The 55,406-nt window shown below is 70.9% G+C and carries 56 protein-coding genes and 3 pseudogenes (1 of these 59 running past the window's edge); 27 read left to right on the top strand and 32 right to left on the bottom strand.

Annotation, left to right across the window (positions count from 1 at the left end):
• Positions 1–743, bottom strand: partial view of an excinuclease ABC subunit UvrA gene (locus ADX84_RS12355; protein ID WP_049572453.1) — the start only. Its footprint begins 1,537 nt before the window's first position; the window shows 743 of its 2,280 coding nt (coding positions 1–743); it begins with the start codon at positions 741–743; its stop codon lies off the left edge, out of view.
• 82 nt (positions 744–825) lie between these two features.
• On the opposite strand from ADX84_RS12355, the gene ADX84_RS12350 reads away from it, so the two are divergent.
• Positions 826–1,665: a TetR/AcrR family transcriptional regulator gene (locus tag ADX84_RS12350; RefSeq protein ID WP_049572450.1), complete on the top strand. Its 840-nt coding sequence runs from the start codon at positions 826–828 to the stop codon at positions 1,663–1,665.
• The gene (locus ADX84_RS12345) at positions 1,662–2,282 is read left to right on the top strand and encodes a nucleotidyltransferase domain-containing protein (RefSeq protein WP_053107286.1); all 621 of its coding nucleotides are present in this window, start codon (positions 1,662–1,664) and stop codon (positions 2,280–2,282) included. The genes ADX84_RS12350 and ADX84_RS12345 overlap by 4 nt, the downstream gene beginning before the upstream one ends.
• A gap of 12 nt (positions 2,283–2,294) precedes the next feature.
• Here ADX84_RS12345 and ADX84_RS26965 read toward each other — a convergent pair whose 3' ends face one another.
• The gene (locus tag ADX84_RS26965) at positions 2,295–2,423 is read right to left on the bottom strand and encodes a hypothetical protein (protein WP_255352568.1); all 129 of its coding nucleotides are present in this window, start codon (positions 2,421–2,423) and stop codon (positions 2,295–2,297) included.
• A gap of 42 nt (positions 2,424–2,465) precedes the next feature.
• On the bottom strand, positions 2,466–3,230 hold the full coding sequence (locus tag ADX84_RS12340; RefSeq protein WP_049572447.1) for a trans-aconitate 2-methyltransferase: 765 nt from the start codon (positions 3,228–3,230) through the stop codon (positions 2,466–2,468).
• 162 nt (positions 3,231–3,392) lie between these two features.
• Between ADX84_RS12340 and ADX84_RS12335 the strand changes: the two genes are divergently transcribed.
• The 3 genes from ADX84_RS12335 (at position 3,393) to ADX84_RS12325 (ending at position 5,714) form a co-directional block, all read left to right on the top strand.
• Positions 3,393–4,352, top strand: coding sequence for a phosphotransferase (locus ADX84_RS12335; protein WP_049572443.1), 960 nt, complete (start codon positions 3,393–3,395; stop codon positions 4,350–4,352).
• 52 nt (positions 4,353–4,404) lie between these two features.
• Positions 4,405–5,199 carry a phosphodiesterase gene (locus ADX84_RS12330; RefSeq protein ID WP_049572440.1) on the top strand — a complete coding sequence of 265 codons (795 nt, stop codon included), beginning with the start codon at positions 4,405–4,407 and terminating at the stop codon, positions 5,197–5,199.
• A 71-nt stretch (positions 5,200–5,270) separates the two neighbouring features.
• Positions 5,271–5,714: a pyridoxamine 5'-phosphate oxidase family protein gene (locus ADX84_RS12325; protein WP_049572437.1), complete on the top strand. Its 444-nt coding sequence runs from the start codon at positions 5,271–5,273 to the stop codon at positions 5,712–5,714.
• A gap of 411 nt (positions 5,715–6,125) precedes the next feature.
• On the opposite strand, the gene ADX84_RS12320 is transcribed toward ADX84_RS12325, so the two are convergent.
• Positions 6,126–6,632, bottom strand: coding sequence for a DinB family protein (locus tag ADX84_RS12320; protein WP_049572432.1), 507 nt, complete (start codon positions 6,630–6,632; stop codon positions 6,126–6,128).
• 326 nt (positions 6,633–6,958) lie between these two features.
• Between ADX84_RS12320 and ADX84_RS12315 the strand changes: the two genes are divergently transcribed.
• Positions 6,959–7,933 (top strand): aldo/keto reductase, encoded by a 975-nt coding sequence (locus tag ADX84_RS12315; protein ID WP_049572428.1) that lies wholly within the window; start codon positions 6,959–6,961, stop codon positions 7,931–7,933.
• Between the two features lie 74 nt (positions 7,934–8,007).
• Here ADX84_RS12315 and ADX84_RS12310 read toward each other — a convergent pair whose 3' ends face one another.
• The gene (locus ADX84_RS12310; RefSeq protein WP_049572425.1) at positions 8,008–8,616 is read right to left on the bottom strand and encodes a TetR/AcrR family transcriptional regulator; all 609 of its coding nucleotides are present in this window, start codon (positions 8,614–8,616) and stop codon (positions 8,008–8,010) included.
• 114 nt (positions 8,617–8,730) lie between these two features.
• Between ADX84_RS12310 and ADX84_RS12305 the strand changes: the two genes are divergently transcribed.
• Together ADX84_RS12305 and ADX84_RS12300 are read left to right on the top strand one after the other, a co-directional pair.
• Positions 8,731–9,381, top strand: coding sequence for a hypothetical protein (locus ADX84_RS12305; RefSeq protein ID WP_049572421.1), 651 nt, complete (start codon positions 8,731–8,733; stop codon positions 9,379–9,381).
• Between the two features lie 23 nt (positions 9,382–9,404).
• Positions 9,405–10,640: a DUF418 domain-containing protein gene (locus ADX84_RS12300; protein WP_049572418.1), complete on the top strand. Its 1,236-nt coding sequence runs from the start codon at positions 9,405–9,407 to the stop codon at positions 10,638–10,640.
• 106 nt (positions 10,641–10,746) lie between these two features.
• Here the strand turns inward: ADX84_RS12300 and gdhA are convergent, their stop codons facing one another.
• A complete protein-coding gene (gene gdhA, locus ADX84_RS12295) occupies positions 10,747–12,117 on the bottom strand; it encodes an NADP-specific glutamate dehydrogenase (RefSeq protein WP_049572415.1) in 1,371 nt (456 codons plus the stop codon).
• Between the two features lie 728 nt (positions 12,118–12,845).
• On the opposite strand from gdhA, the gene ADX84_RS12290 reads away from it, so the two are divergent.
• On the top strand, positions 12,846–13,643 hold the full coding sequence (locus ADX84_RS12290) for a phosphotransferase (protein ID WP_234003942.1): 798 nt from the start codon (positions 12,846–12,848) through the stop codon (positions 13,641–13,643).
• Here the strand turns inward: ADX84_RS12290 and ADX84_RS12285 are convergent.
• Positions 13,640–14,200, bottom strand: a complete 561-nt coding sequence (locus ADX84_RS12285) for an XRE family transcriptional regulator (RefSeq protein ID WP_049572412.1) — start codon at positions 14,198–14,200, stop codon at positions 13,640–13,642. The genes ADX84_RS12290 and ADX84_RS12285 overlap by 4 nt on opposite strands.
• 41 nt (positions 14,201–14,241) lie before the next feature.
• Between ADX84_RS12285 and ADX84_RS12280 the strand changes: the two genes are divergently transcribed.
• Together ADX84_RS12280 and ADX84_RS12275 are read left to right on the top strand one after the other, a co-directional pair.
• Positions 14,242–14,760, top strand: a complete 519-nt coding sequence (locus tag ADX84_RS12280) for a GNAT family N-acetyltransferase (protein ID WP_049572409.1) — start codon at positions 14,242–14,244, stop codon at positions 14,758–14,760.
• Positions 14,761–14,888: 128 nt separating this feature from the next.
• Positions 14,889–15,860, top strand: a complete 972-nt coding sequence (locus tag ADX84_RS12275) for a DMT family transporter (protein WP_156208068.1) — start codon at positions 14,889–14,891, stop codon at positions 15,858–15,860.
• Between the two features lie 65 nt (positions 15,861–15,925).
• Here the strand turns inward: ADX84_RS12275 and ADX84_RS12270 are convergent, their stop codons facing one another.
• Entirely contained in the window at positions 15,926–16,903 is a 978-nt protein-coding gene (locus ADX84_RS12270; protein WP_049572404.1) for a ribonuclease Z, read from the bottom strand.
• Positions 16,904–16,987: 84 nt separating this feature from the next.
• Entirely contained in the window at positions 16,988–17,749 is a 762-nt protein-coding gene (locus tag ADX84_RS12265; RefSeq protein ID WP_049572402.1) for an MBL fold metallo-hydrolase, read from the bottom strand.
• Between the two features lie 160 nt (positions 17,750–17,909).
• Between ADX84_RS12265 and ADX84_RS12260 the strand changes: the two genes are divergently transcribed.
• From ADX84_RS12260 to ADX84_RS25410, 3 genes are all read left to right on the top strand, one after another.
• On the top strand, positions 17,910–18,914 hold the full coding sequence (locus tag ADX84_RS12260; protein WP_049572399.1) for a pirin family protein: 1,005 nt from the start codon (positions 17,910–17,912) through the stop codon (positions 18,912–18,914).
• A 211-nt stretch (positions 18,915–19,125) separates the two neighbouring features.
• Positions 19,126–20,742, top strand: a complete 1,617-nt coding sequence (locus ADX84_RS12255) for a sodium-dependent transporter (RefSeq protein ID WP_049572395.1) — start codon at positions 19,126–19,128, stop codon at positions 20,740–20,742.
• Positions 20,742–20,855: a methionine/alanine import family NSS transporter small subunit gene (locus tag ADX84_RS25410; RefSeq protein WP_082206432.1), complete on the top strand. Its 114-nt coding sequence runs from the start codon at positions 20,742–20,744 to the stop codon at positions 20,853–20,855. The genes ADX84_RS12255 and ADX84_RS25410 overlap by 1 nt, the downstream gene beginning before the upstream one ends.
• Before the next feature lie 106 nt (positions 20,856–20,961).
• On the opposite strand, the gene ADX84_RS12250 is transcribed toward ADX84_RS25410, so the two are convergent.
• Both ADX84_RS12250 and ADX84_RS12245 read right to left on the bottom strand, forming a co-directional pair.
• Positions 20,962–21,504 carry a type 1 glutamine amidotransferase domain-containing protein gene (locus tag ADX84_RS12250; RefSeq protein WP_049572391.1) on the bottom strand — a complete coding sequence of 181 codons (543 nt, stop codon included), beginning with the start codon at positions 21,502–21,504 and terminating at the stop codon, positions 20,962–20,964.
• Positions 21,505–21,606: 102 nt separating this feature from the next.
• Positions 21,607–22,266 carry a hypothetical protein gene (locus ADX84_RS12245; protein WP_234003941.1) on the bottom strand — a complete coding sequence of 220 codons (660 nt, stop codon included), beginning with the start codon at positions 22,264–22,266 and terminating at the stop codon, positions 21,607–21,609.
• Positions 22,267–22,452: 186 nt separating this feature from the next.
• Between ADX84_RS12245 and ADX84_RS12235 the strand changes: the two genes are divergently transcribed.
• Positions 22,453–23,052, top strand: coding sequence for a CHRD domain-containing protein (locus tag ADX84_RS12235; RefSeq protein ID WP_156208067.1), 600 nt, complete (start codon positions 22,453–22,455; stop codon positions 23,050–23,052).
• An 89-nt stretch (positions 23,053–23,141) separates the two neighbouring features.
• Here the strand turns inward: ADX84_RS12235 and ADX84_RS12230 are convergent, their stop codons facing one another.
• Positions 23,142–23,807, bottom strand: a complete 666-nt coding sequence (locus ADX84_RS12230) for an anti-sigma factor (RefSeq protein ID WP_049572385.1) — start codon at positions 23,805–23,807, stop codon at positions 23,142–23,144.
• On the bottom strand, positions 23,804–24,406 hold the full coding sequence (locus ADX84_RS12225; protein ID WP_234003940.1) for a sigma-70 family RNA polymerase sigma factor: 603 nt from the start codon (positions 24,404–24,406) through the stop codon (positions 23,804–23,806). The genes ADX84_RS12230 and ADX84_RS12225 overlap by 4 nt, the downstream gene beginning before the upstream one ends.
• 268 nt (positions 24,407–24,674) lie before the next feature.
• Here ADX84_RS12225 and ADX84_RS12220 point away from each other — a divergent pair, with 268 nt between their 5' ends.
• Positions 24,675–25,286 (top strand): histidine phosphatase family protein, encoded by a 612-nt coding sequence (locus ADX84_RS12220; protein WP_049572380.1) that lies wholly within the window; start codon positions 24,675–24,677, stop codon positions 25,284–25,286.
• A gap of 2 nt (positions 25,287–25,288) precedes the next feature.
• Here the strand turns inward: ADX84_RS12220 and ADX84_RS12215 are convergent, their stop codons facing one another.
• On the bottom strand, positions 25,289–25,972 hold the full coding sequence (locus ADX84_RS12215; protein ID WP_049572377.1) for a hypothetical protein: 684 nt from the start codon (positions 25,970–25,972) through the stop codon (positions 25,289–25,291).
• Between the two features lie 46 nt (positions 25,973–26,018).
• Positions 26,019–26,648: a helix-turn-helix domain-containing protein gene (locus ADX84_RS12210; protein ID WP_049572373.1), complete on the bottom strand. Its 630-nt coding sequence runs from the start codon at positions 26,646–26,648 to the stop codon at positions 26,019–26,021.
• Positions 26,649–27,047: 399 nt separating this feature from the next.
• Between ADX84_RS12210 and ADX84_RS12205 the strand changes: the two genes are divergently transcribed.
• A complete protein-coding gene (locus ADX84_RS12205) occupies positions 27,048–27,761 on the top strand; it encodes a MerR family transcriptional regulator (RefSeq protein WP_049572369.1) in 714 nt (237 codons plus the stop codon).
• Between the two features lie 126 nt (positions 27,762–27,887).
• Here the strand turns inward: ADX84_RS12205 and ADX84_RS12200 are convergent, their stop codons facing one another.
• Positions 27,888–29,282, bottom strand: coding sequence for an FAD-binding oxidoreductase (locus tag ADX84_RS12200; RefSeq protein ID WP_049572365.1), 1,395 nt, complete (start codon positions 29,280–29,282; stop codon positions 27,888–27,890).
• Positions 29,283–29,519: 237 nt separating this feature from the next.
• On the opposite strand from ADX84_RS12200, the gene ADX84_RS12195 reads away from it, so the two are divergent.
• Complete coding sequence (locus ADX84_RS12195) at positions 29,520–30,263, top strand: SDR family oxidoreductase (RefSeq protein ID WP_049572364.1); 744 nt, start codon at positions 29,520–29,522, stop codon at positions 30,261–30,263.
• Positions 30,264–30,354: 91 nt separating this feature from the next.
• Here the strand turns inward: ADX84_RS12195 and ADX84_RS12190 are convergent, their stop codons facing one another.
• Complete coding sequence (locus tag ADX84_RS12190) at positions 30,355–31,581, bottom strand: erythromycin esterase family protein (RefSeq protein ID WP_049572361.1); 1,227 nt, start codon at positions 31,579–31,581, stop codon at positions 30,355–30,357.
• Between the two features lie 58 nt (positions 31,582–31,639).
• Between ADX84_RS12190 and ADX84_RS12185 the strand changes: the two genes are divergently transcribed.
• A complete protein-coding gene (locus tag ADX84_RS12185; protein WP_049572358.1) occupies positions 31,640–32,404 on the top strand; it encodes a TioE family transcriptional regulator in 765 nt (254 codons plus the stop codon).
• Between the two features lie 277 nt (positions 32,405–32,681).
• On the opposite strand, the gene ADX84_RS12180 is transcribed toward ADX84_RS12185, so the two are convergent.
• From ADX84_RS12180 to ADX84_RS12170, 3 genes are read right to left on the bottom strand one after another with little or no spacing between them, the layout of a single operon-like run.
• Positions 32,682–33,527, bottom strand: a complete 846-nt coding sequence (locus tag ADX84_RS12180; protein WP_049572348.1) for an ABC transporter permease — start codon at positions 33,525–33,527, stop codon at positions 32,682–32,684.
• Positions 33,524–34,495, bottom strand: a complete 972-nt coding sequence (locus ADX84_RS12175) for an ATP-binding cassette domain-containing protein (protein WP_049572341.1) — start codon at positions 34,493–34,495, stop codon at positions 33,524–33,526. The genes ADX84_RS12180 and ADX84_RS12175 overlap by 4 nt, the downstream gene beginning before the upstream one ends.
• Positions 34,492–35,316 carry an alpha/beta hydrolase gene (locus ADX84_RS12170; RefSeq protein WP_049572335.1) on the bottom strand — a complete coding sequence of 275 codons (825 nt, stop codon included), beginning with the start codon at positions 35,314–35,316 and terminating at the stop codon, positions 34,492–34,494. Before ADX84_RS12170 ends, ADX84_RS12175 begins: the two co-directional genes overlap by 4 nt.
• A gap of 213 nt (positions 35,317–35,529) precedes the next feature.
• Here ADX84_RS12170 and ADX84_RS12165 point away from each other — a divergent pair, with 213 nt between their 5' ends.
• Both ADX84_RS12165 and ADX84_RS12160 read left to right on the top strand, forming a co-directional pair.
• Entirely contained in the window at positions 35,530–36,267 is a 738-nt protein-coding gene (locus tag ADX84_RS12165; RefSeq protein WP_049572333.1) for a hypothetical protein, read from the top strand.
• A gap of 22 nt (positions 36,268–36,289) precedes the next feature.
• Complete coding sequence (locus tag ADX84_RS12160; RefSeq protein WP_049572328.1) at positions 36,290–37,138, top strand: nucleotidyltransferase domain-containing protein; 849 nt, start codon at positions 36,290–36,292, stop codon at positions 37,136–37,138.
• A 737-nt stretch (positions 37,139–37,875) separates the two neighbouring features.
• On the opposite strand, the gene ADX84_RS12155 is transcribed toward ADX84_RS12160, so the two are convergent.
• Positions 37,876–38,526: a TetR/AcrR family transcriptional regulator gene (locus ADX84_RS12155; RefSeq protein WP_049572326.1), complete on the bottom strand. Its 651-nt coding sequence runs from the start codon at positions 38,524–38,526 to the stop codon at positions 37,876–37,878.
• 147 nt (positions 38,527–38,673) lie between these two features.
• On the opposite strand from ADX84_RS12155, the gene ADX84_RS12150 reads away from it, so the two are divergent.
• Positions 38,674–39,432, top strand: a complete 759-nt coding sequence (locus ADX84_RS12150) for an SDR family NAD(P)-dependent oxidoreductase (RefSeq protein ID WP_082206430.1) — start codon at positions 38,674–38,676, stop codon at positions 39,430–39,432.
• A 94-nt stretch (positions 39,433–39,526) separates the two neighbouring features.
• Here ADX84_RS12150 and ADX84_RS12145 read toward each other — a convergent pair.
• Positions 39,527–39,664: pseudogene (locus ADX84_RS12145) on the bottom strand (Tn3 family transposase); the annotation flags it as partial.
• A gap of 711 nt (positions 39,665–40,375) precedes the next feature.
• The gene (locus ADX84_RS12140; protein ID WP_199776569.1) at positions 40,376–41,326 is read right to left on the bottom strand and encodes an NADP-dependent oxidoreductase; all 951 of its coding nucleotides are present in this window, start codon (positions 41,324–41,326) and stop codon (positions 40,376–40,378) included.
• Between the two features lie 126 nt (positions 41,327–41,452).
• On the opposite strand from ADX84_RS12140, the gene ADX84_RS12135 reads away from it, so the two are divergent.
• Complete coding sequence (locus tag ADX84_RS12135; RefSeq protein ID WP_049572312.1) at positions 41,453–42,049, top strand: TetR/AcrR family transcriptional regulator; 597 nt, start codon at positions 41,453–41,455, stop codon at positions 42,047–42,049.
• A 73-nt stretch (positions 42,050–42,122) separates the two neighbouring features.
• Here the strand turns inward: ADX84_RS12135 and ADX84_RS26615 are convergent, their stop codons facing one another.
• The 4 genes from ADX84_RS26615 to ADX84_RS12115 all read right to left on the bottom strand — a co-directional run bounded on the left by ADX84_RS26615 (position 42,123) and on the right by ADX84_RS12115 (position 45,765).
• Complete coding sequence (locus tag ADX84_RS26615; protein ID WP_234003939.1) at positions 42,123–42,617, bottom strand: DedA family protein; 495 nt, start codon at positions 42,615–42,617, stop codon at positions 42,123–42,125.
• Positions 42,618–43,809: 1,192 nt separating this feature from the next.
• Positions 43,810–44,112, bottom strand: a complete 303-nt coding sequence (locus ADX84_RS12125; RefSeq protein ID WP_049572311.1) for a transcriptional regulator — start codon at positions 44,110–44,112, stop codon at positions 43,810–43,812.
• The gene (locus ADX84_RS12120) at positions 44,109–44,600 is read right to left on the bottom strand and encodes a hypothetical protein (protein ID WP_082206421.1); all 492 of its coding nucleotides are present in this window, start codon (positions 44,598–44,600) and stop codon (positions 44,109–44,111) included. The genes ADX84_RS12125 and ADX84_RS12120 overlap by 4 nt, the downstream gene beginning before the upstream one ends.
• 118 nt (positions 44,601–44,718) lie before the next feature.
• Positions 44,719–45,765, bottom strand: a complete 1,047-nt coding sequence (locus tag ADX84_RS12115; protein ID WP_049572309.1) for a tyrosine-type recombinase/integrase — start codon at positions 45,763–45,765, stop codon at positions 44,719–44,721.
• 171 nt (positions 45,766–45,936) lie between these two features.
• On the opposite strand from ADX84_RS12115, the gene ADX84_RS12110 reads away from it, so the two are divergent.
• Positions 45,937–47,100 carry a zinc-binding dehydrogenase gene (locus ADX84_RS12110; RefSeq protein ID WP_049572307.1) on the top strand — a complete coding sequence of 388 codons (1,164 nt, stop codon included), beginning with the start codon at positions 45,937–45,939 and terminating at the stop codon, positions 47,098–47,100.
• A gap of 56 nt (positions 47,101–47,156) precedes the next feature.
• On the opposite strand, the gene ADX84_RS12105 is transcribed toward ADX84_RS12110, so the two are convergent.
• Positions 47,157–48,185 carry a zinc-binding dehydrogenase gene (locus ADX84_RS12105; RefSeq protein WP_049572304.1) on the bottom strand — a complete coding sequence of 343 codons (1,029 nt, stop codon included), beginning with the start codon at positions 48,183–48,185 and terminating at the stop codon, positions 47,157–47,159.
• Entirely contained in the window at positions 48,178–48,630 is a 453-nt protein-coding gene (locus ADX84_RS12100) for a tautomerase family protein (protein WP_049572301.1), read from the bottom strand. The genes ADX84_RS12105 and ADX84_RS12100 overlap by 8 nt, the downstream gene beginning before the upstream one ends.
• A 108-nt stretch (positions 48,631–48,738) precedes the next feature.
• On the opposite strand from ADX84_RS12100, the gene ADX84_RS12095 reads away from it, so the two are divergent.
• Complete coding sequence (locus ADX84_RS12095) at positions 48,739–49,335, top strand: TetR/AcrR family transcriptional regulator (protein ID WP_082206419.1); 597 nt, start codon at positions 48,739–48,741, stop codon at positions 49,333–49,335.
• A gap of 134 nt (positions 49,336–49,469) precedes the next feature.
• Here the strand turns inward: ADX84_RS12095 and ADX84_RS12090 are convergent.
• Positions 49,470–52,507 (bottom strand): annotated as a pseudogene (locus ADX84_RS12090) (Tn3 family transposase).
• Positions 52,508–52,560: 53 nt separating this feature from the next.
• Between ADX84_RS12090 and ADX84_RS27150 the strand changes: the two are divergent.
• Positions 52,561–52,752, top strand: a pseudogene (locus ADX84_RS27150) (VOC family protein); the annotation flags it as partial.
• A 185-nt stretch (positions 52,753–52,937) separates the two neighbouring features.
• Here the strand turns inward: ADX84_RS27150 and ADX84_RS12085 are convergent.
• A complete protein-coding gene (locus ADX84_RS12085) occupies positions 52,938–53,720 on the bottom strand; it encodes an SDR family NAD(P)-dependent oxidoreductase (RefSeq protein WP_049572298.1) in 783 nt (260 codons plus the stop codon).
• Between the two features lie 155 nt (positions 53,721–53,875).
• Positions 53,876–54,802: a phosphotransferase gene (locus tag ADX84_RS12080; RefSeq protein ID WP_234003937.1), complete on the bottom strand. Its 927-nt coding sequence runs from the start codon at positions 54,800–54,802 to the stop codon at positions 53,876–53,878.
• A gap of 39 nt (positions 54,803–54,841) precedes the next feature.
• Here ADX84_RS12080 and ADX84_RS12075 point away from each other — a divergent pair, with 39 nt between their 5' ends.
• A complete protein-coding gene (locus ADX84_RS12075) occupies positions 54,842–55,177 on the top strand; it encodes an alpha/beta fold hydrolase (RefSeq protein ID WP_369801074.1) in 336 nt (111 codons plus the stop codon).
• Positions 55,178–55,406: the final 229 nt, after the last annotated feature.

The raw sequence follows: 55,406 nt of genomic DNA, 5'->3' as shown, positions 1-55,406 counted from the left end.
TTCTCGCGTTCCTTGGCCAGGTAGGTGCGCTTGATCTTGGGGACCAGGCCCTCGTAGGTCAGGTTGCTGCTCCCGACCTTCACCTTGGTGACGGGCTGGTGGAGGAGGCTGTGCCACTCCTCGTCGGTGTAGTCACGGAGCTTCCTGTCCGAGTCCAGCAGCCCGGAGGTGGTGAAGATCTGCCAGTACCAGCTGTCCACGGAGAACCCGGGTACGGTGATGGCGCCCTCGTTCAAGGAGAGGTCGCGGTCGTAGAGCTCCTCGACGTCGATCTGGTTGGTGCGGCCCAGCCCCTCGCACTCGGGGCACATGCCCTCGGAGTTGTTGAAGCTGAACACGCTGGAGGGTTCCAGGCGCGGACTGCCCACCCGGCTGAAGACGATGCGCAGCATCGCGTGGGCGTCGGTGGCGGTACCCACCGTGGAGCGCGCGTTGGCCCCCATCCGCTCCTGGTCCACGATGATCGCCGCGCTGAGGTTGCGCAGGGCGTCCACGTCAGGGCGGCCCACGCTCGGCATGAAGGACTGGAGGAACGCGGTGTAGGTCTCGTTGATCAGCCGCTGGGACTCGGCGGCGATGGTTCCGAAGACGAGCGAGGACTTCCCCGAGCCGGACAGGCCGGTGAAGACGCTCAGTCTCCGTTTGGGGATGTCCACGGAGACGTTGTCGAGGTTGTTCTCCCTGGCCCCTCGGACCTGGATGGTGTCGTGGGTGTCCGCCAGGGTGGTGGGTTCGGAAGACAAGCTGCTCCTCAGGATCCTCGGAAAGCCTTATGCGGTAAACTAACAGCCAGCGAACGTTAGTTTATTCCATAAGGAGATGCAAGTGGTTGTCTACGCCGGGCAGGGTGACCCCCGTCGCTCCATGCAGCTGCTGTGGCGCGACCACGAACCGGCCGAACGCACCGGACCCGGCCCCCGCGCCCAGTTGAGCGTGAACCTCGTAGTGGAGACCGCCATCGAGGTCGCCGACACCGAGGGCATGCAGGCCCTGTCCATGCGCGCCGTGGGCGAACGCCTGGGCCGCACCGCCATGTCCCTCTACACCTACGTGGCCAGCAAGAACGAACTCATCGACCTCATGTACGACCACTCCTTCGCCGAGCTGGTCCGTGAGTGGGAGTCCGGCGGCGCCGCTCCGATGCTAGGAGGGGACACTGACAGGACGGACTGGCGCGCGGAGGTCCTGGCCTGGTCCGGCCATCTGTGGAACTTCTACCTGCGTCACCCCTGGACCCTGGAGATCTCCCAGGCCCGGCCCGTCCTGGGCCCCAACGAGTACCGGCTCTTCGAGGAACTGGCGACCGTCCTGCACCGCACCGGACTCCCCGCCAAGGCCATCAGCAACACCTACGGCAGCATCCTCAACCTGGCCAGGGGCATGGTCCGCACCGCCGCGGAGGCCCGCCAGGCCGAGGCCGTCACCGGCCAGCCCGAGGACCAGTGGTGGTTCGCTCGTTCAGCCCAGCTGGAGGAGGTCTCCGATGACTTCTCCGAGCGCTTCCCCACACTCACCCTGATGACCGAGGAGGGGGCCTTCGCCAACGACGACCCCAGCGAGCCCTACCTGGAGCAGGAGGCGTGGGAGTCCTTCCAGTTCGGCCTGGACGCGCTGCTGGACGGGGTACAGCGACGCATCGACGCCACTTCGGGTGCGTCCGCGTGAGCACCGCCGACCCCTTCGCCCCCTGGGCCCCGTTGGCTCCCGAGGAGGTCGCCTCGCTGTTCACCGGGGTCGAGGCGCCCTGGTGGATCGCGGGCGGGCACGCCATCGCGCTCGCCGTGGGCCGCCGGTTCCGCGAGCACGCCGACACGGACGTGCTGCTGCTCCGCCGCGACCAGCACAAGGTCCAGGAAGTGCTCCCGGACTGGGAGTGGTGGGCGGCCGACCCGCCCGGCACGCTCCGCCCCTGGCGCGCGGGTGAGACGCTGCCCGAGGGTGTCCACGACGTATGGTGCCGCCCCGGCCCCGCGGCGCCCTGGCGGCTCCAGTTCATGCTCGACGAGGCCGACGGCGACCGCTGGACCTACCGTCGGGACGCGCGGATCACCCTCCCCCTGAGCCAGCTCGGTCGACGCTCGGCGGAGGGGCTCCCCTACCTGACCCCGGAGGTCCAGCTCCTCTGCAAGGCCAAGGGAAGGCGTCCCAAGGACGAACGGGACCTCACGGAGACCCTGCCGGTCCTCGACGCCGCCCAGCGCCGGTGGCTGGTCCGGGCCCTGTCCCAGGTCCACGGGATCCACCATCCTTGGCTGCCGCGCCTGGGCCGGGAGGACCGCTGAGGGCGGGGCCGGTCAGATCCAGCCCAGCAGATACAGCACCAGCAGGGTCAGCGCGGCCGAGAGCAGCAGGGAGGTCACGCAGCCCAGACGGCTGCTGTAGAAGAAGAACACGGACGCCTCCTCGTGGGTTCGCTCAACCACCAGTATTCCGCCCGGCCCCACGCTCCACGTGAGGGGTCGAGGTCAGGCCGGGCGTGCGAAGGTGATGATCTCCTGACTGGTGTCGGTGAGCGGACTCCGGTCCCAATAGCCGTACTGCGCGGTCACCTCGAACCCTGCCTCGGTCAGGAAGCCGTTGAGGCGGTCGGCGCCCAGGAACCGCAGCTTGCTCCGGCTGACCAGCGGTTGCGCCCATCCCTCGACGCTGTAATCGGAGGTGAAGGTGACCAGGTCACCGTCGACCTCTCGGAGGCGGTGCACGCAGGTGGCCTCCCGGCCCTGCGGACCGCTGACCGTGCGTACCCGCTCGGGTTTCCAGGCCTCCCAGCCCCGTACGGCCGGATTGCGGGTCTCGAACACGAACCGTCCGTCGGCGGTGAGGGCACGCCGGACGGCGGCCAGGTTGGCGCGCAGCTCGTCGTCCGTGGTGAACACCTGGAAGGCGTGCCCGGACATGATGACGAGGTCGAACTCGTCCTCGAACGGGCCACCCGCCTGCCCGTCGTAGGCACCCGAGACCAGGTCGCCCAGGGTCCACTCGATGTCGTCGCGGTCCCGGCGGCCCACGTCCAGCATCGCGTCGGCCGGGTCCAGCCCCACGAGCCGACCGGTGTGTCCGCTCTCGCGCGCCACCCGTTGGAGCTTCCCGGTGCCGCAGCCCACGTCCAGTACGGAGCGGGCACCCATCACGAGGTCAAGGTAGAAGTCGTCCTGCGGGGAGACCCGCCAGTGGCTGAAGTAGTCGTAGAGCTCGGCGAGGTCCGGCGTGGAGAAGTGTCGATCGACCATCCGACCATTGTGGGAGCACGTGCCCATGCGGCCCAAGTGTTTTTCCGCCTCCCACGCACCCAGGCGAGCGCCACCGCCCGCCGAGTTCGGCCTCGTCCGGGCGAACCACCGGAGACCGCCGCACCAGAGCGCAGTCCTCCCCCGACGTGGAAGGATCGACCCGTGACAGTCTTCCTCACTCCCGAACAGCTGGCCCGACGAACCACAGCCGCGGTGAGCGCCGCCGTGGGTGCCGGACGCGAGCTCGGGCTCACCGTGTCCGACCCGCGCGTGCTGCACGATCTGTTCTCCGTGGTCGTCCACCTCGCGCCCTCACCGGTCGTGGCCCGCCTCCCCACGGTCCTGCCGGACTCGACGACCCTGGACTCGGTGACCGCGCGGCAGCGCGCGGAACTGGACGTCACACGGTGGCTGTCCGACCAGGGGACGCCCGTCCTCGCGCCCAGCCCGCTGGTGCCGTGTGAGCCCGTGCAGCGTGACGGGTTCTCGATCACGTTCTGGGAGTACGTGGAGGAGAGGCGCGAGGGGGAACCCGACTACGTCGCCAACGCCGAGAGCGTCCCCGCACTGCACGCGGCCATGCGTGGCTACCCGGGGCGGCTGGAGTTCCTGGGCGCGGCCGAACCGTCTTCCCTCTCCGCCAGCCTCGACCGTCTGGAGGCCAGCCCCGACCTCATCTCCGCTCCGGACCTGGAGCGGGCACGCCGTGAGTGGGGGGTCCTGGAGCCGATCGCCAGTTCGCGCGAGGAGTTCGAGCGCGCGTTCCCGGGGATCGAACTCCAGCCGATCCACGGCGACTCCCCGCCCGCCAACATCTTCGCCACCCTGGACGGAGACCGCTACGCCGACTTCGAACTGGTCTCGCTGGGGCCTGTGGAGTGGGACCTGGCCGCGCTCGGTCCCGAGCTGGAGGCCGCCTACGACCGGGGGGCTCGCCGCGACGGCGTGCGCGAGCTTGACGGGGACGTGCTGGCCTTCGTGAACGCCGTGGGGGCTCTGAGGGTCATCGCCGCCCTCGAACTCGTCCCGAAGCTGCCCGTGCTGGCCGAGTTCCTGAACCCGGCCGTCGACCAGTGGCGAGCCACACCCTTCGACGTCGACCCGCCCGGTCTGGCCGGTTGAGGCCTGCGAACCCTGTTGCCCAGGCGGCCGCGACTCGGGCACTGTGTCCGTCATGACCCCTTTTTTCGGTCCTCCCTCCGTCTCCGTCGCCCACCTGAGCGACCCGCACCTGACAGCGGACGGCCGCGCAGCCGAACCGGCGGTCGGGCTGAGCCAGGCGCTCAGCCGGGTGCTGGCCCTGGACCCGCTCCCGACCTGCGTGGTCGTCTCGGGTGACCTGGCCGAGCACGGCAGCCCCGAGGAGTACGCGGCACTCCACGAGGTCATCGACGGGTTCCCGCTTCCCCTGCTGCTGGTGACGGGCAACCACGACCACCGCGAGAACCTGCTCACCGCCTTCGGGGGCAGCGCCCACCTCGGCGGGAGCACGAGCGCCCACTACCTCGTGGAGTACCCCGAGGTCACCATGGTCATTCTGGACTCCCTCGTCCCCGGCGCCCCTGGAGGGCTGCTGGGCGCCGAGCAGTTGGACTGGCTGGACTCGGTCCTGGACCGGCGCCCCGACGTTCCGGCCCTCGTGTGCGTACACCACCCGCCGGTTCCCCTCGGCATCCCGTTCCAGGACGGCATGCGGCTCGACGACGGTGCCGAGCTGGAGGAGGTGGTGGCCGGCCACCCGAACGTCGCCCGTGTGCTGGCGGGACACGTCCACCGGCAGACCACCACCGGCTTCGGGGGAAGCGTCCTCACCACCGCTCCCAGCACACACCGGCAGAGCGCACTCAAGAGGAACAGTGACGATCCGTGCGGCTTCGTCTCCGAACCCACCGCGTTCCTGCTGCACCAGCAGACCGACCGGGGATGGGTGACCCACACCGTCCAGGTCAGCCACGCCGAGAACCCCTGATCCCGGGGGCGGTTGTCCACAGGTGAACGCCCGCACTGTCGCGATGCCCGAACGAACCCTAGTCTGGAGACATGCCGGACACCCCCCAGCCAACAGCGCCCTTCGACGTCGACGCCTTCCTGTCCCAGCCCCTGGTGGCCCGCGTGGCCACCGTCAACGCCTCCGGAGCACCCACCGTCCGGCCGGTCTGGTTCCTCTGGGAGAAGGGAGTGCTGTGGTGGATCACCGGGGAGTACGCGGTCATGGCACGGCACCTGGAGAGGGACCCGCGCACAGCCGTGGTGGTGGACACCTGTGACCTGGAGCGGCAGGAGTTCCTCCAGGTGATCCTGCGCGGGGAAGCGGAGGTGGTCCCCTTCGACCCCGCCCTCAGCAGACGCAAGCTCCGCAGGTACCTGGGCGACGACGAGAGCACCTGGCACCCGGACTTCCGGTACTACGCCGACGACGCCCGCCTGGTCCGCTTCGTGCCCGACCGCACGGTGGTCAAGGACCTGTCCAAGTCATTCTCCTGACCCGCGCGGCGGTCCCCCAGCCAAGGAACGAGCCGGAGGCCGGATCGTGGATGTCACCGGTCCGCACGGCGGGCCCCTCGTGGGCGCCGCCGTCGGCTGGCGGCGGTCGTCAGCTCCGAGCACGGCAAGGTCTTCCCCGACGCCCAGGGCGAGGTGGCGCGGGGCCCGGAAACGGCGACGACCTGGGGATCAAGGGTGGAGCACGACGACGCAGGGCTGAGTCCGACGCGGATTCCCCCGGCCGTTCTGGGCCCCGCCCGCGGCTCACCGGCGGTTTCCCGAGCCTGACCTCGTGTCCCGCGGGTCCGGCGCCGTCCGCCGTGGTGCCGGTCGGGTCCGGCTTCAGACGGTTGCGGGGGCTCGCGTGCGGATCCGCCGGAGTCATGCTCCAGATCGTCGCGGTACCTCGGGCTACTCCCCGGTGACCCCGTCGACGCGCTCACGGATGAGGTCGGCGTGGCCGTTGTGCCGGGCGTACTCCTCGATCATGTGCACCAGAATCCACCGGAGCGAGCAGTCCTCGCCGTGCCGCTGGTTCCTGCCGACGGCATCGAGGGACAGGCCCACCGACGTCCTCCGGGCGTTGTCGATCTCGGAGCGCCACACCGCGAAGGACTCCTCGACCGAGGCGGAGTCGACGTTCAGGAAGTCGCCGTCCCGGTCGCCGGGGAGCTTGATCGGCGAGTGGTAGTCCTCTCCCGCGAGGACCACGCGAAACCACATGTGTTCCACGTAGGCCATGTGCCTCACCAGACCCAGCAGGGACATCGGTGAGGGCGGGGTGGAACGTGTGCGCAGCTGGTCATCGGTGAGGCCCTGGCACTTGACGGCGAGGGTCTCCCGGTGCCACTCCAACCAGTTCTCGAGCATGGTGCGCTCGTCGGCGACGTAGGGCGGGTCGATGCGGGGATCAGTCATGAGCCGCGACACTAGGCAGAAGCCGTCCTCTTGGCAACGCATTTGTCCGTGTCCCGTCCCCGGGCCCCGCACGACCGGAAGCCGCTCGGGGCCGTCGCGATCGGGATCGCGTGTGTGGAGGTCGGTACTCCGTCCGGCGTCGTGGTGTTGCGGGGCCGCTGGTGCGGCGCGTGACGCGGCCGCCATGGTGCGCGGCGCGCTCGGTCTGGACTGACCCGTTCGGGGGCGTACCGGCCACTTCGGACGGCAAATTCGGGTCCGACACCGGCCGCCCCGGGTCCAAAGCCCCGAGTGGGAGCGATTCCAGAGGACTTAGGATCACGGCCATGGACACACGTGAACTCGGTACCGTCGCCCAGGTCGGCGTCGTCGGATTCGGCGCCTGGCAGATCGGCTCCGGCTGGGGAGAGGTCAGTGAGACCGACGCCATGAACGCCCTGAACACGGCGGTGGAGGAGGGGGTCACCTTCGTCGACACCGCCGACGTCTACGGGGACGGGCGCAGCGAAAGGCTGGTCGGCAAGCTGCTCAAGGACCACCCCCACCTGACCGTGGCCACCAAGATGGGCCGCCGCATGGCTCAGGACCCCGCCCACTACAACTCGGGGAACTTCCGCGCCTGGAACGACGACTCCCGTCGCAACCTGGGCGTGGACACCATCGAGCTGGTCCAACTGCACTGCCCGCCCTCGGCCGTCATCGAGAGCGACGCCGTCTTCGACGACCTGGACGCCATGGTGGACGAGGGGCGCATGCGCGCCTACGGGGTCTCGGTGGAGACCTGTGACCAGGCCCTGGCCGCCATCGCCCGGCCGAACGTGGCCAGCGTGCAGATCATCCTCAACGCCTTCCGCCACAAGCCCCTGGAGCGGGTCCTGCCCGCGGCCAGGGAGGCCGGGGTCGGGATCATCACGCGGGTCCCCCTCGCCAGCGGCCTGTTGTCGGGCAAGTTCAGCGCCGCGAGCAGTTTCGGGGAGGACGACCACCGCAGCTTCAACCGCGGAGGCGAGGCCTTCGACCGCGGTGAGACCTTCTCCGGCGTCGACTACGAGACCGGCCTGGAGGCGGTGGAACGCCTGCGCCCCCTGGTTCCCGAGGGGGTCACCATGGCCCAGTTCGCGCTGCGCTGGATCCTGGACCAGGACGGGGTGAGCGTGGTCATCCCCGGCGCCCGCGACGCCGACCAGGCCCGGGGCAACGCGGCCGCCGCGCAGCTGCCGCCTTTGGACGCCAAGACCCACGAGCAGGTCCGCGAGGTCTACGACCAGCTGATCCGCCCCCAGGTCCACCACCTGTGGTGATCGTCGGGGCCGGGGCTGACGAGTCCGTCCAGCGCCCGGCCCCGACCCCCACGGGGTCCGGCTCCGAAACCCTCCTACACGCAGCCGCCCAGGACACTGTCGACCGCGGCGAACAGGGTGGCGGCCTCGGACTCCAGCAGGGACTCCGTACCGGGCAACGCCCTTTCAAGCGTGACGCCGTTGACCACGGTCAGCAGGAACTTCGCGCGCCTGGCGTTGTCGCCCCCGGGGAGCGCGCCCTCCTCGACGAGCACGGAGAGCCAGTGCTCGACACGGTGCTGCATCTGGCCTTCGATGACCAGGTAGGTCCTACGGGCCTCCTCGGTCGGTTCGGGGGCGATGAGGGTCTCGTAGGTCCTGCGCAGGGCCTCCCTCGCCTCGTTCCCGGTCCCGGCGTGCGCGAGGATCTGCCGTAGGCAGCTGACCAGGCGCTCCCGCGCCGGCAGCGCCGTGTCGTGGATGGGCTCGCCCGGGGCGATGTGCGCGTAGATGCCCGCGAGCACCGCGTCCATCAGGGCGCGCTGCGTGGGGAAGTGGTGCCGCAGCGAGCCGGTGCTCACCCCGGCCCTGGTCGCCACCGCCCGCACGCTCGGTCGCTCGGCCGGGTTCTCACTCACCATCGTCGCCGCCGCGATGAGGATCCTGTCGCGCGAGCTCTGCCTCGCGTCACCTGCTTCGGTCATCGGTACCTCCTGCCCTCATCCTACTAGTACACCGTACTAGCACGGTGTGTTAGTGTCTCTCGTGTCGCCAACACGCTGTGTTGGAAGTGGATCGACGAGAGGTGGAGGACGGACATGCTCGACCAGTGGCGCCGCCGACGCGCGGCACGCCGCGTCAAGGTCGGAGACGGCCGCCACCTGAAGCGGTTCCGCTGGTGGCAGCTGTTCAGCCGCTCCCTGTTCCACCTCCCCCTCCGCCAGGACGACGGTCGCACCGCGCTCTACTCGGTCGACGTCAACCACTGGGGCGGGAAGGAGGACGGCGAGGTCACGGCCGACCTGTACCTCGACGGCACGCGGCACGCCCACTCCAGGATGCCCGCGGCCTTCCCCGTCCCCGGCGGACACGTCGAGGTCGCCATGAGCTCCTTCGGGCTCAGGCGCTGCCACCACGTTCCCGATGACGGTGCGGACCGGCAACTCGTCCCGGATCCCCGCTCGGCCGAGGGAAGACGCGCCCGACTCGACCGCGAACACCCGGCCCTGGGCCGCTGGATCGGTGCCGTCTCGGTCGCCCTGCTCGTGGTCGGGCTCGGCCTGAACCTGCTCCAGGTCCTCGAACCCATCTCGCAGATCCCGCCGGTCAACGACGTGACCGGCACGTTCACCTCCCCCGTCACGCTGCCGCTCTGGCTCAACGTCACGCTCGGCGTCGGCGCCGCCCTGGGCAGCGCCGAGCGCGCGCTCCGCCTGCGCCACTCCTGGCTCGACGACGCGGGCAACTGAGCCACCCCCACCGAAAGGACGACATGACCACCCGCACCCCGGATCATGTGCCGACCCCCTCCGGGGGTCCGGTCCGCTCGACCCCACTGTCCGAACGCTCCCTCGCACCCGACATCGCACGGGGGATGATGCTCCTGCTCATCGCTCTGGCGCACACCCCGTACTTCCTCTACACGGCGCAGGCGGGATCGGTGGGCCTGCACCCGGTGGAGGGCGGCCTGGCCGACCGGATCGCCCAGGCACTGACCCTCATCGTCGTGGACGCACGGGTCCACACCATGTTCGGGTTCCTGTTCGCCTACGGCATCGGCCAGATGTACGCGCGTCAGACGTCCAAGGGAACCAGTCCCCTCCAGGCCCGACGGCTTCTGCGACGACGCCACCTGTGGATGCTCGTGTTCGGCGCGGTCCACGCCCTGTTGCTCTGGCAGGGCGACATCATCGGCGTCTACGGGCTGATCGGCCTGATCATGGTGCCGCTGTTCTTCGGACGCTCGGACCGCACCCTCAAGATCTGGATCGGGATCCTGCTGGGGCTGGGCGCCCTGCTCACCCTGGCGGGGATGCTGGTCCCGGCCGACGCGGGCACGGCCGCGGCCGCCGACATGCAGCGCGCCAGCATCGCCGAGGAGTCCTACCTGGCCGCCGCGGCGACACGGTTCGTCACCTGGTCGTTCCAGCTGGTCGCGGGGATCGCGACGGTGGCGCTGCCCACCGCCTTCCTCATGGGCGTGCTCGCCGCGCGGCACCGGATCCTGGACGAGCCCAGCCGACACCTCGTGCTGCTGCGGCGGCTCGCCCTGTGGGGCATCGCCGCCGGGTGGATCACCGGCGCCGTCCTGGCCCTCCAGCACACCGGTGTCGCCGAGATCGCCCCGGTGACGGCGCTGACCGGCCTGCACTTCTACGCCGGGATCTTCACCGGAGTCGGGTACGCCGCTCTCTTCGGACTGCTGGCGCACTGGATGAGCGGCCGCGCGGCGGCCTCCTCCCGGCCGGTGCGGTGGCTGGGCGCCCTGGGCCGCCGATCGATGAGTGGGTACATGGCGCAGTCCGTGGTGTGGGGGCCGGTCCTGGCCGCCTGGGGCCTGGGACTGGGCGCGCACCTGTCGAGCTGGTCGGCCGCTCTGCTGGCCGTGCTCACCTGGGCCCTCACCGTGGCTGGCGCGGCTGCCATGGAACGCGCCGGGCGGCGCGGCCCGGCGGAGGTCCTGCTGCGCCGACTGACCTACCGACCCGCCAGGTCCGCCGACGCCTGACCGGAGACGGATCCCCGCGCCCCACACCGGAACGGGGAACCACACCGCCGAAAGGGGCGGGCCGGGACCTTCCCAGGTCCCGGCCCGCCCCTTCGTTCACGTCCGACTAGATGAGCCCCTGGGCCAGCATCGCGTCGGCGACCATCTCGAACCCGGCGACGTTGGCGCCCAGCACGTAGTCGCCCTTGGCGCCGTGCCGCACGGCCGCCTCCTCACAGCGGTCGTGGATGCCGGCCATGGTCTCGGCCAGCTCCGACTCGGCGTGCTCGAAGGACCACGAGGTCCGCCGGGCGTTCTGGCGCATCTCCAACACGCTGGTGGCCACACCGCCCGCGTTGGCGGCCTTGCCCGGAGCGAACAGCACTCCGGCCTGCCGGAACACCTTGGCCGCCTCGGGGGTGGTGGGCATGTTCGCGCCCTCCGCCACCGCCAGCACGCCGTTGGCGACCAGCGCCTTGGCGCCCTTGACGTCGAGCTCGTTCTGGGTGGCCGAGGGCAGCGCCACCTCACAGGGCACGTCCCACACGCTGCCGCCCTCGACGAACGTCGCGCCACCGCGCCGTTCGGCGTAGGCGCTGATCCGCGCGCGCTCGACCTCCTTGACCTCCCTGAGCAGGTCGAGGTCGATGCCCTTGTCGTCCACCACGTAGCCGCTGGAGTCCGAGCAGGCCACCACGGTGGCGCCCAGCTGCTGGGCCTTCTTCACCGCGTAGATCGCCACGTTGCCCGAACCCGACACCACCACGCGGCGGCCCGCCAGGCCCTTCCCGGCCCGCTCCAGCATCCGCTCGGTGAACATCACCGTTCCGTACCCCGTGGCCTCGGTACGGACCGCCGAACCACCCCAGTCCAGGCCCTTGCCGGTGATGACCCCGGCCTCCCAGCGGTTGCTCAGCCGCCGGTACTGCCCGAACATGTAGCCGATCTCGCGGGTGCCGACACCGATGTCACCGGCGGGGATGTCGGTGTACTCGCCCAGGTGGCGGTGGAGCTCGGTCATGAACGACTGGCAGAACCGCTCGATCTCCGCGTTGGAGCGACCCTTGGGGTCGAAGTCGCTGCCGCCCTTGCCTCCGCCGATCCCCATGCCGGTGAGCGCGTTCTTGAAGATCTGCTCGAACCCCAGGAACTTGATGACGCCCAGGTTCACGCTGGGGTGGAAGCGCAGACCACCCTTGTACGGGCCCAGGGCGCTGTTGAACTCCACCCGGAAACCACGGTTGACGTGCACCCGCCCCTGGTCGTCACGCCACGGGACGCGGAAGATGATCTGCCGCTCGGGCTCGCACAGACGCTCCAGCACACGCTGGTCGACGTACTCCGGGTGGCTCGACAGCGCGGGAGAGAGGGTCTCCAGCACCTCCAGGACCGCCTGCTGGAACTCGGGCTCGTCCGGATTGCGCCGGGCCACGTGCTGGAACGCCGAACGCACGCCCGGGTGGTGGTTCTCCAGTTCGGAGTCGCTGACAGAGGTCATGTGTGTTTCGGGTCCCTTCGGCGCTGGCGTCCCTCGCGGGTCAGCGCCCTGGGGGACGTCAACGCGATCAGTGATTCGGCCACTTTCGAGGCTCTCAACGACGTTACACGTCCGGTTCCGTCCTTCTTTGACCGCTCCCCTTCTGGCCGTGTCAGCCCCGCCCCGGTCCCTCGGGGCACCGCCACCGTGCTCCGGGGACTCCACCCCAGGGGCGTGTACGGGCCGTGCCCCCTGTGGAGTACGGACCAGCGTCCCCTCGCGGTCCCGAGTTCACGGGCGCGCGTGACCAGGGTCCCGTAACCGCCGAGCCCAGGCTGTGAGGGCGGTGCCCGGGATCGGTGGTGATGGCATGCGCGACCATGTCGGTGCCCACCGGGGCGCCGATCCCGCTGCCCGCACGGACCGGACCGAGTGGAGCCCGGCTCCAAGGGTGGGTCCCCCGGTCGGCTGGCTGGAGGAACATCCCCCGCCCCTGCCGTCGCGCCGGACACCCGTCAGCTGCGGTCCCTCCCTTCGGCTCGCCCAGGCGCCTTCTCTCCTGAGGTGAGCGGCGGCGGGCACGGGCCTCACGGTCCCTTCCGTGTTTCCCCGGGTTCGAACAGCGGCACGACACTAGGTTGGTCACCGGTGGGGCGCGACGGGATCCCCGCTCCACAGGACGATTCGAGAAGCGGAGGCCGGACCTGAGCACCGGAGAGCACGAACAGGACCAACCACTGAGCGGCGGCATGATGAACAAGGTCGTCCGTAGGGGCGATCGCGTCGTGCGCGGGGCCGTACCGCACGCCCTCGCCCTGCACGGCTTCCTCACCGCCCTGTCGGACCGCGGGTTCACCGGGGCACCCCGGCCGCTGGCCCTGCACCCGGCCGAGGGAGGAGGCCCCGGAACCGAGGAGCTCACCTTCGTCGAGGGCGACGTGGCGCTCCCGCCCTTTCCCGCCTGGTCCCGCGCCGACAGTGTGGTGAGCACCTGCGCCCGACTCCTGCGCCGCTACCACGACGCCGCCGAGCACGTGCCCCTCAATGCCGAGGTGGCCTGGCCCACCGCCCTGAGCGACCCCGAGGGCGGCACCCTGCTGTGCCACAACGACCCCTGCCTGGAGAACCTGGTCTTCCGTGACGGCGAGGCCGTCTCCCTGATCGACTTCGACCTCGCCGCCCCGGGCCGCCCCGTCTGGGACCTGGCCGCCCTCGCCTTCTACCTGGGCCCCACCCTGCCCCCGGAGATCCTCGCCCGCACGGAGTTCGCCGGGGCGCGCACCCCGCACCGGATCCGCCTGCTCGCCGACGCCTACGGCATGTCCGACGCCGACCGCAGGTCCCTTCCCGTGGCGATCGAGCAGTACAACGAGGTCTCCCGTGACTTCGTCAAGGACATGTTCGACCAGGGCAATCCCCTGTTCGTACGGACCGTGGAACGGGTGGGCGGCTGGGCCTCGTGGGAGCGGCTCAGGGTCCGCCGCGCCGGGTGGCTGCGCGACCAGCGTCCCGTCCTCCTCGCTGCCCTGACCGAACCGGACGCCTAGCTCCGGCGAGTCACCGCCACCAGGTAGCGGCAGGGCCGCCCGGTCGGGTTGCAGTACTCGCAGGGAGCGGGCGCACCGAGCTGGAGGCAGTCCCCGCGTTCCAGGAGGTGTTCGGTCGAGCCCTCACGGAAGGCGAGCGCACCCTCCAGGACCCAGATCTGGTGGTGGGTGAAGGCGAACACCTCCTCGGGATAGGGCACCCGGGCGCCCGGGGGGAGCTCCACCTCGACCAGTTCGAGCGATCCCCCCGAGGTGGGCGAGACCGCGCGGCGACGGTAGCCGGTCTCGGGGTCGGTCCACAGGGGCTGCTCGTCCCGGCGGGCCAGGCGGCGGTCACCCTGTTCGGCCTGGGCGATGAGTTCGGACAGGGTCAGGCCGAGGGCCCCGGACAGGCGGCCCAGCAGGGCGGCGGTGGGCTGGGCGTCACCGTTCTCGATCCGGCTGATCATGGCCCGGGACACCCCGGACAGGTCGGCCAGGGCGGCGCCGCTGAGTCCGCGGTCACGGCGCAGGGCCTGGAGGGTCGTGGCGAGGGCGGGTCCGAGTGGGTCGCTCATGCGTTCACCATAGTGGACACCTTCGCCTATCATCTTCAACTATGGACGCCCTGCTCACGCACGACAGCATCCGCGACGCCACCGTCACCGACGCGGCGGCGTGCGCGGCCATCTACGCCCCCTACGTCACCGACACCTCCATCACCTTCGAGCTCGACCCTCCCTCCGCGGAGGAGATGGCCCGACGCATCACCGAAGCCCAGCGCCACCACGCGTGGATCGTCATGGAGGATGAGGAGGGCGTGCTCGGCTACGCCTACGGCGGCACCTTCCGCACCCGTGCCGCCTACCGACGGACCTGCGAGGTCAGCGTCTACCTCGAAGGCGGACGCCGTCGCCGAGGAGCGGGGCGTGCCCTGTACTCCGCGCTGATGCCCCGCCTGGCCGCACGGGGGATGCACACCGCCATCGCCTGCATGACCCTGCCCAACGACGCCAGTCTGGGACTGCACCGGGCCATGGGCTTCGAGGACGTCGGGATCATGCGCCGGGTGGGCCACAAGCACGACGCCTGGCACGACGTGGCCTGGGCCCAGCTGGACCTCACTCCGGCCCCCTAGTCAGGGCCACGGACCCGGAGCGCGAACGCCCCGGAGGGGGACTCCACCCAGGTCGGGCGGCCCGTCCCGGAGCGGGACACCTATGCTCGACGAGATCCCATCTCCCCACCATCCCCTGGAGCGTCCCCGTGTCCGCCCACACCGCCCGCCACCGCCCCTCGGGGCTCGCCTTCGCGCTCGCCTCCGCCCTGGCCTTCGGCGGTTCGGGGGTCTTCGCCCGGCCCCTGCTGGACGCGGGCATGGACCCGCTGCACGTCACCTGGCTGCGGGTGGCCGGGGCGGCGCTCATCCTGCTGCCCGTCGCCCTACGGCACTGGCGCGTCGCCCAACGCAGGCCGCTGCTGGTCCTGGCCTACGGCGTGTTCCCCATGGCCGGAGTCCAGGCCCTGTACTTCGCGGCCGTCGCCCGCATCCCGGTGGGGATCGCTCTACTGCTGGAGTTCCTCGGCCCGGTGCTGGTGCTGCTGTGGGTGCGGGTGGTGCGCCGCAACCGGGTCTCCCCCGCCGCCGTGGTGGGGGTCGTCCTCGCCGTGGCCGGGCTCGGACTGCTCCTGGAGATCTGGGCGGGGATGCGCCTGGACGCCATCGGCGTGGGCCTGGCCCTGGGCGCGGCCGCCGCGCAGGCCGCCTTCTTCCTGCTCGGCGACGCCATGGGTGAGGACACCGACCCCCTGGCGGTGATCGCCTTCGGCGCGCTGATCGCCACCGTCCTGCTGGGTGCGCTCGCCCAGCCCTGGACCCTGCCGTGGGGCCTGCTCGCCGACCCGGTCCCGCTGGGCACCCTCACCCTGCCGGGCTGGGCCCTGGTGCTGTGGCTGGGCCTGGTGTGCACCGCCATCGCCTACTTCGCCGGGGTGTCGGCGATCCGACGCCTGTCCCCGCAGGTCGCGGGCGGTGTGGCCTACCTGGAGGTGGTCACCGCGATCGTGCTCGCCTGGGTGCTCCTGGGCGAGGCGCTCACCCTCGTGCAGGTCGTCGGCGCCGTGGTCATCGTGACCGGCGCCTTCATCGCCCAGACCGCCGTGCCGAGCTCACCCGCCCCCGGCAACGAAGCAAGCCCGGCGGCCCCCGACCAGGAACGCGCTCTGGACCAGCACTGAGGTGCGCAGGCCATGTCGCGGGCGGGGCCGTGACCCCGCCCGCTCCGCTGGTGTCACTCCCTGTGTCAACTCCCTTGAGCCCCGCCGTCAACGGACCAAACGTCCGAAGCGGATCGGCGCCGGGCAGGCATCGCGATCCGGTCCAGGTCGGCGGCCAACACCACCCGCCCGTCGAACTCCGCACCCGCCTGGGCCGTGAAATGGGCCTCGTCGGCCTCCTCGTAGCGCTCCGACAGGTGGGTCAACACCAGCACACGCACCCCCGCCCGAGCCGCGATCCGACCGGCCTGACGCGCCGTCAGGTGTCCGTACGCCTCGGCCAAGTGCTCCTCGGAGTCCAGGTACGTGGACTCGATGACCAGCATGTCCGCCCCCTGGGCCAGCTCCACCGCCTGCTCGCACACACCCGTGTCCATCACGAACGCGAACACCTGGCCGGGGCGGGGCACCGCGCAGTCCGACAGCTCCACCACACGGCCGTCCTCCAACTCCAACGCCCCCTCCCGCAGGAGCCGCGACACGGCCGGACCACGCACCCCGAAGCGCCGCAGCCGCTCGGGCAGCATCCGCCACCCGTCGGGTTCGGCCAGCCGGTACCCGTAGGCGGGCATCGAGTGCCGCAGCGGCAGGGCCGTCACCGTGAACGGCTCGTCCGGGCCCACCACACAGGAACCGGATCCGCCCACCGGTTGGGGGACGACCACCTCGGTGTCACGGAAGGACGTGGCGTGCCGCAGCCGCCGCCAGTACTCCTCACCGGCGCCCGGGTAGGCCACCCGCACCGTGTGCGGAACCCGGTCCCGGGCGATGCGCTGGATGACACCGGGCAGCCCCAGGCTGTGGTCCCCGTGGAAGTGCGTCACACAGACCCGGGTGATGTCGCTGGCGGCCAAGCCGGCCAGACGCATCTGGCGCTGGGTGCCCTCCCCCGGGTCGAACAGCACCCCCTGATCGCCCCAGCGCAGGAAGTAGCCGTTGTGGTTGCGCCGACGGGTGGGCACCGCGCTGGAGGTCCCCAGGACCACGAGTTCACGTACGGACATGGGCCGTATTGTCGCACCACCAGGTGCCGCGGACACGCGCTCCCAACAGGCCCTTGTCAGTCGGAGCCGGGTGCCGCCACCGGCTCAACGCACCCCCGTGGCACGGGCGCGGATCATCGCCACACGGGGACCTTCGGTGAAGGGGGCACCGTGCCCCGGCAACAACAGGCTCCGCTCCGGCAACGTGGCCAGACCCTCCAACGACTCCAACGCCCGGGCACTGTCGTGCGTGGACATCCGGCTCACCACCCGCGGGCCCTCACAACCCGTGCTGGGGTCGACGGTGACCAGCGCGTCACCGGTGAACGCGACCCCCCGATCCTCGAAGACCACCAGGACACTGCCCGGGGTGTGTCCCGGAGCGGGCACCACTCTGGGGCGGCCCGGCACCTCCTCCAGGACCTCGTGGTCGCCGAACACCGAGAACTCGCTGACCCGGTCCGCCGTGAAGGCCCCGCCGTGCCCCAACCTCAGGAGTGCCTGAACGGCGGCGGGGTGCCTGGCCAGGTAGGGCAGCATCGGCCGTTCGGGACGGGCGTGGACCACCGAACTGGTGGGGCCGTCCGCCAGGATCGGCGCGTCGGCCTGATGCACCCACACCCGGGCGCCCGCCTTGTCGCGGGCCCGCTCGGCCAAACCCGTGTGGTCCGGATGGGCGTGGGTGAGGACCACCGCCCGCAGCCGTCCCCCCACCCAGGCGACCGCGTCCAGGAACCGACCGCTGTGCGCGGGCAGCCCGGCGTCCACCATCACCAACCCCTCCCCGGTCTCCACCAGGTAGAAGTTCACGAGCGCGTCACCGACCCGGTGTACACCGGGAGCGACCTCGTCGGGAACATGGGTCATGATTCCTCCCGGAAGGACACGCGTGAGAACCCGAGAACGGACCCCGTCCCCCTTTCATACCCGCGAACTCCCCATCTAGTTCTCACAAGACCCACCCGCCTCCTACGCCACACCCCCACCCACGTGCGCGCACGCCACCGGCTGGACTAGCGTCGACCGGGTGAGCAACGTAGAACCCCACCCCACCGAACAACGGGTCTGCGAGGCCGACCGCTCCGGCCCCGAACCCGACACCGAACTCCTCGAACCCCGCGAGGTCCCCCTCGGCGGACCGCGCGCCATGCTCGTCCACCGCGCCCTGCCGGGCAGGAACCGACGCATGGTCGGCGCCTGGTGCTTCGCCGACGTCTACGGACCCGCCGACGTCAGCACCGGCCCCGGCATGCAGGTACCGCCCCACCCCCACATCGGGTTGCAGACCGTGAGCTGGCTGGTCCAGGGCACCGTCCACCACCTCGACGGCCTTGGCTCGGACCAGCTCGTCCGCCCCGGCCAGCTCAACCTCATGACCGCCGGGAACGGCATCGCCCACTCCGAACGCACCCCCGAGCAGGCCCCCGACCTGCTCCAGGGAGCACAGCTGTGGGTGGCCCTGCCCGAACACGACCGCGAGGGCCCCGCCCACTTCGAACACCACGCCGACCTGCCCGGCTTCTCCCTGCCCGGCGCCGGGGTCACCGTGATCATGGGCGAACTCCACGGCCACCGCTCACCCGCGCGCACCCACACACCCCTGGTCGGCGCCGAGATCGTCATCGAGGCGGGCCGAACCGTCACCATCCCCGTGCAGGCCGCGTTCGAACACGGCCTGCTGCCCCTGGACGCCCCCGTCCACGCCCACGGCCACCGCGTGGTCCCCGGCTCCCTGCTCTACCTGGGCACCGGCCGCGACACCGTCCAGTTCCACGCCGAAGAACGCACCCACCTGCTCCTCATCGGCGGCGAACCCTTCACCGAGGACCTCGTCATGTGGTGGAACTTCGTCGGACGCGACCACGACGACATCGTGCGCGCCCGCGCCGACTGGGAGGACCAACGCGAAGGCGACGACCGGGACTCGGGCCTGCGTTTCGAGCCGGTACGCGCCGACCACGGCACCGCCCTGCCAGCCCCGGACCTGCCCAACGCGCGGCTGCGCCCGCGTCCCCGGCACCGCGACGCCTGAACCCGAGCCCCCGCCCCCAGGGTGAGGTGCTCTGAACGCGAGGGGTAAGCCGGGCTTGCCCCGGAGCGCCTCACCAACCCTGGACGATCCGGCACCAAACGAGGGCCCGATCACGACATCCAGCGCTCGGACCTGCTCCAACAATGCCCAAAGACCCAAATCCTGCTACCGTGCGGGTCGCGAACTACGGGATGATTTAGGAGACCTGAACATGGGGCAACAGCCTCGCGAGCAGTGGGGGACGCGCGCGGGATTCCTGATGGCCGCGATCGGATCGGCCATCGGACTCGGCAACATCTGGCGATTCCCCTACGTCGCCTACGAGAACGGGGGCGGGGCGTTCCTCCTGCCCTACCTGATCGCGATGCTGACGGCGGGTATCCCGCTGCTCATCCTCGAGTACGGCATCGGGCACCGGTACCGTTCCTCGGCCCCGCTGTCCTACCGGCGCATCTACCGCCCGGCCGAGGTCATCGGCTGGTGGCAGGTGGCCATCTGCTTCGTGGTCGCGGTCTACTACGCCGTCATCATCGCCTGGGCCATCCGCTTCACCTGGTTCTCCGTCAACCAGGCCTGGGGTGACGACCCCGACAGCTTCTTCTTCAACGACTTCCTGCAGATGAGCCCCGAACCGGGTGTCGTCTCCGGGTTCGTCTCCGGGGTGGCCTGGCCTCTGGTCGCCGTCTGGTTCGTGACCCTGGCGGTCCTGATCATCGGGGTCCGGCGCGGCATCGAGATCATCAACAAGATCACCATCCCGCTACTGGTGGTCCTGTTCTGCCTCCTGGTCGTCCAGGCGCTCACCCTCGACGGCGCGGTCACCGGCCTCAACGCCTTCTTCACGCCCGACTGGGAGGCGATGCTCACCGGCAAGGTGTGGATCGCCGCCTACGGACACGTGTTCTTCTCGCTGTCCATCGGCTTCGGCATCATGGTCACCTACGCCTCCTACCTGCGGCGCAAGTCCGACCTGACCGGATCGGCCATGGTCGCGGGCTTCGCCAACAGCTCCTTCGAGCTCCTGGCCGGTATCGGCGTGTTCGCCGCCCTCGGCTTCATGGCCACCGCCGCCGGAACGGCCGTGGACGAGGTCGCCACCTCCGGCATCGGACTGGCCTTCATCGCCTTCCCGCAGATCATCTCCAGCCTGCCCTTCGGCGGTTCGCTCTTCGGAGTGATGTTCTTCGGCTGCCTGGTCATCGCCGGACTCACCTCGCTGATCAGCATCGTCCAGGTGATCGTCTCGGCCGTGCAGGACCGCACCGGCCTGGGCCGCACCCAGACCGTGCTGCTGGTCGGCGGTGCCACCGCGCTCGCCTCGATCCTGCTCTTCCCCACTCCCGAGGGCCTGCACTTCCTGGACGTCTTCGACCACTTCATCAACCAGTACGGCATCGCGCTGGCCGGTCTGGTGCTGGTCGTCTTCGTCTCCTGGGGCGTGCGCAAGCTGCCCCTGTTCCAAGCGCACGTCAACTCGGTCTCCAGCATCCACCTCGGCCTGTGGTGGCGCGTGACCCTGGGCGGCATCACCCCGGTCCTGCTCGGCATCATGATGTGGGACAGCCTGCGTACCGAGCTGACCACCAACTACGGTGGCTACCCGACCGGGTACCTGCTCGCCGCCGGTTGGGGCGTGGCCATCGGCGCCATCGTCTTCGGCATCGTCATGTCCTGCTTCCCGTGGAAGCGCGCCGACGTCATCGCCCGACACGACGCAGAGCGCATCGCGGACGGGAAGGAGGGCGCCTCGGGCCAGCTGGCGGCGCCCAACGAAATCGCGCCCAACGAAGCGACCATCCCGCCCTTCGACAAGGAAGAGGACCGCTGATGTCCACCAGCGCCATCGTCATGATGGTCATCTCCATCACCGTGCTCTGGGGTGGCCTCATCGCGGCCGTCATCCACCTGCGCCGTCATCCGGACGACCCCGGGTCGGAGTGACCCCACCCCCCGCAGTCCCCGAGGGGCCGCGAACCGCACACGCGGTTCGCGGCCCCTCGGCCGTGTCAGGGGTCCTGGTCCGGCCCAGGTCAGGCCCGGGGACGGTTCAGGCGGCGAACTCCCCAATGATCCGCTCGCAGAACGCGGGCAGGTCGTCCGGGTTACGGCTGGTGGTGACGCCGTGGTCGGTGACCACTTCCTCCTCCACCACGGTGCCACCGGCGTTGCGGATGTCGGTGCGAATGCTGGGGAAGGAGGTGAGGGTGCGCCCGCGCACCACGTCGGCCTCCACCAGCAGCCACGGCCCGTGACAGATGGCGGCGATCGGCTTGCCCCGGGCGACGAAGTCGCGGACCAGCCGCACCGCGTCGGCGTCCGACCTCAGGTTGTCCGGGTTGATGGTGCCACCCGGAACCACGAGCGCGTCGTAGTCGTCGACTCCGACCGCGGAGACCACCCGGTCCACCGTGAACCGGTCGGCCGGTTCGATGTCCCCGTTCATGGCCTGGATCCGTCCCTCGTTCAACGAGACCAGTTCCACCTGGGCACCCGCATCCACCAACGCCTGGCGAGGTTGGACCAGCTCCACCTGCTCGACCCCGTCGGCGGCCAGAATCGCGACGCGCCGTCCGGTGAGTGGGTCAGCCATCGTGTCCCCCTGTGTGCTCCTCGGATGCGCGGACCCGGACGGGCCCGCTCACACGTGCCGCCCTACCCGCCCAGCCCCCTCCGCTCACGTGCCCGCGCCGGATCAGTCCGCCTCCACGGGAACGACCACCTTCCCCGGCCCCGCCCACGGGTGGGTCACGGGTGGTGGCACGGACAGCCACGAACCACGCGCCACCACGGTCAGGGGTCGCCCCGTGGAGTCGCTGAGTTCGTGGACATCGCCGGTGCGCACCACGACGTGACGACCGCCGGCCTCGCGCACCGCGCGCAGAACGTCTGTCTCGTCCACGTTCGGGGGCACGCTCACGTAGAACTCGTCGACGGCACCGCCGCTGTCGGAGTGGACCTGTCTGAGACGGATGTCGACCCCCAACTCGGAGAACCGGCCAGCGAGAGCGGCCAGCCCGCCCGGCCCTTCGGCGACGGCGACCCGCACGCTCCAGAGCCGGTCCTCGGCGGGGGACGCGGAACCGGCCGGGTCGGGATCGGGGGCAGCACCCGTGTGCGCGGAGGGTCGGCGGCGCGTCCGACAGTGCCTGCGCCAACGGTGCAGGGCGGAGAAGGCGAGGAGCAGGACCCCCACCACGATCAGGGCCCGGACCCCGCTGGCGCTGTGCCCCAGGGAGACCACCAGCAGGTGCGCCGACCCGGCGGCGAACAGCAGGGTCCCCATCTCCAGCACCTCGCGGCCGAAGAATCCGTGACGGTCGTCGTTTGCATGGCTGCCACTCAAAGCGTCCATGCACCCAAGGTGCCAAGCCCAGGTTGCGCCCGTTCGCTGTTTCGTGTCACCACGGTAACGACGGAGAGTGATGCCGCTCACGGCTTTACCCAGACTTGGTGACTCCGGGTGAACTCCACGGAGAGGGCGAACGTATTCACGTGGTCCGCGAAGGTCTCGCGGTCGATGACAGGGGGATGGCCAAGCATGAGGACAGCGACGAGGCGGATCACGACCGGAGCGTTCGCGACGGCGGTCGCCGGAGTACTGGTGGCGGCACCGGGCACGGCCGCGCACGCCGGTGAGGAGGTCCCCGAGCCGAACGTGTTCACCAGCGAGTTCTGGGTCGAGGCCACCCCCGACATGGTGATCGACAACCAGGGCGAGCCCGTCGCTGGCGAGGAGGGAGCGTGGGGCTCCTTCGAGTTCCGGCTCAACAGTGACCTGGACGTGGTCTGCTACGACATCAGGTTCCGCGGTGTCACCCCGCCGTACCAGAGCCCCGCCAAGACGGCCACGCACATCCACCAGGCCGCCGACGGCGAGTTCGGCCCGCCGCGCCTGGCCTTCCCCGACCCCGAGGACGACGGTCGTGGCGACCTGCGCAGTTCCGGCTGCATGCGGGGACCGTTCACCACCGGTCTGGACGACGCCGACGGCAACGACACCGGCGAGGGCTTCACCGTGGCCCAGATCGAGGACGACCCGGCGAGCTTCTACGCCGACACCCACACCGCCGACTTCCCGGCCGGTGCGATCCGTGGCCAGCTCATGGACGCGGGCAACGGATACGGCAAGCCCTGGTAGGACGACCGGAGGCGCAGTGACGGCGCCGCGGTGACCCTTGGCGCGGGGCCACCGCGGCGCTCCCGTGCCCCGTCCAAGACGCGAAACCCTCAGAACGAGGAACTCACCACGGGGTCGCCGCCCTCGTCGGTGATCTCGAAGCCCACCGCGTCCTCCCGCAGCAGCGCGCTGTTGAGGTTGCACACCATCGGATCCGCGCCCACGCCCACGAACTCACCCGCAGGGTGCTCACCTCCCGTTGCGTCGAGGAGCGTGGCCCGGTAGGTCCGCCCCTCCTCGAAACCAGTACCGGTCAGCCGGATCTCCACGCCCCACGTGTGCGGGATCAGCTCGGCCTCGGCGTCCACTCCGGCCTCGTGCACGGTGGTGGCCACACCCTCCAGGGGAACCGGCTCCGGGGCGAAGAAGGCGTGACCGGCGACAACCCCGGCGCCGACCCCCACGAGCAGGGTCACGGCGCAGGCTGCCAGGAGCCGTCGGGCTCGCCGCCCGCGCGCATGCGGCACGTGTTCGGCGCGCACACCGGCGACGATGCGCTCCCCCAGCTCGGGTGGGGGCGCGGGCAGCTCGGACAGCCGGTCGGGGTCGGCCAGCGGCAACAACTCCGCCGCGGGGGCGACGAAGTCGAGTTCCGCGCGGCACTCGGCGCATCCGTCCAGATGGGCCGAGACCGCCGCGCGCTGATCGGGTCCGAGCATGTCCAGGGCGTAGGCGCCCAGGAGGTCGCGTACGCCGCGATGGGAGTCCCCGTTCATTCGCGCACCCCCATCTCGTCCATGACCACGCGCAGGGCCTTGAGTCCGTAGAAGAGCCTGCTGCGCAGCGTGCCCACAGGTATGCCCTGCTCAGCGGCGACCTCGGCGTAGGGCCGACCGCGCAGGTAGGTCTCCACCAGGGCGGCCCGGTGTTCGGGGCCGATCCGCTGGAGCGCCTCCTCCACCAGCCAGGATTGCATCACCTGCTCGTCGAGGCTGCGCCCGGTGGAGCGTTCCGGGAGCCGCCCGCTTCCACTCGGGGCCATGGGCAGGGGCCGTCTGGCGGCGCGACGAAGCTCGTCGACCAGGACGTTTCGCGCAATGGCGAACAGCCAGACCCTCAGGCTGGCGAGTTCGGGATCGAACCGGTCCGCCGCGCGCCAGGCGCGCAGGAACACCTCCTGCACCACGTCCTGCGCCGCCACCTCGTCGCTGAGCTGGCGCAACGCGAACCGGTACAGTTCGGGCCCGTGTGCGTTGTAGGCCGCCTGGACCCCGCCCTCGTCACGCAAGTCCGGCTCGGGGTCACCCACACCGGCCCCGTATCGACGGCGCCGTCGAAGCACACGGCCCATCCGTCCCCCGTCCCTGTTCACCACCGGGCTCTCCCGATCACGTGTTGGAAGAGTGTCTACTCCTCACGAGCACGTAGCGTTCACCGTTCGGCCAGTTCGGCCGAGAAAAGCTCGGTTCCCGCTCCGGGCGGCACCGGTACCACGGGGCTCATCACAGCGGTGGTTTCGACTCGGGGAGCGCTCCACCACCGGAGTGAGGACCCCGCGCGAGGCGGCACGGACAGCCACGAACCACGCGCCACAACCACGGATCGTAGGGAGGACCGCCCCCTGTCACCAGAAAGGGCCGCCCATGGCCGCGACCCGTCACCTGTACCTGGCCCGCCACGCCCAAGCCGACCCCGACACCGGAGAACTCACCGAGACCGGGCGCCTCCAGGCCGACCTGCTCGGGGCCCGCCTGAGCGAGTTCGCGCCCCACGCCCTCTGGCACGGCCCCCTGCCCCGCGCCGCGCAGACCGCCCACCTGGTGGCCTCCCACCTGGAGGACGTGACCCCGGCCGAACTCCCCGAGGCCGGGGACTACGCTCCCCACCTGCCCCGACGCCACGAGCTACCCACCGCCCACGCCGAGGGCGTCCTCGACTTCGTCAGCCGGGTCCCCGCCGCCGAACGCTCACCCGAACTCGGGCAGCGGGCACTGGAACTCCTGACCGGCCCCGTGGATGGCGGGACGGGCAGGCGCGAGGTGGTCATCACCCACGCCTACCTGGTTGGCTGGCTCGTCACGGCCGCCCTGGACGCCCCGCCCTGGCGGTGGGTGAGCGTGGGCGCCGCCAACGCCGGACTCACCGTCATCAGGTACGCCCCCGACACCCCGGCCTCAGTGGTCACCCTCAACGAACTCACCCACCTGCCCCACGACCTGCGATGGACGGGCTTCCCACCGCACCTGCGCCCCTGACCTCAGCCCCGGGTCCCCTCCCACACCTGGGCGGGGACCCGCTCCATCAGGCCGATGAGGGTGTCTGCGGCAGCCACCGTTTTCTCGGGCTCCAACGCGCCCGTGTACCAGGTCAGGAGGTGGTCACCCGTGAAGCGGAAAGGTATGCGCTCCTCGGCGCGCTCCAGCAACCACGCCCGCAGCGCCGGTCCCAGCACCGCCAGGGCGAACGCGTCGTTCTCGGTGGCGATCCGGAAGGTCTCGTCGAAGGTCGGCTCCCCCACCTGGAGGTCGTGCACCCCCAACAGTCCGAGAAGGGTGTGTCCGAAGTGCTCGTTCCTGACCTCCAGAGTGGGGGTGCGCGGGGTGCTCAGGGCGACGATCCCGAAGCAGTACTTCGTGGTGCTCGTGTTCTGACCGTCGTAGCTGGTCGTCGTGTAGCTGTACTCGAAGGCCAGGACCCCGTGACCCCCGTGCTCGGCGGTCAGAACGTGCCTGGCCTTGGCGTCGGAGCGACCTCGTTGGAAGGGTGTTCCGCTGAACCGGGCGACCAGTTCGGGGCGCTCCCGGTCGTAGGTCCAGCCCCGTTCACCCGCCCAGGCCTCCAAAGCCTCTGATCGCCGCCGCTCAGCGGCCGAGGACATCATCACGAGCGCGACGATGATGACTACGACGATCGCCATGATCGTCAGGGTGCCACCGGACATAGGGAAACTTCCTCTCAGCGCGGCTCTCCACCCACTGAGACGCCGTTCACTCCTCGCCTGGTTCCGCCCTTTTCCCGGAGTCCTGACTGGGGCGCACCCGCACGTGCGCGCGCTCACCCTGGGGGCCGAACAGGCCCAGGTACTCGACCGGACCCGGTCCGGGGTTGGCCAGCGCGTGCGGGATACGGGTGTCGAACTCGGCGACCTCCCCCGGCTCCAACACCATGTCGTGATCGCCCAGGACCAGCCGCAACCGCCCCTCCAGGACGTACAGCCAGTCGTGCCCCTCGTGGGTGCGCTGTTCGATCTCCTCCGCCGGGACGGTGAGCGGGGCGTTCACGGTCGGGTTGGTGATCCGGTAGGCCTGGAGTCCGCCGGGCCTGCGGTTGAGCGGAACATAGGTGACCCCGTGGCGGACGAACGACCCGCGCCGGACCCGGGGGTCCCGCACCGGGGGCTGCCCCACGAGCCGGTCCAGGGGCACCTCGTACACACGGGAGAGCGGCAACAGGAGTTCCAGGGTGGGGCGCCGCTGCCCCGACTCCAGCCGGGACAGGGTGCTCACCGAGATCCCCGTCTGCTCCGACAACCCTGCCAGCGTGGTGCCCCGGTCCCTGCGCAGGGACCGCAACCGCGGCCCCACCGCCTCCAGCACCGGGGTGAGTTCGTCTTCCATACCCCGAATCTGCCACAGACCGCCCTTCCCCTCGCACTGCTGCGGGGGCAGCGTGCCGTCCTCACTGGCCGCGACCCGGTGTCAGGTCCAGCACGCGGCGCGGGTCTCCTCGGGCGAGTCGCCCGCCGAGTCCGACACCGGGTGTGGTTCCTTCCACGGCTCCCACCGCTCCTTCCGTGCGCTGGACGTGTTCCCGGAGAGCGTCGTACGCGTCCGACGGCCTGGCCCAGGGGGAGTCGTTCAGTCGCGGGCATGGGTCCACCCGACCAGCTTCGACACTGCTTCTTGACCTTCCGGGGCACGTCGCCCCCTCCGGCCCGGGTGGGCGTTCGCCGCACCCCGCCGAAGGGCCGCCCCGCGCCCTATCCTGATCACCCACACCCAGGGAGGACCCACACCTTGGACGCGCCCACCGACCGGCTTCGCCCCATCGACCTGGCCCGGGCCGCCGGCATCTCCACGCAACAGGTTCGCAACCACGCGGACGAGGGCGTCCTGCCGCCGACCGCCCGCACCGAGTCCGGCTACCGGATCCTCACCGACCTCCACCGCCGGGCCCTGCTCACCTTCCGCGCCCTGAGCGCAGGGTTCGGTGGCGTCACCGCCCGCGACGTCATGGCCGCCGTGCACCAACGCGACCTCCCCGCAGCCCTGGCGCTGATCGACGCCGCCCACCACGCCCTGCACGAACAGCGCACCGCCCTGCACGCCACCGGTCGGGCCCTGGCTGCGGTCGCCGAACACACCCCCGACGCACCAGCCGCCCCCGGAGGTGAGCTGCGCATCGGCGAACTCGCCGCCCACCTGGGTATACGCACCTCGACCCTGCGCGTGTGGGAGGACGCCGGGCTGCTCGACCCCCGGCGCGAACACCCCACCGGGTACCGCCTCTACTCCCCCGCCGACGTGCGCGAGGCCCGTATGGTGCACCTGCTGCGCCAGGTCCGTTACCCGCTCTCGGACATCCCGCCGGTCATCCAGGAACTGCGCCGCAGCGGCGACAGCCGGGCGCTGCACACCGCCCTGGCCCAACGCGCGGACGAACTCACCCAGCGCTCACGGGCCATGCTCACCGCGGCCGCCCTCCTCGACGACTACGCGCGCACGGTCTGACCGCCGTCGCCCCCCGCCACCTGGCCTCGTCCCCCCACACACACAGGGGTGCGGGCCGCCTGGGAACCACCCGGACGACCCGCACCCCTTCTCCTCCGGCGACCCCCGCACCGGGGTCGCCCACGCTCAGTCCCGCTCCTCCCGCAGAGCGAAGACCTTGCCCGGGTTGAAGATCCCCGCGGGGTCCAGCGCTCCCTTGACCGCCCGGTGCATCGCCAGCACATGCGGGCCCAGCTCGTCGGCGGCGCCGCGCATCTTCAACAGACCCACGCCGTGCTCGCCGGTGACCGTCCCGCCCACCGCCAGGGCCTCGTCCACAATCACCTCGAACGCCTGCTTGGCACGGCCCTTGGCCTCCTCGTCACCTGCCGGGACGATGAACAGCGGGTGCAGGTTCCCGTCGCCGGCGTGCGCGATGTTGCCGATCCTGGTGTCGAACCGCTCCCCGGCCGCCTCGATCGCCTCCAGCATGTGCGGGACCCGCGCCTTGGGCACACACACGTCCTCGGTCAGCAACGGACCCAGCCGCTCCAGCGCCGGGTAGGCCAGCCGCCGCGCCTGGAAGAGCGCCTCGGCCTCCTCCTCGTCGGTGGAGCGCACCGCGTACACGGCCTTCTCCTTCTCGAAGCACTCCAAGATGCGGTCGGCCTCCTCCTGACCGGAGGTCCCGGGCAGGTCGCTGCGGGCCAGCAACAGGACCTCTCCCTCGGCGGACAGCCCCATGTTCTTCCACTTGTCCACGGCCTGGAGGCAGAACCGGTCGATGAGTTCCAGGGCCGAGGGCACGATGCCCGCCGCGGACACGGCGGCCACCGCCCGCCCGGCATCGGTCAGGGAGTCGAAGTAGCCCACCACGGTGTGCTCCACGCCCCGGCGCAACGGCACTAGACGCAGCGTCACCTCGGTGACCAGGCCCAGCGTTCCCTCCGAACCCACCATGAGCCCGGCCAGGTCGTACCCGGTCACCCCCTTGGCGGTGGTCCTGCCCAGTCGCACCACCTCACCGGAGCCGACGACGGCCTCCATGCCCAGCACGTAGTCCCGGGTGACCCCGTACTTCACACAGCACAGCCCACCGGCGTTGGTGGCCACGTTCCCGCCGATCGTCGACCACGGCGACGAGGCGGGGTCCGGCGGGTACCACAGGCCGTCCTGGGCGACCCTCGCCCGCAGGTCGTCGTTGACCACGCCCGGCTGGACCGTGGCGGTCTGCTGGACGGTGTCCACCTCCAGCACCCGGTTCATCCGCTCGAAGGAGACCACCACCCAGCCCCGTCCGGCGTTGGCCGCCCCGGACAGCCCGGTACCGGCGCCGCGTCCGACCACCGCGACCCCTCCGTTCGCGCAGATCCGCACCACCTCGGCGACGTCGGCGGTGTCGCGGGGCCGTACCACCGCCGCCGGGGCGTCGTAGGGCGCCCACTCGGCCTCGTCATGGGAGTAGCCCTCCATCACGGCGGGATCGGTGACCACCTGTTCGGCCCCGATCGCGGCCACCAGCTCCTCGACGACCCCCGGCATGGACCCCTCCTTCACCCTGTGTGGCGGCGCTCACTGCACCGACGCTGCCCAGCACTCTAACGGGACGCCTCACCCCACGAGTCACCCGCGTACCAGGACGAACACCCACGATCTCCCACACCACGCCTCGGCAAAACAAGACGAATACCCACCAAACATCCACAAAAGCGGACCAGTCCGGTGTTAGCTTGGCCCCAACGGCCCAGACACACCACTCACGGCCGCGGAGGTGGGCACATGAGCACGATCCTGGTCACCGGCGCCACCGGAACCCTCGGCGCACCGGTCGTGGAACGACTACTCCAGACCGACCACCAGGTCCACACCCTCAGCCGCCACCCCGACCCACAGGACCCGAACGCCCACGCCGTGGACCTGCGCACCGGGGAGGGACTCGACACCGCCCTGACCGGCGTCGACACTGTCGTGCACTGCGCCAGCAGCCCCACCGGCCGCGACCTCCAGGCCGCCACCCACCTCCTGCGCGCCGCCAGGGCCAACGGCGTCACCCACCTGGTGTACGTCTCCATCGTCGGCTGTGACAGCGTCCCCCTGGGCTACTACCGCACCAAGCACACCGTCGAGGAGGCCCTGCTCGCCTCCGGTCTGGGCGTGACCGTCCTGCGCGCCACCCAGTTCCACCAGCTCGTCGCCGCGGTCTGCGCCCGAGCCGCCCGCCTGCCCGTGATGCCCTACCCCGACGTCGACGTGCAGCCCGTCGACCCCGGCGAGGTCGCCCTGCGCCTGGTCCGTCTGGCCCAGCAGGAACCCTCCGGACGCGTCCCCGACCTGGGTGGCCCCCGGGTCGAGTCCTTCCACGACCTGGCCCGCGCCTACCTGGACGCCACCGGCGCCTCGCGCCGCCTGCTGCCGGTGCGCCTGCCCGGAGCGACCTTCGCCGCCTTCCGCGCAGGGGGGCACCTGGCCCCCGAGCACGCCGTGGGCCGCACCACCTTCGCCGAGTTCCTGGCCCGAAGCTGAGGCGCACCCGCGACGAAGCGGCCGCACCCGAGAACCAGGACCACAGCCGGTCCACGAGCGCGCCAAGCGTGAGCGGGCCCCTCGGCCGCGCCTACTCGCAGCCGCTGGCCGGCCCTTCCGAGGGCGTGACCTCCCGAACGAACACCAGACCGTCACTGTTCGCCAGGTGCGCCGGGTCCAACGGCGCGTATCCGAACCACGGCGACTCCCGGGCCTCGGCGGAACCCTCACCCAGCACCCGCGCCAACTCAGGGGCGTCCACCACACAGCGCTCCCGGCCCAGCGCGTACAACACCCCCTCCACGCTTCCCTGGGGTGGTTCCTCCACCCCGTGGTGACGCAGTGTGCCCAACGCGGTGGGCAGGAACGCGTACCCGCGGCCCAGCCGCTCCGCCACGAGTGCCCCCGCACTCCACCACTCCATCAACCCCTGCCACATCCGCATTGAGCTCCGCTCCCGTTGCAGGTGGGAGTTGTGCGCGTGCACCAACACCGGCCCATGGTCGGCCAGGGCCAGGAGGTTGTGCGCCATCATCTGGTCCCGCACCCCCAACAACCGGGTGATGCGCGCGGGCGAGGCGTCCGCCAGCCAGTGGTGGTAGCGCAACAACCCCACGGCCGTGCGACCGTACAGCTCGGCCCGCGCCAGTTCCGCGCGCGAGGTCGCCCCCACCAGGTACGGAGCCTGCGCGTCCAGCAGCGCCACCAGGTCGTCGGCGATCAACCGCAACTGACCGGCCTCGGCTGACTGCCCCACCGACCGGCCCGGGTCCATCATCGCCTCCGGGTCGGTCCAGGTCCCGTCCGATCCGAGCAACCGGTCCAGGTTCCCGGCGGTACAGGGCAGCAGATCCGCCTCGACCTGTTCGGCCAGGTGGTCGTACAGGGCGCTCAGGGCCTGCCGGGGGCTCTCGGCGCGCGAGATCTCCAACGGACCGTCGAACCCGGCGAACCGCACCCGCTCACCCACCGGGCGTCCCTCGTTGTGGGCGCGCATCCACCGCGCCAGTTCGCGGTTGGCGGCGTAGGCACCGAAGCCGTGACTGAATCCGCGCTCCATCACCTCGTCGAGGGTTCCGTGACCGAAGGTGACGTACTCGTCCACGACCAGCCCCCTCAGGCAGTCGCTCTCCAGCGCGATCGTCCGATACCCCTCCTCCTCCACGAGCTCCCGGAACAGGTCGTTGCGCACCCGGAGCAGCGTGCCGTCATCGTGCGTGGGCTCACCCAGAGCCAGCACGCGCGGCCGGTCGGAGAGCAACCCCATCACCGAGGCCGCCCCGAGCGCATGCGTCGTGTTCTTCGTCCGCGTGTCCATACCTTCGACGGTATCGCTGAACCAACGGTGGAGACTTTGACGCACTAGCATCGAGAACATGGCAGAAAAGCTTCAAAGCGGGGTACGCCTGAGACCGATCGACCTGGCCCGTCGGCACGGGCTGTCCACCCAGGCGATCAGGAACTACGAGGCCGACGGCATCCTCCCGCCCGCCGAACGCACCCCCCACGGCTACCGCACCTACACCCCGCTGCACGCCTCGGCCCTGCGCGCGTTCCTGGCCCTGTTCCCCGGCCACGGCCACCAGCGGGCGGCGGCGATCATGCGAGCGGTCAACCACGGACACGTGGAGGAGGCCCTGCACCAGGTCGACCTGAGCCACGCCCAACTCCTCGACGACCGCCGCACCCTCACCGCCGTCCGGAACGCGCTCCGTGACCTGGACCCCACGCCGACCACGGCCGCACCAGCGGCCACCAGGGTGCTCTCCGGGCTCACCACCATGAACCGCACACCCGGGACCGTCTTCATCGGGCAGCTCGCGGGCCGCCTCGGCGTCCGACCGGCCACCCTGCGCAAATGGGAAAACGCCGGACTGGTGTCCCCGGTCCGCGACCCACGAACCGGCTACCGCGTCTACGACGACGCCGCGGTCCGCGACGCCCAACTGGTCCACCAGCTCCGGCGCGGCGGCCACCTGCTGCAACAGATCGCCCCGCTCATCACCCAAGTGCGCTCGGCCGGCGGCCTCCAACCGTTGGAGGGGACCCTGGACGGCTGGCACCAGCGGCTCGACACCCGAGGACGAGCGCTCCTGACCGGTGCCGCCCAACTGGAGGCCCACCTGTCCACGCACGCGTGAACCCCCAAAGACCCACCCGCGCCAAAGAACACCCCCGGTGTGCGCACCCTGGGGCGCCCCCGAACGCGGGCCCCTTCCCACCACCGTTCCTCCGACGGGCGAAGGGGGGCACAAACGCGAAACGGTTCGAGGAGGAGGCCCTCTGGATGCGGCGCCGACCCGCCTCCCCGGCCGTCAGTGACCCAGCCTTCCGCGCCAGGCCGCCAGGGACGGGGCGCCGCGCAGCCGAAGGAGCGGTGAACACAACAAGAGCGTGCCCACACACGCCGACGCGGAGTCAGCGACCCAGATTCCGGTAGCGCCGCATCGCCAACGGAACGAACACCGCCATCAGCACCAGAGGCCACACCACCGCCATCAACACCGCGTTCTGCGCCACCCACGACTCACCCACCACCGTGGTGTTGCCGAACAACTCACGACAGGCCAGCACCGTCGCCGACAACGGGTTCCACTCGGCCACCGGCGCCAACCACGCCGGAATCACCTCTGTGGGCACGAACGTCTCGGCCACCATCGCCAGCGGGAACACCAGCGAGAAGAACTTCATGGCCGCTTCGGGGCTGCGCACCAACAACCCCAGGTAGATCCCGATCCACGTGAACGCCAGTCGCAACAGCAACAACAACCCCAACGCGGCCAACGCCGGCGCCGGTCCGTTGTGCCACTGCCACCCGACCAACAACCCCATCCCCACCAGAACCAACAGGTCCACCAGGGCCGAGACCACGTCCGCCATACTGCGCCCCACCAACAACGCGGACGGAGCCATCGGCAACGTCCGGAACCGGTCCACCACACCCCGGCCCACGTCCGTGACCACAGCGATCGTCGTGTTCCCGATCCCGAACGCCATGGTCAGCGCGAAGAGCCCCGGCATCAGGAAGTCGCGGTAGTCTTCGCCGCCCACCCCCATGGCCGCGCCCATCGCCTCACCGAACACGAAACCGAACAGCAGCACCGCCAGCACCGGGATCATCAGCGTCCCGATCACCTCATCGGGCTTGTACAGCAGGTGCGCCAGGTAGCGGCGGGCCACCACGACGGAATCGGCCACCGCCCAACCAGCCCTTCCCAGCAGGACCCGCGGCCCCCGCCGTTCACGCTCCACATCCGCGATCACGACCGCTCCTCCGCCACAGCGCCACCGTGCTGCCCGGTCAACCCCAGGAACACGTCATCCAACGTCGGACGCCGCAACGCGATGTCCTCCACGTCCAACCCGGCCTCGTCCAGCGCCCGCACCACCTTGGACAACCCCGCGCCGCGCCCACACACCGGCGCACTGACCCGCAACGCGTCCCGGTCCACCTCCGGCGGCGCCCCGGCCATCCGGCCCAGCACCTCCACCGCCACCGGCAACTCCTCCACACCGGCCACCACGACCTCCACCCGGCCACCGCCCACCCGCGACTTCAACTCCTCCGGGCTTCCCTCGGCGATCACCCCGCCCCGGTCCAACACCGACACCCGATCCGCCAACCGATCGGCCTCCTCCAGGTACTGCGTGGTCAACAGCACCGTCGTACCCCCCGCCACCAACTCCCTGACAGCCCGCCACACCTCGGCCCGGCTGCGCGGGTCCAACCCGGTCGTGGGCTCGTCCAGGAACAGCACCCGAGGGTCCAGCACCAGCCCCGCCGCCAGATCCAACCGGCGGCGCATCCCACCCGAGTACGTGCGCACCGAACGGTCAGCCGCCCCCGTCAGGTCGAAACGCTCCAACAACTCCACGGCCCGCTCCCGAGAACGCCGCCGCCCCAGGTGGTAGAGGCGCCCGAACATCTCCAGGTTGCGGCGCCCGCTGAGGATCTCGTCCACCGCCGCGTACTGCCCCACGAACCCGATCCGCGAACGCACCAGCCGAGCCTGCGAGGCGACATCGGCCCCGGCCACCCTGGCCCGGCCACCGTCGAACCCCAACAGGGTCGCCAAGACCCGCACCGACGTCGTCTTACCCGCACCGTTGGGCCCCAGCAGTGCGTGCACGGTCCCCGGCGCCACCGCCAGGTCCACCCCGTCCAGGGCCGCCCCACCACCCGGGTAGAGCTTGCGCACCCCCTCCGCCAGGATCACCGGTTCGCCGCTCACGAGACCACCTCCGCCACCCGCACCCGACCCGCGTGACGGGGACGCGGCGCCACCACCGGCGTCACTTCCTCGTACCGGCCCACCGCGATCCGAGCGATGTTGCGCACCGACTCACTGCCCGACCGGTAGTACGAGCAGTGCCCCGGGATGTCCCCGGTCCCGAACACCCGCGCCCCGTACCCGGGCCGCATCGGCGAGGGCCCGTGCCCCGCCTCCCCCACGTGCCCGCGCGGAAAGAACCGGATCCAGTCACGGGGCCCCCGCGCCGCCCACAGGTTCCCCGAGAACCCCAGCTCCTCACGCGAACGCGTCCCCATGCCGGGGCTGCCCAGCGCCACACAGTCACTGACCCGCCCCCGGCCCAGGGCCAGACCGCACACCACCGTGCCGTAGCTGTGTCCCACCAACGTCACCCGTGCCGCACCGGGAAGGAACCGGGTCAGCCGCACCAGGTCCGCTGCCCCCTCCAACGCCGGGCGACGCGAGACGGCCTCCCCGAACCCGCGCGGCGTGCGGTACCCCACCCACACCACCACGGCCACACGCTCCCCCGGCGCCACCTCACGCATCGTGCGCAACAACGTCTCCCCGTTGGCGCGCGGCCGTGTGGCCCGCTTCTGGTTGAAGTAGTTGCCCAGGTAGTTGTCGTTGCCCGGCACCAGGACCGCGACATGGTCCGCGGTGGCCGCGTCCCCCAACTCCTCCACGATCCGCCCGTCCTCGGTCCCGTCACAGGCCAGCAGACGAACCCCGTACCCCTGGGCGCGCTCATAGCGCAACGGCTCAGGGACCGGAATGGTGGATGGGCCCGCCGCGATCATGACTCTCCCCGAGGTTCCTCGTACAACAGGCTTCTCTGACACCCTCAACGCTAGAACCGCGGGTACGACCGGCACGATGACGCAGACACCCACTTACCGGTCCACTCCCACCCACCTCCCGCAGTGGTGCCAGCACTACCGGAGCTCCGACCCACTCACCTGACCGGCAACAATCCGCTTGCCCGCCGAAGGCGCCCCTGCAACGATGCACCCATGCGGATCGTGACCCTGGCCCAGCGCCCCGACCTCGCCGAGGTCCTGGAACGCCCCGAACTCAACCCCGGGCCCGAGGTGATGTTCCACGACACCGTCGCCCACCGGTACTGGAACCGCCTGGCCCGCGACTTCGCCGAGTACCAGATCGCCCTGGTACGCGGCGACGAGGTCATCGCCCGCGCCAACAGCGTCCCGCTGGCCTGGCACGGCACCCCCGACGAACTCCCCGACGAGGGCTTCGCGTGGGCCCTGGAACAGGCCTTCGACGACAGGGCCGCCGGACGCGCACCCACCATCGCCTCCGCCCTGTACATCGCCGTCTCCACCCGCCACCAGGGCGCCGGGGTCAGCGCCCGCATGGGTCAGGCCCTGCGCGACAACGCCGCCGCGCACGGACTCACCGCGCTGGCCGCACCCCTGCGACCCACCCACAAACACCGCTACCCGCTGATCCCCATGGCCGAGTACGCCAGCTGGACCCGCGACGACGGCCTGTCCATCGACCCCTGGCTACGCACCCACCAACGCCTCGGCGCGCACCTGCTCCACCCCTGCGAGAGGTCCATGACCGTGGAGGGCACCGTCGCCCAGTGGCGCCAGTGGACCGCCATGGACTTCCCCGGCAGCGGACGCCACATCGTGGAGGGCGCACTGTCGCCCGTCACCATCGACCTGGCCGCCGACCGCGGCACCTACGTCGAACCCAACATGTGGGCCTGGCACCCCCTCACCTGACCCACCACTCGGAGCCACCGCCGTGACACCACCCCCCGTCCGAGGACTACGCCCCGACGGCACCATCGCCCGCGAAGGCTCAACCGACCGCGTCCACGCCGCCTTCACCCCCGTGGTCGAGACCCTGCGCACCCGCCTCCACCAGGTCTTCGGGCCCCGCATGCACAGCGCCTACCTGTACGGCAGCATCCCCCGGGGCACCGCCGTCCCCGGCGTCTCGGACCTGGACGCCCTGGTGGCCCTGCACACCGACCCCACCCCCGCCGACCGGGACCGCGCCCGAGCGCTCCTGGAGGAGATCGACACCGACTTTCCCCAGGTCGACGGCGGTGGGATCCTCCTGGACGGGGTGCCCACACTGACCAGCGAACTCGAACGGCACGACTCCGGGTTCTTCGTCGCCTGCCTGTGCACCCCGCTGACCGGCCCCGACCTGGCCCGGCAACTGCCCCGGTACCGACCCACCAGTCTCCTGGCCCGCGAGACCAACGGCGACCTGCACCTGACCCTGCGCCGCTGGCGTACCCGCCTGGCCGAGGCGACCACCGACGACCAGCTCCGCGCGCTGAGCCGGGGCGTGTCCCGCAGACTCACCCGCACCGGACTCACACTGGTCATGCCCGCCTGGGGCGGATGGACCAGCGACCTGACCCTGGCGGCGGAGGTCTTCGGCCACTACCACCCCGGCCGCCACGAGCAGATGCGCGCCGCCGCCCACACCGCCCGGCACCCCAGCGCCGACCGCGACCACCTGGTCGACCTCCTCGAGGACCTGGCCCCCTGGCTGGCCGAGGGGTACACCGCCACACGGAGAAGGGCACGGGGGCCGAGGAGGATTCCCACAGGAGCGGTAGTGGCGAACCGAAGCTGACAGCATGGGCCTACCGAACGCGCAGGAGGGGCCCATGCCGCGGCCGAAGATGCACCTGACCTGCTCGTACAGCCGTTGGCGCTGAGCACGATCATGGTGCGATCGGCACGAGCGCGCTGACGCGGTTCTCGTACTCGCGACAGTGCTGGGCCGGAACAGCCGGGACACCCTGGCCGCCGTCGAACGGCTGGCCGCGGTCGAGGAGCCGACAGTGCACGGCGAGGAGGCGGTCACGCGCAGGGTGTAGCCCTGGCCTCATCGCACGGTCGCCCCCCTCGTCGAGCACGGCCCGCTCGGCAGACTCCAGTTCGGCCGAGCGAAGAAAGTCGGCGACCTTGCCCGGCAAAGTCGCGGCGTGACCGGTAACTCCCGGGCCGGGATGTCCTCCTCCACGCCGGTGTGATCGGGTGGAAGGTCGGCGACGGCTTTGCTGGCCTTGGCCTAACAGCGGGCAGTCCGTCGTGGGTCAGTTCCCGATGGAGGTCGCGCTGGAGTTCGCCGACGGCGGGCGGCGAGGTCCAGCGCGAAGAACGCGCCGTCATGGATACGCAGGGCCACCTGCTCGCGGTGGTCCCGGGCCACCTGTCGTCAAACCCTGTCAGCAATCACCATCGGATCTGATGGGATTCGACCCGCCGCGCCCTCGGATTGCACGGGTTCCTTGGACGCGTCGGCCGCCTGTCGGCAAACGATCGTTACCGACAGGCGCCACGGATCTTGAGCGTTGCGCGCCAGTGTCAACGTTCCGGTCTCGGGTCAGGCTGGCGGGTCGGGGTGTATCTGGCGAGCATGGTCTGGACCGCCTGTTCGACGGCGGCGTGGATGTCGGAGGCTGCGGGGTTCCAGTCGGTCAGCAGCATGCGGGGCCACAGGACGTAGTTGGCGATCATGCCGAGGAACTGGTTCGCGGCGCTCGCCGCGTCCGGGACATCAGCGTTGCCCGCCTCGTGCTCGGCTTCCAAGTAGTGCTGGACGGAGGTGAAGTAGGGCAGTTTGCCGAGCTGGAACTGCATCCGTCCCAGTTCGGGGAAACGAGGCAGTTCGGCGATGACGATCCGGAACAGGCCTGTCATGCGGGGCTGACCCATCAGGTCGGCGTAGCCGTGGCCGATGGCTGTCAGCCCGGAGCGCAGATCTCCCGCCGGTGGCCGCGCGGTATCGCTGGCGTCGCGCTGCCAGGACTGCGTGACGATGGCCTCGAAGAGGGCCGCCTTGGTGGGGAACTGCTTGAACAGGGTGGACTTCGAGACCCCGGCCGCTTCGGCGATCCGGGCTAGCGAGGTGCCGTCGTAGCCACGGTCCAGGAACAGTTCTGTGGCTGCGGTGGTGATCGCCGCGCGTTTTTGCTGAGCGAGTCTGCGGTGGTGTGCGGAGAGTTCTGCTGCCATGCGGCCAGTATGCCGCAGAACCGAGGCGAGTCACTTGACTCGCCTCGATAGTCCTGCTTGGGTACGAGAGCAAGGCGAGTCGGTTGACTCGCATCCTATCTGTGGCACCGGGTGAATTCCGGTAGCCGCGCGGTGGAGGAACAGCTCATGACGATCGACAGGATCGCTTTGGTGACCGGTGCGAATCGCGGCCTCGGACGTGGCGCGGCCATCGCTCTGGCCAAACGCGGGGTGCGGGTTCTGGTCACCCACCGCAGCGATGCGGCCGGGGCCGAGAAGACGGTGGAACAGGTGCAGGCGGTGGGTGGGACCGCCGCTGTTCTCCGGCTCGACATCAGCGACGTCTCCTCTTTCGCGTCCTTCGCCTCCGAACTGAGCGAGCAGCTGGAGCGCTGGGGTACTTCGCGGCTCGACATCTTGGTCAACAACGCGGGAGTGGGGATCTTCGCACCGCTGGAGGACGTCACGATCGACGATTTCGACACGGTGATGGGCACCAACGTCCGGGGCACGTTCTTCCTCATCCAGTCACTTGTGCCGCTGCTGGCCCAGGGTGGCCGCGTCATCAACGTCTCGACGTCACTGACCCGCCACACCAGCCCCGCCACCTCGGTCTACTCCGCCTCGAAGGCCGCCGTCGAAGCCTTGAGCCGCACCCTCGCCGCAGAACTCGGCCCGCGCGGAATCCGGGTCAACGCCATCGCCCCGGGGCCGACCGCCACCGATTTCAACGGTGGAGCGATGCGGGACGACGCCGAGATGCGCCAGGGCCTGGCCGGACAGACCGCGCTCGGCCGCGTCGGCGAACCCGAGGAGATCGGCGACGCCATCGCCACGCTGGCCTCCGAGGGCCTGCGCTGGGTCACCGCCCAGCGAATCGAGGTCTCCGGCGGCGCCCTCCTCTGAGCGACCGGTCGAACGGCCTGTAAAGACACAGGCAGCGACGGCCCCGACTCCCTCCCAGCCGGTCCCGTCCACGTCCAGCTCCGGCGCATCAGGTCCAGATCACGATGGCGTTGAGGACCAGACCGAGCGCGCCGAGCTGGTCCTCCATGCCGTCGCGGTACGCCTGGTGGATGGTGCCGTGCTTGCCGGGGCACACATCGCGAGCGAGCTTGTGGCGGGACTCCTGCACGGTGGCGGGATTCGACATGCGTACGGTGCCCCACCGCACGTCCCACCCCAGCGGGTGGGCAGGGTGCGTTTGCCCGTGAGTTCCAGGCGGCTGGGGCGGAAGAACTGTTCCAGGTTGCCCGCCGGCAACTCGTCGGGGTAGCGGCCGTAGCGGGCGATCCGCTCATCGGAGGTTCATGCGACATGCCCCCGAACGTAGGGGCCGCGAACAGGGCAACCCCCGTCACCGAACCGTCGCCCAGGACGGCTCTGCCGCCAGATCCTGTGGTACTCCTCCTCGACGCCCGCGATTCCCGTGCGGCGTGGGAGTGAGGCGCCAACGCCGCACAGAGCCCCCGTGTGGCCCGCATCCAGCTCGGGTGGGGGCCACACGGCGTGGAAGGCCCCTCGCGGACCCTCTTAATATCGTTTCGTTGGTAACGTTATTTAGTAAACGTTATGCAGATTCCGCGACGAAACAGAATCCCGAAGCCCGGAAATCCTGACTTCCGATAAGTCAACCTTCTAGGAAGTCAGCCCTCCAGGGGCACCCCAGCCCCCTCCAGGCGCTCAATCCGGCTCGCCAACGTTATTCAGGGCGCCCTCCGACCCACACAAACGAGACGGGTACACCCCAGGCTGTACTGTCTGGGGTATACCCGCTAAGTCATCGGGTGGCTACCGACTGCTGCCGAGCCCCGGGGCGGCCGGCCGCGCACGTGCCCCCAAGGGCCGGTTAGGGCGTCACGACGATCTTGCCCCGCACCCCGCCGCGTTGGAGCCTGTGGTGGGCCCGGGCGATCTCGTCCATACCCAGCACGGCACTGACCACCGGCGTGATCGTGCCCCCGTCCACCAGAGCGGCGAGCTCCTCCAACTCCCCCGCCGACGGGTCGTTGCTGAACGCGCTCAGTCGTGTGCGCCGGTCCAGGCTCCCCACGGCCACCCACACAGCCGCCCGGATCGGTCGACTCGGATCCAACGCGAGCGGGAACAGTGTGCCTCCGCGATCCAGCCGACCACGCACCTGACCCATGTGCGTGCCGACCAGATCGACGATCACATCGAAACGCCCCAGGTCCTCCACCCGGGTCTCACGGTGGTCGAAGGTCTCCGAAGCACCCAGCTCACGCAACCAGGAAAGGTGGGCGGCCCCCGCAAGCGCGGTGACACGCGCACCAAGGGAGGCCCCGAGTTGCACGGCGACCACCCCCACACCCCCGGCCGCTCCACGCACCAACAGCCGCTGCCCCGCACCCAGACGCACCCGACGAGTCAGGGCGTGCAACGCCGTCGTGCCCGAAGCAGGCAACGCGGCGGCCTCCTGCGACGAGACCGAACGCGGTGCCGCGGCGACGCGCTCCTGTGGCACGACAACCGACTCGGCGATGGCCCCGAAGGTGCCGTGCGGCATCACCCCCCACACCACATCGCCGACCACCGCCCGGGTGACAGACGGGCCCACCTCGCCGACCGTCCCCACGAAGTCGACACCCGTCCCAGCGGGAAGACGCTGGCGCAACACACGGCGCAGCCGCCCCGCGCGAATGGGAACCTCGCCACCGCCGACAGCGGCGGCGGACACCTCCACCCGCACATCGGTGGCGCCCACCGGGGGCGTGGTGAGACCGTCGACGACGGCCAGGACCTCTGGCCCTCCGTAGCGGTCGTAGCGGACTGCGCGCATGATTCCTCCTCGTGCGGGGAAGTCCCCGCCGTGCCCTTGGGTTGCCACCGGTGGCGACCGGTGACAGAAGTGGGCAACCAGCCCCCGCCGACCACCCATCCCGACGACGGCGAAGTGAGACGACCCATGGCCCAGAACACGCAGATCCACCCCGAAGCCGAACCCCGGGAGCTGCGACAGGATGCACAACGCAACCGACTCCGCGTGCTTTGGGCCGCCCGGACGGTCTTCCGCGACCGCGGCCTGGAGGCCACCCTCCAGACCGTGGCCCACCACGCCGGAGTCTCGGCCGCCACCGTCCACCGGCGCTTCCCCGGCCGCGACGCCCTCGTTGAGGACCTGGCCGCACAGACCGAACAGGAACTGGTGGAGCGCTTCAGGGAGCTGACCCGAACCGTCCCTGCCGACCTGGCGTTGGAGCGCGCCCTACGGATCGTCGCCGCCGAGACTGTCGCCACGCGCGCGTGCACTCCGGACCACCGGGAACGCTTCGTCGACCGCGCGCACGCCCTCGACGAGCGCCTCCACCAGGAACTGCACCGGCTCCTGGTGCGTGCACGGGAAGGGGGTCGGATCGCGGCGACGGTCACCGCCCAGGACCTGAGGCTGGTCACCGGCGCCGTCACCGCGGCCGTGACCGCCGAACCGGACACGCAGCGCGCCAACTGGGCCGCCCAGCGGGTGGTGACGCACTTCGTGCGGTCCTTCCGCACCACCGACTGACCTGGTCTGGCGCACGTCGGGGCCCTCGGTGGGGTGCGGGGCAGGGCTCCCCACCCGTGTCACGGCCTTGCTTTCAGGTGTCCCTGCTGGATGCCGGGGCTTCGGGGGAGTCGGGAACGTTCCCTGTGGCTTCGGCGCTGGTTCCGGAGGCGGATTCGGTGGCCAGGCGCTCGGTCTCGGCGTCGTGGGCCCGGCCCGCCTCCGTCACGGCGGCCGCCCTGCGCGCCCGCTGGTCACCGGCGGTGAGGAACACGGGGTACATCGCCATGACCAGAATCAGCGCGACCATGATCCACAGGGCGTACCTGTCGATCAACAGGACGATGTCCACTCCCGCCTGTCCCGAGGAGAAGCCGATGTAGGCCACCGTCGAGGTGACCATCAGGGCCCCCAGGACGTCCATGAGCACGTAGGTGCGCAGGCGCATCCCGCTGGTACCGGCCAGGACACAGACGATCTGGCTCGGCACCCCGGGCAGGTAGGCGAAGACGACCAGGACACGCAGGACCCAGGGGTTCATCGCCCTGAGGCGTTCGGCGAAGCGCTGTGCCCGGTCGGTCGGTGCCAAGAAGCGCAGGATCCGCACCCCCCCAGTGGCGCCCCAGCCACCAGAAGAACCAGTTCAGCTTGACCTTGCCGACAACGCCGGCCAGCACGATCACCCACAGGGTCCCCTGACCGACACCGGCGAAGGCCCCGCCCGCGCCGATCGCGGCGTAGCTGCCGGTGATGGCGGCCAGGAGCACGGGATGGTCCGCGATCAGCAGAGGTCGCAGCGGGATGGTCAGGGTCAGCAGCAGAGGCAGGCCGATCATGAGGCCGAGCAGGATCTTGTCCTGTGTCCGGGGCCTTCCGTCCCAGAGCCTCATCGCCCTGAGGTGTTCCCTGCTCAGCTCCTTCTCTCGTAGCTCCCAATCCTTCAGAGCATCGTTGATGGCTTCATCGCGAGTGGGGCGAGAACTGCCTGAGGCATCCCGCTGGGGGGTGGCGTTCGCGGTCATGGCAACACTCTGCCCTGTGGGAGAGGCCCTTGGTAGGTGCCGGCGCCATACAGATCTCCCGGGCGCCGGTGTTGAGTCGAGGTGGCCACGCAGGCACGTCGTCCTCAACTCCACGCGCCTCCGATGAGGGGACACCAGGCGGCTTCCGGAGACAGATCGCCGTTGCGGCCAACGCCCGGTCCTGCCGAGCGTGCGGTGCGGCCCCGCCCACCGAACCATCCGCCATCGAACAGTGTTTCCGCTCCGGGTGGGCGCCGCCTGCGCACCTTCCTCTGACCTGGTCGAGGACGGGTTGGCTCTCGTCAGTGCCAGCGAGGCGACCGCATCGCTGACCTACTCGACGTCGACTCACCTCTGGTCACTGACCAGGGCCTGGCCCAGGGGTGGCCACCGTGACCGGCACGTTCAACGTCTCTGGACCGCGTCCGTTCAACCGTGGGGACTGCGCTGCCCTGCGAAGCGACGCGGGGGCGGTCCTCGCCCGTCGGGCTCCGGGCGTCCTCAGGGAGTTCAGGGGGATGGCCGGTACTCGAGCGCCTGGACAGGGTGTACGACTCCACCGCCGCCTCGCGCGCTTTCGGGTACCGCCCTGTTCGCGCAATCCGACGGCTGCTGCGTGAGAGGGGTCCCGGGGATTGACGGGTGTCGCTGATCGAGTGTTCCGTGTTCCGCCCCCACCAGCCCTGCTGGCCTACCCCTGCCCAAAGGCCGGCCCCCGCTTCCCGGACGTGGTCCGGGCGCGGGGGCGGGTGCTCGACTTCAGGGGGCCTCGTCGGTGGTGGTCGACCCCAGCTCGCTGAGCCAGGCCAGGTGACTCGCCAGGGCCGTGCGCCCCTGGGGGGTCAGGCGGAACCAGGTCTTGGGGCGGCGCCCGACCGCTCCCTTGCGGACCTCCAGGTAGCCGGCGTCCTCAAGGGTGCGGCTGTGCTTGGAGACCATCGGGTCGCTGATGCCGATCAGGTCGCGCACGGTGGCGAAGTCGATCCACTTGGCGCCCTGGAGGAGCGCGCACATCGCCAGGCGAGGGCCGGTCTCCAGTTCCGAGTGGCGTTGGGCGTTCACGCCCGTACCCGGCCGTCCTCGATGTCGCGGCGCATGGAGGCGTGCACCCACAGGTAGCCGCCCAGCGAGGCCAGCGCCACGGGTCCCAGCGCGGCCAGGGCCAGGCCCTCCTGTCCCCGTCCGACCAGGGTGTGGATGGCGATCAGGCCGAGGACCGTGACGATCATGACGACCACGCGTGGGCGCCGGGCGCTGGGGTAGGCGCTGGCCCAGCGCGGCAGGGTGACGCCGGTGCGCCGTCGACGAACCCAGCTCAGGCCAGCCGCCGCCAGGGCCACAACGACCAGGATCCACTGGAGGTAGCGGGCGTCGATGGAGAGCAGGGACATCCAGATCGGCAGCCCGGCGACCAACGTGCAGCCGACCGCCTGGACGACCCAGAAGGAGGCGGGCGGTGCGGTGTGGGCGGCGAGCCTGCGGCGGGCCTCGGCGGCCTGGTCGAGCGGGGGTGTGGGGTCGGCGTCCATGACGATCTCCTGTCCGTTCATCAATTACTTTCTAAAAAGAAAGTAGATTCCATGGTGGGGAGTTGTCAACCCCGGAAGCCGCGCGACGGGGGTTGAGGAACATCGGAACAGGAATCCGCGCTAAGGCTCCCCGGCCTGTTCACCGGTCGGTGGTGAGCGCGTTCAGGGCGCGGGTCTTGTCGGCGTCGGTGGGCAACGTGTAGCGGCGGGTGGTGTTGAGGTCGGCGTGGCCCATCAGCTCGGCGACCAGGACCACGTCGACCGGTGCGGCGGCCACCTCGCCGCGGCCCCGGACGAGGTCGGTGCCGAAGGTGTGGCGCAACACGTGCGGGCCGAAGGATTCGCCGTCGTCTGAGGGGCCGATGCCCGCCGCGGCCCCCAGGGTGGTCACCACGGTGTTGGCGGCGCGGGTGGACAGGCCGGCGCCGTCGCGGTTGCGGATGAGCGGGCCCGCGGCGGGGCGGCCGAGTTCGTCGAGCAGCTCCTCCAGGGTGGTGCGCACCTGGGCGTGCAGGGGCACGGTGCGGTCCTTGCCGCCCAACCGGCCCTTGCCGCGCACCCGCACGCTCCCCTTGCGCGCTGACAGGCGGATGTCGGCCACCTCCAACGCGACGATCTCCGCCACCCGGAGCCCGGCGTAGTAGGCCAGGTGGCAAACGGCCCGGTCCCGGGGGTCTGCGTCGCGGGCCACGGTCCGCAAAAACCGCAGCAGCGCGCGCTGGTCCAGGGCCCGGGGCGCGCTCGGGCGGGGCAGGTGTTCGCGCACCACCGCGGGCCGACCCGAGCCGCGCAGGGCGAAGAAGGCGTCCACGGCGGACAGGCGGTTGTTGATGGTGGCCGCGCCCAGGTGGGTGCCCCGCGCGGTGCGGGTGTTCTTCAGGTGCCGGCGCCAGTCGCGCACCGCCCAGTCCCGCGCGGCCGCATCGGTGAGGGGGTCGCCGTCCACTGCGCCGTCCTCGCGGGCGTCGGCCAGCCAGGTGAGGAAGGCGGCGGCGCTGCGCCGGTACTTGTCCCGGGTGGACGCACCCAGGTCGGTGGCGGCGGCCAGGCGGTCGGTGAAGGCGGCGAGCTCGCCCGCCAGATCCGCCGGAAGGTCGAGGGTGTGGCGGGGCCGCCCGGTCCGTGTGTTTCCAGAAGTGGAATTCGGGGGCTGTTCTCGGCCAGGGGTTGTGTTTCCAGAAGTCACCCCCACAGTCTACTTCCGGAAATGCGTATTTCCAGAAGCAGCTGTCTCCCGAATGCCTTGCTGCAGCCCATCGAAGGCCGCGGCGCCGAGGGGGCACGGCAGAACCACTGATCCCCTGTTATAACGTTCGTTATAATCTCAGGTTCTTTCTCTGCCGCCCCGGAGGCGTTCATGCACCACCACCCTGCCCGCGAGAACACTGTGCGAGAACTCCTGTTCCGCCGCTCAGGCGTACTCGAATGGGGCGAGCGCCCGGCCCCGACCTTGGAGGAGGGGACCGACGCGATCGTGCGGCCCATCCTGGCCGGGCGCTGCGACGGCGACACCCTGCCCATCCACCGGCCCGTCTCGCGCGCCATGCAGGCCGGGATGGCCTTGGGCGCCATAGACCCGGTCGTGGGCTCGATCTGCGGACGTGTCCCCTTCCAGGGGCCCTTCGGGATCGGCCACGAATGCGTCGCCGAGGTCCTGGAAACCGGCTCGGACGTGCGCGGGGTGCGGCCGGGCGACCGCGTCGTCGTGCCCTGGTCGGTCTCCTGCGGCACGTGCGAGCGGTGCCGCCGCGGGCTGACCTCCAAGTGCGCCACCACCGCCCGCTCCACCCTGGCCGCCTACGGGTTCGGGCCCGCCAGCGGGGAGTGGGGCGGCATGGTCGCCGACGCCTTCCGGGTGCCCTTCGCCGACCACATGCTGGTCCCCGTCCCGGACGGGGTGCCCTCCGCGCGCGTGGCCGCGGCCAGCGACAACCTCGCCGACGCCTGGCGCACGGTGGCCGGGCCCCTCGCCGAGCGGCCCGGGGGGACCGTGCTGGTCCTGGGCGGGGGCGCCAAGAGCATCGGCCTGTACGCCGCCGGCCTCGCCGTCGCCCTGGACGCCTCCGAGGTCGACTACTTCGACGACGATCCCGACCGCCGCGCCATCGCCGAGTCCTTCGGGGCCCGGACCCAGCCGCTGAACGACCCCGGCACCCGGCCCTGCCGGGGCGGCTACGACGTCACGGTGGAGGCCACCTCGAAGTCCCGCGGCCTGCAGCGCGCGGTCCGCGCCCTGGCCCCGGGCGGGGTGTGCACGGCCGTGGGCTATTACGTCGCCCCCACCACCCGGGTGCCGCTCATGCAGATGTACGCCACCGACGCCACCCTGCGCCTGGGGGTCTCCCACCCCCGGGCGGTGCTGGAGGAACTGCTGGACTTCGTGGCGCGCACCGGGTTCGAGGCCGAACGGGTCACCACCCTGACCGCCGACTGGGAACAGGCGCCCCACGCCTACGCACAGCGCGCCACCAAGGTGGTGCTGCGCCGCGAGCCGCTCCTGGCCACCGAACCCTCCTGTTGACGCACCGGTGCCGCCCCGCCGGGAGCGGGGCGGCACCGGGTCCGCGCAGGGCGGGTTCAGCTCGCGCGGTCGGGCAGGAGGTCGCGGCGCACGAACACGGGCTTGAGGTGGCGTGCCACCAGGCCCTGGGGCAGGTCCTCCCAGTCCAGGACGTGCGAGACCACCCGGCCGGGGGCCACGGTTCCCGAGGCCGCCAGCTCCAGGGCGTGGGGGATGTGCCCGCGCACGTTGTCGCGGGCGATCCTCAAGGTGACGCCGGTCAGGTACATGTCCAGCAGGGGAAGCCCGCCGGGGCGGAAGTGGTTGCCGGCGCTCTCACAGATCCCTTCGGGGGCCAGGCTCTTGAGGGCGGACTCCAACTGATCGACGCGGCCGGTGGCCTCCACCGCGATGTCGAACCCGTGGCGGATGGGCTCCAAGACCTCGACGGTGCGGGCGCCGAAGCTCTCGGCGATCGCCCGGTGGCCGGGGTCGGGGTCCACGTACAGCACGTCCCCGGCCCCCAGGGCGCGGGCGATGTCGCACACGTACAGGCCGATGCTGCCGCGGGCCACGACCAGCACGCGGGCCCCGGGCCGTGCCTTCAGGTGCGGGGCGACCAGGCGCCAGGACAGCGACCAGTTGTCGCTGGCCGCGGCCATGGCCACCGGGTCCAGTCCGGCGGGCAGGGGCACGAGCATCGCGTCGGCCCAGGGCACGCGCACCAGGTCGGAGAACAGCCCTCCCCAGGCGCCACCGATCGGCGCCCCGTACATGGCCATGTGCGGCACCGAGGCGCAGTGCGCGGTGAGCCCGGACCGGCACGGGTGGCAGGTGCCGCAGCTGATCGACCAGGGCACGACGACCAGGTCCCCCGGAACCACGCCGGTCACCGCGTCGCCGACCTCCACGACGCGGGCGACGCACTCATGCCCCAGGGGGAAGGGCGGATCGAGGAAGCCGTGCCCGGCCAGGATCGCCGAGTCCACATCGCACGAGGTCGCGGCCACAGGGGCCACGATCGCCCCCAGGTCGGAGTCGAGCACGGGGTCGGGGGCCTGGCGCCATGCGGCCGCCCAGCGGCCGGTGTAGGTCAGCTCACGCATCGGCCCGCCCCTCCCCGTCCGTGTTCGGTCCGCCGCCGGCCATGGCGGCCAGGTCGGCCAAGCGCACGATCGACCCGCCCGCGCCCCAGGTGCCCTCGGGCTGTTCGTGGATGAGCACCCACACCCGCAGCGCCTGGTCCTGGGCCAGTCCGGCCGCCTCCAGGACGATCCGGGTCGCGTTCTGCACCAGCCCGGCCCTGCGCCGCTCCGAGAGCGCCCCTTGGGGCACGGTCACGTTGACCAGGAACCGGGGCTCGGCGTCCCCGGAGGTGGTCTGCGCCCCTGCGGGCAGCTCCTCCAGGTAGCTCCAGGCCTGGGCACGGAAGAAGTCCGTGTCCGGGGCGCCCTCCCACTGCAACAGGGCGGCGGCCAGGTCGCGCTGCACATCAGCGCGCCCCTGTTCGGTCAACGCACCCGCAGGGCAGGTCAGTCGGATCATCGGCATGGTGTTCTCCCTCCACCAGGAAAAACCTGGCTATAACGATCGTTATAAGACGCGGTGAGCGTAGACTATAACGACTGTCATGACCAGTGGAGTGGAAGGGTCGCCCGAGTGAGCGAGAAGGAGCCGTCCCCGCGGGAGAAGATCGTGGCCGGAGCCGCCGACATGCTCGGCCGGCGCGGCCTGAACGCCACGAGCATCCGGGAGACGGCCAAGCACGCCGGGGCGCCGCTGGGCTCGACCTACCACTACTTCCCCGACGGCAAGGCCCAGCTGGCCGCCGAGGCCGTGCGCTACGCCGGAGGCAGGGTCGCCGCGGGGCTGGAGCGCGCACTGCGCCAGGGGCCGGTCGCCGGGTTGGGCGCCTATCTCGACCTGTGGCGCACCATCATCGTGGACGGTGACTACCGGGTGGGCTGCCCGGTCCTGGCTGTGGCCATCGAGGAGCCGGGATCCGGAGAGCGGCCCGCGGCCCTGGACGCGGCGGCCGAGGCCTTCGACACCTGGCAGAGCCTGCTGGCGGCCTCGCTGCGCGAACACCGGACCCCGCCGGAGCAGGCCGCGCAGCTCGCCGCTCTCACGGTCGCCGCCGTCGAGGGCGCCGTCGCCATGTGCCGCGCCCAACGCTCCACGGCCGCCCTGGACGCCGTCGACGCACAGCTGCACGCCCTGCTGCGCACCGCCACGGGGGAGGGCGCCGCGGGGTGAGGCAGGACTCCACGTCCGCGCTCACCCGGCAGCCGACCCGAACCGCCAGCCATCACCACGGCACCGTTCACACATGGGGTCCCCTGCGGTGGGCACCGCACAGGCCGGGGCCCTGACGTGAACACCACGGTCTGCTACTCCTCCTCGCCATCGAGCACCTGGTCGGGATCGCGCAGGTCGCGGCGACCGCCCGGCATGTCCGGGAGCAGGAACGAGTAGTGGCCGTGCACGTTGATGTGGGTGCGGGCGAACGCCGACAGGTGCGCCACGTCCTCCTCGCGCACCGTGTAGCCCTGGCCGCGGAGCTGGTCCAAAGCCGCGTCCATGTACACGGTGTTCCACAAGGTGACGCAGTTCAGGACCAGACCCAGGGCGCCGAGCTGGTCCTCCATGCCCTCGATGTACCGCTGACGTAGCTCGCCGCGTTTGCCGTGGAAGACGTGCCGCCCCAGGGCGTGGCGGGACTCCTGCAACGTGGTCTGGGACTTGATCGAGCGGCGGTAGGTCTCGTCGTCCAGGTAGGTGAGCACGTGCAGGCTCTTGAACAGGCGGCCGAAGTGGGCGATGGCCTGGCCCAGCGGGGTGGGATTGCCGTCCCGGGAGAGCATGCGGATGACGTCGTAGGCGCGCACCGCCCCGGTGTGGATGGAGGCGACCACGCGCAGGATGTCGTCCCAGTGGCGGGCGATCCTGTCGGTGTCGATGCGGCCGCGGGCGGCGGTGTCCAGGGGCCCGTAGTCGGCGGTGCGGTCGATCCTCCACAGCCGGTGGTCGGGCACGTCGGCAAGCTGGGGCCGGTACTGGCGCCCGAGCAGGTGGACCAGGCCGAAGATGAGGTCGGAGTAGGAGCCCTCGTCGGTGACGATGATGTCGGGGGCCAGACCGCCGTCCTGGTTGTAGAGCACGTCCAGCAGGTGCAGGGTGTCGCGCGGGGTGCCGGCCACCACCCGGCTCGCGAGCCCGGCGGCCTGGTCGTTGACCATGTTCAGCCAGGTGGAACCCCTGCGGCGGCCGAAGTAGCGGCGGTTGGGGCGGGCGTGGATGGTGTTGACCGGGACCACGAACCGCATCCCGTCCACCGAGGCGACCCGGCCGCCGCCCCAGGCCCGGGCGAGAGCGTTGTCGGCCTGGCCCTCGATGAGGGGGACGTTGGCCGCAGAGTAGGTGTCCGGGCGCAGGTAGTTCTGGTCCACGTGGGAGAGCCGGTCGCGGGTCAGCGGAGTGACGCCGTTCTTGACGATGGGGGTGTAGTCCAGGTTGCAGGCCCGAGACACCAGCAGCGCGGCCACGGTGACATGCAGGTCAGCCAACCGTGATTCGGCCCCGGAGAGGCTGGTGAAGGCGTCCATGAAGGCCGGGTTCCAGCTCATCACCTCCAAGATCAGCTCGGGCAGGTCCACCCGGGGGAGCATCCGCACCACCCGTTTGCGCAGGTCCACCAGGCTGGGAGGGTCCTTGATGGCGGTGAGGTTGCGCAGGTGGACGCGGCCGCGTTCGTCCACGGTGACCGCGTCGTTGACGCGCATCCGCCCGCCGACCTGGCGGTAGGTGGCGTCCAGCAGCCGGGCGTGCTCGGCCAACAGCTCATCCGGGCACTCGGGAAGCCCCAGGGCGGCCAGAGCCTGGGGCTTGGCCTGCTCCCACGCGGACCCCGAGAGCAACTTGGCGCGCGGGTCGGCCCACCGGGCCGAGGCCGGGGCGAAGATGTCGCGGCGCTTGAGGTGGCGGTGGAACTGCTCCAGGACGCAGAAGACGTAGGCGGCCTTGTGCACCACATCAGGGTCTTCGGGGAAGACGAGCCGGTGCCAGGACCCGGTGATCAGGTCGGTGTCGACCTCGCGGGCGCGGATCTTCTTGCGGCCGATCAGCTCCGGCAGGGCGCGCATGGCCTCCAGTACCGCGGTGCCTTCGACGGTGGCGCCGAAGTCGATGACCTCGCACAGCATCGGCAGGAAGCCGCGCACGCTGGCGTAGCGGTTGACCAGCTCGGCCCGCCACGCCTCGTCATCGTCGGAGCCGGGTGCGGGCAGCAGCTCTTCCAGCGCCAGTAGCGCGGCCGCCAGTTCCCCGCGCGGCACCACCCGTTCGATGCGCTCCCACACCTGCGCCAGGTTCACCCCCTCGGCCTCCTCCCGCGCCGGGGCGGCCTCCAGGAGCACGTTCACCGCGGCGGCGAGCTTGGCCGACTCCGCGCTCAACCGCGGCAGGCGCCGTACCTTCTCCTTGACCGACTCGCGTTCGGCCTGGGCCAGCAGGCGGGTGGTCATCAATAGATCCAGCAGTTCCAGGGCGTCATCGACTGTGCGGGCCTGGAGCTGGACCACGGTGGCCACCAGCGTGGCCAGGCGGCGCTCGGAGCCGTGGCGGCGCAGCAGGGTGGCCTTGCCAGAGAGCCCGTAGCGGGCCATCTCGGTGATGCGCCGGGCGGGGAAGGCGGTCAGGTCCACCTGCCCCAGCCCCAGTCCGAAGACTTCCGAGACCCGGTCCAGAGCCCGCACCATCTCCTGCCCCGAGCGGCGGGTGGGGCCTTGCGGAGCTGGTCCAACAGCGAGGAGCGCTCGCCTTCACCGACCACGAGCAGAGTTTCCAGGTTCGCCCGCTGGGCGGGGGTGATCAGCTCGCACAGCGCCTGCCACAGCTGCCCTGTGACCTCATCACGGACCTGGGCCACCAGCCGGGCCAGCACGGTGGCCCCGGGAAGAAGCCCACCGCGTTGGTGCAGCCACACGCTCGCCCCGTCGAAGAGGGCCTTGGGCCCGTCGGTGGTGGTCCACACCTGGGCCCGCAACCACTCCTCCAACTCCGACCGGCGATCGGTGAACTCGGAGAACCCGTACTCGCGGCGGATCTCCTCAGCGTGGTCCAGGCGGGTCTGTCCGCGGGTGGCGTACTCGGACAGGCAGGCCGGGTCGGCGACCGCAAGCTGTTCAGCGAGGTAGACCACGGCCTCCTCGGGGACCTGGTCCAGGTCGGTGAGGAAGGTGCCCAGGTAGCGGGCGGTGCACAACTGCACCGCGTACCCGAGACGGTTGGCCTCGCGGCGCTTGGACTCGATCAACGCCCGGTCGGCGTCGTCCAGGAAGAAGTAGCGGTCCAGGTCCGCTCGGGGGACGGGGCTTGTGTAGCGGCCGTAGGCGGCCGCCTGCTCATCGGTGAGGAACTCAACTGGCATGCCCACAGACGGTACGAGCAGATCAAAGTTGCTTAGCGCGGATTCCTGTTCCGATGTTCCTCAACCCCCGCGACCCAGCGGCGTCGAGGTCCGACCCCGCGACGGACACACGACCCTCGCTCTTCTTCACCCAGGTGGACGAGACGAGACCGGGCACCCACCGCCCGCGCCTCGATCCGCGTGCGGAGGATCAGGCGGCGGTCGCCGACGCCCTCGTGGCCAGGGGCGCCACGCGCGCCGCCGTGGGCCAGCCCGCGTGGCGCCCCCCTGGGTGGTGCTACGCGATCCCGAGGGCAACGAGTTCTGCCTCCTCCAGCCACGGGACGAGGAAAACAGGCGAACACGCGGCCCCGCCCGCGTCGGCGAGCCGCCGTCGCGGCGCGGGACCGCCCGACCCGAAACCGAGCGGCCCCGCCCCCGCCGCCGAGGGTCACAGGGCGTGGCCGCCCGCGACCTGCACCACCTGCCCCGTCACCCAACGGGCCTGGTGGGAGGCCAGGAACACCACCGCGTCAGCGATGTCGCCCGGCTCACCCACCCGACCCATCGGAATCACCTCCCGGGCCCGCTCCAGCAGCTCCGCGTCCATCCACCCCGTCTGGACCGGTCCCGGAGCGACCGCGTTCACACGCACACCGCTCCCGGCCAGGTCCAACGCCATCGACCGGGTCAACGCCTCCAACGCCGCCTTCGACGTCCCGTAACCGGTCTGGCCGGCAAAGGCCCGCGCCGCGTCGGTGGAGATGTTCACGACGCACAGGGGCTCCCCCTCCCGGCGCCGCCCCACGACCTCGGAGGTCAGCACGGCCGGAGCGACGGCGTTGACCCGGTAGTGGCGCTCCAACGAGGCGTGCGTGAACGACCCGACACTGTCGGGGCTCTCACAGTGCGCGGCGTTGTTGACCAGCACGTGGACCGCCCCGGCCCGCTCGGCCACCTCACCCGCAAGAAGGGACGGCCCCTCGGGGTCGGACAGGTCGGCGCTCACAGCGAAGGAACCGTGGCCCAGCTCGCGCGCCAACCGGTGGGCCTCCTCCTCGTTGGGGGTCACGTGCGCCCACACGGTGTCCTTCGGCGCGGGCCGCTCCTGTGCCAGACAGTGGACGGCCACCCGCGCCCCCTGCGCGGCGAAGGCGCGGCTGATCGCCGCGCCGATGTTGCCGGAACCGCCCGTGACCAGGACGGTGCGTCCCGCGAGGCCGGTGTCGATCATCAGTTCCCCTCCATGGGTGTTGGCTCGAACAGACACAAGAACACACCGGACGAGGAGGGCCACGGGGCCAACACGGGAACACGAAAGAAGGAGAATCGACGCGCACGGGCGACCTGGACCAGAGCGGGATCACCACCCGGCAGTGACGCTCGCCCTCACTCCCGAGCCAGCGCCACCACCCGCCCCAGGTGGTACTCCACGATGCCCAACATCTCAGCCCGGTCAGGATAGTCCCCGTCCAACAACCGCAACGGCCCTGCCACCAACGACAGGTGCTCGGCCCACGTGTACAACTCCGTGCGCGCCGGGTCCAACCCCGGCCGCTCCAGGTACCGGTACAGGTCACCGAACCGGAACCGCAGGAACACGTGCTCCCACTCGACGTCGAAGAACATCAACCCTTCGACGTCGATCAGCACCGGCTCCCCCGCCGGGTCCACCAACACGTGGTCGGGACCCAGTTCGCTGTGCACCAACCCGTGTTCGAACCTGGGCCCCACCCGTTCGAACAACTCGTCCAACCGCACCCGCACCCGGGAGGAGACCTCCGCCAACTCCGGCCTGCGCCGCGCCCCCTCGTCCAGGTCCGCCAACGCGTGCTCCACCACCAGCTCCGCACACGAACGATCCCGCACCAGCGGCCGCGACACCTTTCCCACCCCCGCCTCCGACCGGGTGCCCATCGCCGCCAACGCCTCACCCAACCGGCCCAGCACCCCCCGCACGAAGGCGGGATCACCGTGGGCCATGTGCTCCTCCAGCGTGGGGCCACGCACATCCTCCACCAGAGCCACGTCCGCGCCCAACTCCCGGTGGTCGCGCTCCACCCACAACACACGCGGAGTACGCACCCCCACCGACACCAACACCTCGGTGGCACCCACGAACAGGTCCAGGCCGTCAGCGTGCGCGAAGGGCCCCTCCCCGGTGTGCGGCTCCGGCCAGTAGTTCTCCGCGCCACTCCACACGTAGGCGACGACACTGGAGTCATCGGCCAGCACCAACCGGTACACACCCTTCTTCGTGCCGCCGCGCAACCGCTCCACCCCCACGACACGGCCCCGACCTCCCAGGTCCGCCACGACGCCGCCCAGGCCTGGTGCGCATGGGAGGACACCCACGTGGCCACCGTCCCCGGATTCACCCCCAACCCCCGCTACGCCGACCCCGCCTTCCGGCTCACCTTCGCCCGCGCCGTCACCCACTACTGGGCCAACGACTGCTTCCTCGCTCCCAACCAACTCATCGACGACCTCGACCGCGTCACCCACATCCCCGCCACCCTCATCAACGGCCGCCTCGACATCAGCGGCCCCGCCGACACCGCCCACGACCTCGCCCGACGCTGGCCCACCGCAGAACTCGTCATCGTCGACGACGCCGCCCACACCTCAGGAACCCTCGGCATCGGCGCGGCCGTGGTCGCCGCCACCGACCGCTACGCCCACCTGGCCTGACCCCCGGGCCCCACCAACAAGAGGGGGACCGGAGCGCCCAACGCCGCCGGTCCCCCTCAGGCCCTAGGCCAGCTCCCGCACCAACCCCACCGTGCGCTCCAACTCCTCCTCCGAGTTGTAGTAGTGCACCGACGCCCGCACCACCGCGTGCCCGGGACCAGGCGACCACCGCTGATCAAAGGGCCGCGCCACATTCGCGCGCACCCCCCGCTCCCGCAACGCCCCCACC

It is taken from the genome of Nocardiopsis sp. SBT366, from assembly GCF_001083815.1.
In the GTDB taxonomy this organism is placed as follows: domain Bacteria; phylum Actinomycetota; class Actinomycetes; order Streptosporangiales; family Streptosporangiaceae; genus Nocardiopsis; species Nocardiopsis prasina.
This window is presented reverse-complemented; position numbering and strand designations above follow the sequence as displayed.

Coding starts and splice junctions, on each gene's coding strand:
- ADX84_RS12340 (WP_049572447.1), bottom strand. CDS start 3,230: ATGGTCGATCGACACTTCTCCACGCCGGACCTCGCCGAGCTCTACGAC.
- ADX84_RS12330 (WP_049572440.1), top strand. CDS start 4,405: ATGACCCCTTTTTTCGGTCCTCCCTCCGTCTCCGTCGCCCACCTGAGC.
- ADX84_RS12325 (WP_049572437.1), top strand. CDS start 5,271: ATGCCGGACACCCCCCAGCCAACAGCGCCCTTCGACGTCGACGCCTTC.
- ADX84_RS12320 (WP_049572432.1), bottom strand. CDS start 6,632: ATGACTGATCCCCGCATCGACCCGCCCTACGTCGCCGACGAGCGCACC.
- ADX84_RS12315 (WP_049572428.1), top strand. CDS start 6,959: ATGGACACACGTGAACTCGGTACCGTCGCCCAGGTCGGCGTCGTCGGA.
- ADX84_RS12310 (WP_049572425.1), bottom strand. CDS start 8,616: ATGACCGAAGCAGGTGACGCGAGGCAGAGCTCGCGCGACAGGATCCTC.
- ADX84_RS12305 (WP_049572421.1), top strand. CDS start 8,731: ATGCTCGACCAGTGGCGCCGCCGACGCGCGGCACGCCGCGTCAAGGTC.
- ADX84_RS12300 (WP_049572418.1), top strand. CDS start 9,405: ATGACCACCCGCACCCCGGATCATGTGCCGACCCCCTCCGGGGGTCCG.
- gdhA (WP_049572415.1), bottom strand. CDS start 12,117: ATGACCTCTGTCAGCGACTCCGAACTGGAGAACCACCACCCGGGCGTG.
- ADX84_RS12290 (WP_234003942.1), top strand. CDS start 12,846: ATGATGAACAAGGTCGTCCGTAGGGGCGATCGCGTCGTGCGCGGGGCC.
- ADX84_RS12285 (WP_049572412.1), bottom strand. CDS start 14,200: ATGAGCGACCCACTCGGACCCGCCCTCGCCACGACCCTCCAGGCCCTG.
- ADX84_RS12280 (WP_049572409.1), top strand. CDS start 14,242: ATGGACGCCCTGCTCACGCACGACAGCATCCGCGACGCCACCGTCACC.
- ADX84_RS12270 (WP_049572404.1), bottom strand. CDS start 16,903: ATGTCCGTACGTGAACTCGTGGTCCTGGGGACCTCCAGCGCGGTGCCC.
- ADX84_RS12265 (WP_049572402.1), bottom strand. CDS start 17,749: ATGACCCATGTTCCCGACGAGGTCGCTCCCGGTGTACACCGGGTCGGT.
- ADX84_RS12255 (WP_049572395.1), top strand. CDS start 19,126: ATGGGGCAACAGCCTCGCGAGCAGTGGGGGACGCGCGCGGGATTCCTG.
- ADX84_RS25410 (WP_082206432.1), top strand. CDS start 20,742: ATGTCCACCAGCGCCATCGTCATGATGGTCATCTCCATCACCGTGCTC.
- ADX84_RS12250 (WP_049572391.1), bottom strand. CDS start 21,504: ATGGCTGACCCACTCACCGGACGGCGCGTCGCGATTCTGGCCGCCGAC.
- ADX84_RS12245 (WP_234003941.1), bottom strand. CDS start 22,266: ATGGACGCTTTGAGTGGCAGCCATGCAAACGACGACCGTCACGGATTC.
- ADX84_RS12235 (WP_156208067.1), top strand. CDS start 22,453: ATGAGGACAGCGACGAGGCGGATCACGACCGGAGCGTTCGCGACGGCG.
- ADX84_RS12230 (WP_049572385.1), bottom strand. CDS start 23,807: ATGAACGGGGACTCCCATCGCGGCGTACGCGACCTCCTGGGCGCCTAC.
- ADX84_RS12220 (WP_049572380.1), top strand. CDS start 24,675: ATGGCCGCGACCCGTCACCTGTACCTGGCCCGCCACGCCCAAGCCGAC.
- ADX84_RS12215 (WP_049572377.1), bottom strand. CDS start 25,972: ATGTCCGGTGGCACCCTGACGATCATGGCGATCGTCGTAGTCATCATC.
- ADX84_RS12210 (WP_049572373.1), bottom strand. CDS start 26,648: ATGGAAGACGAACTCACCCCGGTGCTGGAGGCGGTGGGGCCGCGGTTG.
- ADX84_RS12200 (WP_049572365.1), bottom strand. CDS start 29,282: ATGCCGGGGGTCGTCGAGGAGCTGGTGGCCGCGATCGGGGCCGAACAG.
- ADX84_RS12195 (WP_049572364.1), top strand. CDS start 29,520: ATGAGCACGATCCTGGTCACCGGCGCCACCGGAACCCTCGGCGCACCG.
- ADX84_RS12190 (WP_049572361.1), bottom strand. CDS start 31,581: ATGGACACGCGGACGAAGAACACGACGCATGCGCTCGGGGCGGCCTCG.
- ADX84_RS12185 (WP_049572358.1), top strand. CDS start 31,640: ATGGCAGAAAAGCTTCAAAGCGGGGTACGCCTGAGACCGATCGACCTG.
- ADX84_RS12170 (WP_049572335.1), bottom strand. CDS start 35,316: ATGATCGCGGCGGGCCCATCCACCATTCCGGTCCCTGAGCCGTTGCGC.
- ADX84_RS12165 (WP_049572333.1), top strand. CDS start 35,530: ATGCGGATCGTGACCCTGGCCCAGCGCCCCGACCTCGCCGAGGTCCTG.
- ADX84_RS12155 (WP_049572326.1), bottom strand. CDS start 38,526: ATGGCAGCAGAACTCTCCGCACACCACCGCAGACTCGCTCAGCAAAAA.
- ADX84_RS12150 (WP_082206430.1), top strand. CDS start 38,674: ATGACGATCGACAGGATCGCTTTGGTGACCGGTGCGAATCGCGGCCTC.
- ADX84_RS12140 (WP_199776569.1), bottom strand. CDS start 41,326: ATGCGCGCAGTCCGCTACGACCGCTACGGAGGGCCAGAGGTCCTGGCC.
- ADX84_RS12135 (WP_049572312.1), top strand. CDS start 41,453: ATGGCCCAGAACACGCAGATCCACCCCGAAGCCGAACCCCGGGAGCTG.
- ADX84_RS12120 (WP_082206421.1), bottom strand. CDS start 44,600: ATGAACGGACAGGAGATCGTCATGGACGCCGACCCCACACCCCCGCTC.
- ADX84_RS12110 (WP_049572307.1), top strand. CDS start 45,937: ATGCACCACCACCCTGCCCGCGAGAACACTGTGCGAGAACTCCTGTTC.
- ADX84_RS12105 (WP_049572304.1), bottom strand. CDS start 48,185: ATGCGTGAGCTGACCTACACCGGCCGCTGGGCGGCCGCATGGCGCCAG.
- ADX84_RS12100 (WP_049572301.1), bottom strand. CDS start 48,630: ATGCCGATGATCCGACTGACCTGCCCTGCGGGTGCGTTGACCGAACAG.
- ADX84_RS12085 (WP_049572298.1), bottom strand. CDS start 53,720: ATGATCGACACCGGCCTCGCGGGACGCACCGTCCTGGTCACGGGCGGT.